The sequence below is a fragment of the Clostridium sp. YIM B02551 genome (genome assembly GCF_022324735.1).
GTDB classification, from domain to species: Bacteria; Bacillota; Clostridia; order Clostridiales; family Clostridiaceae; genus Clostridium_T; species Clostridium_T paridis.
The window spans coordinates 288,358-346,028 of the sequence record NZ_JAKGTF010000001.1 but is presented as its reverse complement, the minus strand read 5'-3'; the positions used below and the strand labels follow the sequence as shown (position 1 = coordinate 346,028).

Genomic DNA, 57,671 nt, shown 5'->3' with positions numbered 1-57,671 from the left:
TAGGAGTAAAACCAGCATCAACCATTAGTCCAAATTCATTAATAAGTGAAATCCCATAAGGTGCAGAATATGGAGTTGTTGGGTCGTCAGTATTAGAATCACTTCCAGCTATAATTGTCACACCAGCTTTACTAAGTCTTGCAACAGATTCCTTAACATAATCATAATTCAATGGCGCGTTGGGATTAAACTTTTTAATTGACTCAACAATTCCTTTCATTGTTACCATAGTCGGAACTGACACAGTACCGTTCTTTCTCATCAACTGAATAACCTCTTCTGTTAAAGGTTCAACGAAGGGAATATGTGTTACCACATCCACTCCCCCTTCTATTGCAGCTTTAAAAGCATTAGTAGAAGTGACATGTGCAATGACTTTTTTATCATAGGTGTGAGCCTTGGCAACAATGACAGCAAGAATTTCCGGTGGAAATAACGTATCTTTAACACTTACACCTTGGCCCTCTATAATAATTTTAATGTAATCTGCACCATATGATATCTGTTCGTTTACAAAACGCTCTGCATCATCTTCACTTGTTACAAAGGCAGAATCAGGATAATCCATTTTAGCTAGAACTTTGCTTCCTGGAGCGAAACCTGGACTATAACTGCTTCGTATATCAGGTAAACCAGGTAAATTTTTTAGACTATGAACTACTTCCGGTGAACGTGTTCCCATATCCATCATAGTTGTAACACCATACCTGGAAGCTTCCTCTAGGTTCTTAATTTGATATAAATGAATGTGGGCATCGATTAACCCCGGAAGTAAGGTACATCCAGTTCCATCAATTTCAATATCTCCTTCTGTTTTATCAGTAATATATCCGTTTTCGATTACTACTTTATCCGCATCTATACATTCAATACCATTAAAAATTTTTATATTTTTTATTAGGGTAGTAGACATTTTAGTACCTCCTATGAAATAGCAATATTTTAAAGGCTAAAGACTGTAAAATTTAACCATTTTATTAATACTGGATAATCACCTGCAGCATAATTTTCAGTATTTTTCATTAGCCATTATGCTCAAGCACAATATGCTTCAGAAAGCTGTCTTGCCTTACATTTCTGATTATAATATAATGTAAGAACCCAGACAATGTACTCAAATTTGAATTTCGTTTCACATTAAAGCTAAAAATTGTGCTAAAGCACAACTAAAATATTAGGAGGTTTCCATGAAAAAAAACTTAGATATAAATGATCTAAATGAAATAGATATAAAGCTTGCACTTTACATGCAGGATCTTTTTGATGGATTTTGTTCTAACAGAGGACTTCAATATCTGATAGATAAATCAAGGGAAAAGTTTGCAAGACCATTGATATTAATCGATACAAGCGGAAAGCTCTTGGCAGCTTCTTGTGATGCGGAAAATGTTTTTCAATTTGTTCAAAATGAAAATAAAAATATTTACCTAACAGAAGACACTTTATCACAAATATGTTCAGATAAAACAGATGATAATATCGAAAAAGAGAACAATTCAAAACGATATCTAATATCCTCTATAAAAATTGACACCATTGAGATAGGTAAATTTGTTGTTTACGAAAACAACAGCTCCTTTCAAGACATAGATTTCATGCTAATAGACAAGGTTAGCCCACTTATATGTGCTCAATTACAAAAGAACATTCTTTTAAATTTGGATAACAATAATCTCCCAAATTACTTATTGGCTGACCTTATAGAAGGGAAGCAGCTTGATGAGTCTATTAAAAAAAACAAACACCACTATTTAAAATGGGCTAGGACAGAACATCTTTACATTATGGTTATTGGAAGTAACAGACAAGAAACTTTTGACAGTAAGATTTCCTCCATTTTTAGAACTTTGAAATCTTACATTCCTGTTGGACAGTGTATTATTTATGCTCCTGGAATTGTAGCTTTTCTTGATCAATTGTTATTCGATAAACTTTTTAACTCGCCCAATAGTGAATTTAATGAATTCTTGAGCAAAAATAATCTATATGCGGGAATCAGCCAAAAGTATACTCTTTTAAATGATTCAAAAAAACACTATTTGAATTCTGTTACAGCTATGGAAATAGGTCTAAAAAGAAACATGCATTGCTCCTTTTTTGAGGATTGTACCTTGTATATTATCTATGAATTAATCTCGAGCAAATATGATCAGATGGATTTTTGTCATCCAGCTGTCTCTATGCTTGCGGTTTATGACAAAGAGAATGGAACAAATTTTCTAGAAACATTGAAACAGTATATCTTTTACTCTTCTTCTCCAGGAGAAGCTGCAAAAATATTAAATATTCATCGAAATACATTATTCTACCGTATCAACAAAATAAAAGATATGACTGGTATAAGCTTAGAACATGGTGACGAAATATGCAAAATTTTTTTATCTATTAGACTATTAGAGATAAAAGTAGAATCCCCCTGATCATAATATAAAAATTCCTATGCAAATAAATATATATTTTTGTAATTTATATAGGTTATAGTACGATTGAAAACATTATTATGTCTCTTGAAGTATGTTATGCCAACGTTTTTAAAGAAAGTCTACGTTACTTGTGGTACGGTTCTCCGTATCAGTAGTAAGTGAGGTTTTTAATTTTATTTTTGAACTCGAACATATATCCTCTCTTATTTTAATGAATTCTTTAATATTATTATTTATCTTCAAATAAGTTTAAATCATTACTAAAAAACCACTTATTTCTCTCTCTATTCTCATACTGAAATGCATATTTTATTAACTCCCTTTTATTTTCTGATAACACATCCCAATATTTAAGTGAGCAAACAAAGTTTTCACAATGCGAAACTATAAGATTAGAAATTACTATTTTCTTCATATTATCTTCTAGGTTTTTTAATTGATTTATAAAAGATTTGTATTTATATTTATCTTTAGTAAAACAACTCAAAAGAATATATGTCTTACTATTTTGAGGGAATACCGTTATCAATAGTGGTTTCATTTTTTTCTTGTAATCAGATGTATCATTTATAACTTTCCCATTTAAATCTCGAGTTAAGTAACACCATGATGCTACTGCTAGATTACATTGACCGTCTAATTCTAAACAATATGTATCTATAACTTCAAACTTATTTTGTTCAAGACTTTTATTTAATATTTTTTTATACTCTTCTAAGTCTCTAATGTCATAATTTAAGTTTTTTAATAATTGTTCTTGTCTAAATTTACATTCTTCTAAAGTATAATAATCTAATTCTTGTAATAGATATCCTTCAATTATTTCTTTCTCTGGATTTGCCAATGCTTCTACGAATTTTTCACAAATACTTTTATTATGAATTTTTGCATAATATTCTCTTGCAATAATTCTATATGCAAATAAAAATTCCTGTTCTTTATTTTCTTTAATAAAATCATAATTCTCTATAGGGCTAAATATTTTACTATCATGATAACCACAAAAACCAGTAAATGTTGTTGCTTTCTTCTTCCCAACTTTATTAAATTTTAACTCCCCATCACCATACCCAATATATAAAACATCTCCATTCTCTGCTAATTGACTTAAAATTCTGTTTTCCTGTATAGAGTGAGCTCTTATAATTTTGTTGTTACACTCCTCATTTTTATTAAAACAAAATTTCTCTTTAGCATTATTACTTATCTTATTATATATTTTTTTAAACATTTCTTCTAACTCTTTACCCATTAACATTTCTGAAAACTTCTCCATGATACCTCCATTTTATTACATATTAGTTATATATTGTGACAATTAATAATAACGCACTACTTAATTGTTAAAGTTAATGATCAATTTTATCAATTTTATCAATTTTTATATTATTTATTTTACCATTTTTCAGTCTTTTTTTCACTGTGATTTTCTCTACACCATTAGATATTTTATATTGCTATATCTAAATTCAATGTATTTATTCCAATGCTTCTTAACATAAAAGAGGAAGGAGTTCCCCCCACGGATACTCCTTCCTCTTTGCTTAAATAATTTACTAAGTCGTCATTAATATTAATTTTGATTGAATCAATTTCCCTAAACTCATTAATAGTTATTTCTGAAATAATCATGTGTAATAACTTCTTCTGTTGTTCTCTGCTTGCACTTTCTACTAAAACCTTGCTGAAATTCTCAAGTACACACTTAATTAGTTCATAAGGTAACTCTTCCTTAAAATCATCTGATAGAGTAACTAGTAACGGTGCTTTTTCTTCTTCCAGTTTCTTAATTCTTTCAGTTAATTCATCTTTTCTTGCTTGAAACTCTTCCTTAGTTATTATGTCATCTTCATAGGCATCAAATAATTTACCTTTTTTCTTATCTAGCTTTTCTAGCTCTTTATCAATTCTCGCTAGTTCGTTTTTAGTAGGATTTACTTTTCTTTTTCTTTCCCTATTAACATTACTTACAATGGTTTTAACCATATTTTCATTAGATAGCAACTCTGAAAGCTTGTTAAATACATATTCATTAGCTTTTTCTACTCTTATAGAGTTACTGTTACATACTGCTGTACCTTTATTCTTCCAATTACCACATGCATAGTAAGCTATGCTTTTCTTAGTACCATCTGCTAGTTTATTAGTAGTTCTTGATATAACCATGCCAGCTCCACACTTAGGACATCTTAGTATTCCTGTTAAAGGAAACTCTCCATCATGTACTCTTGAAGGCTTTCCCATCTTATTTTCTAGGATAGCTTGTACCTTATTCCATGAATCCTCATCTATAATAGCTTCATGTATTCCATCAGTTATAATCGGATTAGCATTAATATTTCTTCTTCTCTTTTCAGACCAGTTCTGTCTTACATTATATCTAACCTTACCTATGTAGATTGGGTTAGTTAGAATATCTTTAATTGAACCTACTGAGAAGTCTTTACCCTTCTTTGTTTTATACCCAATCTTATTTAATTGGTTAGTTATAGCTTTATATCCTTTACCGTTACCGTATTCATTAAAGATATATCTGATTATTTCTGCTTCCTTTTCATTAATTCTTAGCTTAGTTTTTCTTCTTTTTGCTCCTTCTAGACCTTCTACTGCTACTAAATCGTATCCGAATACAATCCCACCACACCATTCTCCTGCTCTCGCTTTAGCACACATTCCCATCTTTACATTTTGTGCTATTGTACCTCTCTCAAATTCACCTATTAATGCCATCATCTGAAACTGCATTTTGCCAGCTGGTGTATCTGTTTCAAATGGTTCTGAATAAGACTTGAACGTTATATTCTTCTGCTCTAAAACATCAACTATTTTTAGCACATCTGCTAACTTTCTGCTTATACGATTAATCTTCCATGAAATCACCATATCAAACTTCTTATCTTCTGCATCATTTAGCATTTCTTTTAATGCAGGTCTATTTTTAATATCCTTACCACTAATTCCTCTGTCAGAATAACACTTATATACAATGTAATCCATCTTCTTACACCATTCCATTAATAGCCTTTGCTGTTCATCTATACTATACCCTTCCTCTGCTTGTTCAATGGTTGAAACTCTGCAATAAATAGCTACCATCTTTCTTACTTTCTCTATTTTCATATCATTAACTAAAGTCTTAAATGCCATCATTCATTTCCTCCATTATTATATTTTCTTGTAGCTTATATATTTCAAAGATATAATATATACTTATCTTCTTACTTCATTACCTTTATATCTTTTATAAAAAATACCGACATCATTGACGCTTCACTACTTCAATATTGTCGGTATTTTCCATAGTTAACAACTATGCAACTTGTAGATTTTCTTCTTCACTTTCACATTGGCTATCTCTACAATCTTCTAGATACTTAATTATCATTTCTGAAATTACATCTATTATTTCGCTTACTTTTTTATCGTCAGTCACGGTAATCCACTCCTTAGAAATATTCTAAATTGGTATTGCAACTTCTTTCATTCTCCATTATCAGTTCCTTAATTATTTCATTAAGCCGCTCATCTGATTCACAGAAACTTACTATTGGAATATCTCTTTCATTACATAGGTGAACTAGCATTTTAATGTGAAACGAATCAACATCTCTAATTGACCATAATAAAATCACTTCAATGTATTCATCATCAATATCATCAAATAATCCATCCATGATTAGTTCACTGTCTTTCTCATCAATATAAAATTCTAATCCACCTTCATGTTCTTCAAGTTCATACTTTAGCCATTGTAACCTTCCATATCCTGTTGAAAGATTTTCTCCACTATCTTCTTCTCTTATATATAATCCTATACTCTTACCTCTTAATTTCTCTAATGCTTTCATATTAACTTACTCCTTTTCATTCTGAATTTACCGACATTATCGAAGTATCACCTCGATAATGTCACTATAATTAAAGCTTAAGCCACCTTAGCTATTTCAATGACTCTACCATGATTTTTTTGGTTTATTTCATAGTAAATACCTTCTAGTTCAAGGTTAGATTTTATTTCATTTAACCTCCTACTTAGAACATTGGGTTCTTTCGCCCATAAGTTAGAGGTTGTATCAATTTGCTCTGCTTCTGCAACTTGATTCAGTACTGTTAGTAATGAACTTACTGTTCCACTAAAATTCTTAGTTTCATCTATATACTTAATTAATGCAGTCGCTATTGGATTAGCCTCAACTGCCTCTCGATTAGCTTTCTTCTGGTTATTTAAGTAAGCTTTTAAAAATACTTGTCCACCAATTCCACTAGCTTCTGCTACCGCATACCCCCATCTAGTGAAGTCAGCCATTCTACCTAACTTATCTAATGTTACTGTTGGGTATATCTTCATAGCTTTTGATAATGTTGTAAACATAGCTCCAAGTATTCTAGGCTTATCTGCATTGAATTCCTCCCATACTCTAGTTTCCTCTTTCCTCTCATCCTCTGGAATTCTTTCTAATCCTAAAACTAGACATCTATCAAGTAAATCAGCTCTTGTAGCCATAATATTAATCCCATTTAAGGTTATACGACTTTTAAAGTTGATTATTTTTTCATCATCATCTGTATATAACTTTCTCTTACTGTAGCCACCACCTGTTGAAGCAATACAGAATAAGTCGCTCTTCTCTGCTGAAATATTATCTAAGTTATCAAAACAAGGCATGTAGTTATTAAATAGTGTTATAGCTAAGTCTTGTATGGCTTTAGGTATTGAGATTATATCTCTTGAAGCTGGGTCAATTAGGCTTCTATTCATCTTCATTGTAGTGGTTTTAGAAGCTCCCTTCTCACCATGAATTACTTCTATTGGATGGGGTATATGAGGAATTAATCTAGTTACAAGGCTTACTGCATGAAGTATTTTATCTTCTTCGTCTTTAAACCTAAAATGTCTTTCTAGCAAGCCCGTTAAATCCTCATATGGTTCTGGTATTACTTGTTCTACAATATTATTTCTTCTTATAAATAGAATTTGCTTACTATCATCTTTACCCCAACCATCTTCATCTACCTTTATAATGGTTGAATCCTTATCTGCAAGGTCATAGCAAATAGTGCTTTCGATGCTGGTACACCTCTTAGCCACTTCTATCTCTTCACCTTCATATAAAGCTTTAGCTTCTAATACTCCAATTGCCTGATTGACATTATCCTTAGATGGAGCTTTTTGAGTTTTATCGTAATATCTCTTTCTTAAGAGCAGTTGATATTTCTTATCTTCTATCCCATGAACTTCATAGAAGTTACCTTTATCTACTGCAACGAACGTTTCTTCTAATGAGTTATGAAAAAAAACATCATTACTCTCAAGTGCAAGGTCTATCAAGATATCTGCTTGACTCCTTTTAGAGTCATCATCAGCTTGCGTCTTTTTCCTTGAAGCCTTAGGCTCATACAGCTCTCTTAGTGTATCCCAATTCTCTTCTGAGCAACTATCGTGATGACACTTAGCACTTATTCCTCCATTATGGAATTGAGTTATTGATGCGGATTTATCAGTATGATTAGAGTTCCATGGACATACATCCAATACATGGCACACTCTATCTTGTTCTTCCTTTGTATGACTTATTTTAATTTCATATTTATCTAGCCACTCTTTAGCATCAAAGTTATTGGCTATGGTTGTCTTCTTTTTTAGCGTTTTAGCTTGAACTTCTTTTTTAGGTGAAAGTTCTATTATCTTGTTGATTAAACATTCCTCTACGACATTAAACTCTTCTGGAACTTCAATTATCCTTGACCTTCTATGAGGTCTTTTCTCAGTATTGTCACCTTTACAAGCCATAGTTCCATAAAGTTTAGTTATTCTAGCTGCATTGTAGGTTGTTTTGTCAATCTTAGCTTTCTCTGTGCTCAATAAAGTATCTAAGGTACTTAAAAAATCCCTTATCATATTAGTAACTTCCTTGGTATTAGGTAAATCAAGCTTATATAGCAAGTGAAACCCATTTCCACTACAAGCTTTTACTGGTTGAGGAAACCCCATGTCTGTTAAAAATCTCTTAACACTTTCTGCAACTTCATTAGCTGACTCTAACTCTTCATCAGTTGAAGAAATTCCTGCTGGTCTTTCTGGGTCAACATCAATAAGTAGTAACACTCTTCTTGTAATTTCTGAATCAGAAGTAGTAGTTGTAGCATAAGATAAAAGCTTGCCTCTTCCTCTTGCAAGTAAATCTTCTGAAAATACATTTAGTGTAAAGAAAATATTATTAACACCATCATGACTAATAATATCCTTAAAGAGCTTATCTTTATCCTCATAGTAACCACTTATTGTGCCTTTGCCAGTTTTAGGTATTCTAACCTCCATTGGCATATTAAGTCTTTCTAGAGCTTTAATGGACTTATCAAGTTCTACTCTTAGTTCCTCAATGTTTTTATTTATCATTTTTCTTCCCCCTTGTATAATTAAGTTACAAAATTCATTAAATCTGTAAACATTGTTGTTATCGAGGTATGGTCTTTTCGATAACAACAATCTACAGTAATAGCACCTTTTATTACTAACCTATTATTAGAAATTTATAATATCATCACCTAAAGTAACCTCTTTAGCTAAGTTAGGGTTTAGGAAGATGTTCTGATTACTTTCTATTTGAAATTCCTCTTCTTCTCCTCCTTCATTTTGCTCTCTTATCTTTTCTTCAACATCCTCTTTACTTATGATGTCAATTACATTTGTATATGTGTCAGTTAATGCAATTGTATTCTTAATTTCAACACCAACCTCGCTACCTGTAAGACTATCTAAATCACATTCTTTAACATTTCCCTTAACAGCAAGTATTAGTTTCCTAGGTAGAGAATTCTTCCACCCTACTAAATAAGAATATTGTCTTACAACAACTCCATTATCTAATTTAAAGTATAGAAATCCATCTTGAACCCTTCCCCATGAAGTGTCCTTAGTACCTTTAACTACATATTTTATAAACGTAGCATAATACCATCCTTCTTTTACACCTGTGTAATCTTGTCCTAATTTAATCTTCATCTTAAATTTCCTCCTCAACATTTATTTTCTTTCCTATGCCTTAGAGTTTATCATCGTAAAAAAAGAAAAGCTAAGACATAAAATCTTAGCTTTTTTTGTCCTTGCTATTCATTTTTTTATATTACCAATACCATACCCCGTTAAGCTTTTCATTAATCTTTCCTTATACCGTATATCATCAATCTCATCTAATTCCTCACAACGTTTTTGCATCCATATATGTAATTTATCAACTTCTTTTTCATATTCATCAAGCACAGTTTTCATTAAGTCCGTAGATTCAACTTCAAAATAATTGGGAATTATATTTACTGCATGGTTAACCTTCCCTGTTATTCTATCAATCTTCTGCCTTATTAAGTCCATATCATTAACTTTTTCTTTAAGATTTGTATCACTTACATTCTTTAACATAAACTCATTATACTTTTTATGTTCCTGCTCTGTTAATTCTTTATTAGAACTTAATTTAAAAATTACTTTTTTCAGCTCGCTATCACTTACTATGCCTTTTATAGTTGAAACATACTTTTCTTTATGTTCTTCTAGTATTCCTTTGGTCATAGAATAATCACTACCACCTCTTAGTGCTTTATCTATTCTCTGTAACTCTTTATAACAAGCATCATAATTTTTTGATGTCTCCTTATTAACATTATATATTTCCTCAATTAATTCACTTAACGGATATACTTTTTTTAGTTCTTCTGCTTTATTGCTTTTATTTTTCATCATATTAAGTTTATCTCTACCTTTCTTGTGTCTTATAAATTGAATTATATCTAAATATATCATTTATAGCTATGCCCTTTTCTAATATGAAAATACTGACACTATCGACATACCAATTGTGTCGATATTTTCTGTTAAAAATTAATTTCACAACTTACTTAATAGATGAAAACTAAACTAGTTACTTATTAAAATTCAATAAATATTAAGTAGAATTTCATTCAGCTCCCTTTATCTTAGTATTTTTAAATAATAAAAAAAAGAGGAAAACCTCTTTTTCTATCACTTAGTATGTATATTTTATAAGAATACCAGCTTCCTAGCTTGTCTTTCTATATTTTAAACTACTTTTTACCTATTACTTTTATCTTGTTATATATAAACTTTCCTATCCAACCTACTGTAGCTATTATAATCCCTACTTTTATCAAGAACCATATAACTGAAAAGATTACTCCAACTATTCCACCTAAAAGGTTGACAATGAATGCCGCAGCCACGCAACAAAAGAACCAGAATCCTACCATAGCTGCAAATCCGAAATGTACAATATCAAATACCTTATGTAATAATATAAATATTGCTGTACCACCAATTATGGTAGCAACTACTGCTATAAATGTTGTCATTCCACCTACATCAAAAATATTCACGTTTCTTCATCCCCCTTGTATAATTTATTATTGTATATTAATTGCTTTTTCCATCTTTCAGAGTATCCAAGGTCTCTGGCTAACTCTTTAACATTTTTCCCATTATACCTTTCAGAATACAATTATTTCTCTTTATAAAAACTTTCTTAATAATGTTGCTGAAATATTATATTTACTTGCTACTGAACCTATTGCAGATTCTCTATCCAATCCTCTAGCTATTAGCTCCAAAAGTATTATAATAATCTTAATTATGCTCAATGGATTCATTGCTTTTCTCCTTTATATATGTATAAATATATGAATAGTAGTCTCTTACAGGAATCAGCTTTACTACATACTTGGCTACTTCAAAATCAATATATAAAAGAGTTTCATTATTATAGCCTGTACCTCCACAAAGCTCCACAACCTTTTTAAAGTTGATAATCAAATCAAATTGAACCTGATTTAATTCCTGCTGTAGCTTCTTTAAATCTATTTGCTTTTCATTATTCAGCTCAATTATTAGCTCCCTTGGATTCCACTGATTCGCTAATGACCCATCATAGAAGTCGAATCTCATTACTCCTAGAAGCTCCTTACTCTCATAGTTAAAATACTTTTCTTTACATAATTCTTTCATCAGCTACTCCTCCTAATATTCCTCTGCAAGAAGCATTGTCGCATACTCTCCACTATCTATAGCATATATTTTCAAGTTTTCATCCAGTTCAATATCTTCTAACTCCAGGGAATATATCTTCTTATATTCTGGAACTTCTTGATAATGTTCAATTACTATAAAAGCTCCTTCTTTCCTTAACTTAAATACTTGCAAGTAGTCTACTTCAACAGTTCCCTTTTCATTTAAATTATCAATCATACTCCACATTAAAAGTTGTAACCTAATATCTACTTCCTCATTAACTCCTCTTGTAATATAGCGGTTGTTCTTATTCTTAAACATTTTCTATGCTCCTTTATTTCTGATTTAATACTTGAGATAAATTTTTTATAAATTCCTTTGAGAATACTCCAGCAGTTATAGATTCTTTTATTAACTGCAACAATTGCTCCTCTGTAACATCCAACGACCTTGGAATATATCTTTCTGCTGACCTCTTAGTGTCTTTATAAAGACTAAACCTTACTTCATCTCTCTTTATAGCTTTAATGAATATCTTTTCAATAGAATAAGTGTACTCTTCATCGGCTACTTTTCCTTGATTTAATATCTGACAATACTTAGTGTCTTTTATAACTTTCCTTATCATCGCATCCTCCCATACTCTGAAATAATAAAAACCTTAACTACCGCTATATTGGCAATTAAGGCTTATTAATCAATCATATAATCTTTTAGATTCTGTGGCGTTAACTCCAATGGAATTATTAATGATATGGCATAATCATTATTACAGATTACCAAAGAGTTAGTATATGTCTCTCCATTACTGCATACTATTTTATCAACATATTCAGCTATAACTTCATCACAATCAATATATGTTTTATCCTTTAACTCCTTAAAATCTTCTTCTTTCTCTATAACTACTACATATCCCCCATCATCTTCATAACTATTTCTATCAGCTCCGTATTCTGTGTCTAGTATTTCTAGAATTCCTTCAATAGCTTCTTGTGCCTCTTGTGGCATGCTTTTTAAAATTCCTTTTTCTCTTGAATGTGTTATTTCTATCATTTTTATTACCTCCTTAATATCCTAATAATAATATATATTTATTTTTGTAATAACCTTCCATGGCAATATTTGAATTATATTGTAAATCACTGTATAATATTCTATATACAATAATTTATAAACTGTTATGGAGGATAATATGACTATTAATGACATTCAACAAAACATACTAAGCTTTTATACTACTAGAAAATCTCAAGGTCAACCTATTAATCAATTGATGAGAGACATAACCTCAAGCATAAACTGGAACTTATTTAATGTAGAGCAAAAAGTGAGTATTTCTTCATTTATTTTATCTATTTTATCAATTGAGGATAGAAAAAACTTAGCTCTTGAATTACTAACTGAACAGGTCATTCATCAACGTTATAGACTTACTCACTGGAGCATTGTTACGGGACAATCAGCTCAAATTGATACTGGTTATGTTGCCCAACATCTAGCTTCATTAATTACCCAAATTTCCGGACAAGCTATGCGTGGAAAGGGAGTAGATTTGATAGATTCATCGGAAATAAAAGCTGCAAACTTTTTGGATTCACTAGATAAAAAAGGTGCTACCGCTCCTAGATGGAACTTTACTGCAGTTACAAAAGAAATTATGGAAAGATTCTTAGATTACGAAAAAATTTACCTGTTATCTATGGACTTAAATACCAATGGAAAGTTTAGAACCAGAATGTGGAAAGTTGATATTACAAAACATACAGCTCTTAGAAATAGATACATAGAATGGATGAATACATTAGGTTATCCTAAGTTTAATACAGCTACAGACCAACCAGGCGTTAACTTTCAGCTATTTCCTCCTCATAATGGAACAGAAGAAAACTTTGCCAGACATGGCAATGGCAGGTCAAATGGCTTTGACAAACTAGAAATACCACTAGAAAATACTGATGGTGCAGAATTAGTTTTTAGAGCTGATGAAAACGAAAATGGAGTTATCGTTATATCAAAATTCTAGAAAAAGATGTATTACTAAGTCTAAAACTAGTAATACATCTTTTTATTTTACTTAAGCCAACATTTCCTCTAAGTTCTGAATTTGATTTAACAGATTATTCTGTGCATTATATTTTAATTTAATTGATTCTTCAATCTTATCTGCTATAACATTGTATTTTTTTTCTATATCAGTACCATTTTTAGGCAAAGGTATTAGAATTTGGCCTAATTGTTCAGTTTTTATTCTATTATGAGATGATGAAGTTCCAGACGTTAAATTTTCAACCTGTTGTTTCACATATGGAAGCTTTAATATTTCTGTTAATAAATATGGAGAAATGTTATCTTTTACCCTTATTATTTCAAATTCATTAGAACACACAAAAGTTTCATTTATTTCTGGAATAACTGCTAATCTTGGTATTCTAGGGTTTATTTTTGAAAATAAAATATCTCCACTTTCACACAATCTTCCTTTTGATATTGGTTTAAATTGTCTAGCTTGCTCTAAATCTATTGTACTATCTGGATTTATATGTAAAACACTTATATGTTTTATTTCATCACTAACATTAAAGCTTTTTCTTGATTTACTTTTAAACTCAACAATTTCCTCAAGTTTTTTTACATTAAAATTATCATTATCTATGGATTCTAATTTTGTTATTGAATTTAATCTCTCTGCACTATAAAAACTTGGATTTAATACATTATCTATAATGTATTCAGATGAGATAATAGTAGCGGATGGTGAATTAGATAGAATATTAAACTTTTTGCTTTCCAACCCATTACTTTTTAAGTATGCCTTTGAAATGCCATACATTTCATTAATTCCCTCTTGAATTTTTACAGGTACACCAGCTCTTTCCTTAACTACGTACCCAACATCATTACAAACGCCCATGAAAATCTCTTTATTTTCAGATACCTTCTTCTGTAAATAGATAATTACTGTTTTTGTTCTAGTACCTGCTTGTGCAAAAGTAACTGCTGGTAATTCTAAAATAGCTTTTATATCACATATTCTCATAAGTTCCTTTCTAAATTCCTCATATATTCCTTTAGCGGAAACTACAGAATCAGGAACAACTATAACCAAACGACCATTCGGCTTCAATAACGATATACACTTATCCAAAACTGCCAACTCAGAATTTATATTACCACTACTTATGTGAATATTATTTAATATAGGATAGTTATCGTTACCAATAAATTTACTAATATTATATTCAGCTCCAAACGGTGGATTATTAAATATTAAATCTACTTTATTCATTAATTTATTTATATTACTTTCTCCAATAATACTATTTCCAACGGAAATGTTTGATATATTGCCTCCTATTAGCATCATATTAATCTTAGATAAACGTGCCATTCTATCTACTTTATCTTGTCCAATTAAACAATTCTGCTTTATTTTTCTAATTATATCATCCTTATCTTTTGTATCTATATCTAGCAAAGTAACATACTTTTCAAATCTTTTAAATGCTTCTATAATCAATGTACCTACGCCACATGTTGGGTCCATGATTGTAAATTGATAATTATTTTCTTTCAAACATTTTATAAACTCTTCATCTTTTAAAATATCATTAAATACCATATCCAATACTGGCTCTGTAACTTCACTTGGTGTCATATATTGGCCATCTTCCTTATTATTTCTAAAATTATCTCTAACAAAATGGCCAAAGCATTCATTTACTAAATCAAAATCAGAATTATTCCCAGATTCTATTAGCGATACAAAATCAATTTTACTTAATTCACCAATTAATTTATCTGCAAATTGATTTTCACTCTCCTGGATAATTAATGATGGATTAGCCCCAAAAATATTTGTCCCATCTTCATTAAAAAACATCTTATCCTTTACTATTTGTTCAAACAGCTCTCTCAATGTCTTAGCAGTATAATCACTATTTCCAAACCTTTTATCTGACAATTCTTTAATATATTCTAAAGAAAATTTATTTCCTCTTTTAGCTTCATAATAACTAATGATTAGTATTTTCATTATTTCATCTAACTTCGCATTAGAATCATCAATTCTTCCATTACTATGAAATTCTTCTCTTAAATTAAGTAGGACATCATAAAATTGATTGTATGTTAATCCCTTATTCAAATTTACCACTCTTTCTAATATTTATTTTGTATCATATATTATATTACTCTACAATGCAATAAAAAACAAGATAGCTATCTTAAAATAAGATAGCTATCTTTAATTTCCATCTCTTATAATCTTTTCTATATCATCCTCTGGCATCTGTGTTAGTGATGATAAAATTATATCTTTTCTTTTAGTTTCATCAAAACTAATAAATGAATAATAGAATTCATCTCCAACAATTTTTAATTGTAAGCTTATATCCATTTCTTTTGTTATGTAGTTAGCCAATTCATCTATAGTCATTATCTCTAGTGGAATACTATTATGTATCATAATACATCCTCTCTCTTTTAAATTGTTATATTATTATATTATGCTTACATAACTAGTGTTTTATTCATTAATTATTTTAGCAAAGAACCTCTGTTACTTATCCTAAAGTTTATTATGTAATACTTAAAGAAAGTCTAAGTCATTCATGGTACAGTTCACTCTGAATCACTTAGACCAAAATTATCAATCATTGAATTTAATAATATTAATTATTCCAAACAGAATACCAAATTTAGTAAAAACCTCATTTACTTATGGTACGGTTCACCGTTCATAATTCTAAATATTTTTTAATCTGCTAAAAACCCACTATTATATCTATCCAACTTTAAATATCATTTTCATTTTATTCTGTTCCAGTCATAACATGACTAATACAGAAATTAACTGTATTTAAAACCGCATCATTTATTGATGATAGTAAACAAACTCACGGGAAGATTTCCTAAACTCCGTTGGAGTCATTCCTCTTTTAGAAGTAAATTGTTTTATAAAATAAGTATCATACTCAAAGCCAGTAGCCCGTGCAATTTCATTTAAGCTCATATCTGTATGAGTTAAAAGGCTCTCTGAAAGCTTTAGCCTATATGTAAGTAAATATCCCATTGCTGTATAGCTAGTTACTTCCTTAAACATTTTATTTAGGGACACTCTATTTAAGTGAGCACATCTTGTTAAATCTTCTAAACTAACTTTTTCACTATAGTTTGTATGTATATATTCTAAAACTAAATCAACAGGTGACTGCTCATCACTTTTGTTTAGCTCCTCAAGCAAACCTAATATTTGTATTAGATACTTTTTTATTCTGCATACCCAAAGAGAATCACTTTGTGCATGTACTTCTGTCCCCATAATAAAGAACCATTCATATAGTTTAGGATAAGCTTTTTCAGTTACAGCATACACCCCTGTATTGATATTATCTTTATTAAAAAGGGAAAGACCTGTTTCTATTTTTAAGCTGTTTGACATATATCCTGTTTCCTCAGAAAAATAAGCTGTATTGAAGAAGTCTGGATGAAAGCTAAATGACTGCGAAGCTAAATTATTCTTTTCAACAACTTGTATTCTATCCTCCTTCGATAAACAAAGAACACTTGGAGCAACAACCTTTATTGGATAATCATTAAGTTTTAAATTCACACTTCCGTTTGTTACAAAAACTATTGTAAGTCTCTCCTCATAAGGAAGTTTATTAAAATTCTCCTCTGTATTAAATTCAACATATACTTCTCTATTCTTGTAGCGATCAATTTGAGGCATAAACATTCCTCCATTAACAAATAGTATAGTTTAAAGCTTCATTTATCTCATTGTATCATAATTTCTAAATGATAAACTATTGATAAACACTTGAAGGTTACGAAAGGAGAATTACTATGTCTATAGAACGCTTCAATATTAAGGTATCTGATGAGGTACTTAATGATTTAAAATACAGGTTAAAAAATGTTAAATGGCCATATCAATTAGAAGGTTTAGGATTTGAAAGAGGCACTGATATAAATTATCTTAAGTCCCTTGTTTCTTATTGGAGAGATGAATTTGACTGGCGTGCACAAGAAGCTGAATTAAATAGTTTGTCTCAGTTTCATTGTGAGGTAGATGGTATAGATATTCATTTTGTACACGAAAAAGGAAAAGGACCTAATCCTACTCCAATTATTTTAACCCATGGATGGCCTGATAGTTATATACGTTATAAAAAACTCATTCCGTTACTTACTGATCCTGCTAAGTATGGTGGAAACCCTGAAGACTCCTTTGATGTAATTGTTCCTTCTATACCTGGGTTTGGTTTTTCAAGTAAACCTAAGAATGGTGGAATGAATAATTCTAGTGTTTCTGAACTTTGGGCAAAGCTAATGACTGAAAAGCTTGGATATAATAAATTCTCTGCTGCTGGAGGAGATGTTGGTTCTGGAGTTACAAGGTATCTTGCATTAAATCATCCAGAGCTTCTAATAGGAATCCATCTAACAGATGTTGGTATTATAAAAACTTTAATGACTTCACAAGATACTCTAGTGCTTTCAGAGGAAGAAGCATTATATAAGAAAAATGCCTCTAAGTGGATTTCTGAAGAAGGAGCTTATATTTCTATTCAATCCACAAAACCTCAGACTCTTGCATACGGACTTTCTGACTCTCCAGTAGGTTTAGCAGCTTGGATTATTGAGAAATTTCGTGATTGGAGTGATTGTAAAGGCGATTTAAGCAGAAGGTTTACAAATGATGAACTGCTTACTAATATAATGATCTATTGGATTACAAATACCATTGGATCATCAGCGAATATATATTATGAAAACACTCACTCTTTACCACAAATAGGCCCAATTGATGTACCAACAGGCATGACTATTTTCCCTGCTGATATATTACTTCCACCTAAAGAATGGGTTAAACGTAATCTAAATATCACAAGATGGACTGCACTTCCTAGAGGCGGACATTTTACTGCAATGGAAGAACCTGAACTTCTAGCTGAAGAAATTCGAGCATTCTTTAAGTCTTATAGAAATCAAGTTTAAAATAAATAGTCTGTGCTTACTTCATTATGGTTAACATTTGAAGTTTACGCAGACTATTTTGTATTCTATACTTTAATAAAAATATCTTTTCAAATTTCTAAAACTCTTTGGCTAATTTTTCATAGAAACTTTTAAATGCACTATTCTTTCTCCATATGAAATAAAAATCATGGCTCTTCTGCAAATCTTCGATTTCTATCTTTTTTAGCGTCCCATTATCTAGCTCTTCCTTTACAGCAATTTCGTAAAGAGATGTAATTCCTTTATTGTCTTTCACTAAATGTTTTATTGCATTAATATTTCCTATCTCAATAACTTTACTAAAATCATCTAATGTAAGGTTTTGCCGTTCTAAATTCTTTTCAAAAATATCTCGTGTTCCTGACCCTTTTTCTCTTACAATCAAAGTCTCTTCAAGTAAGTCTTCCAATACATGAGGTGGTTTCTTTAATTTATAATCTTTACCTGCAATGCAAATATACTTTTCCCTTGAATATACAATAAAGTCATATTCATTTTTTACAAAATATCCTTCAACCAATGCAAAATCAATTTCTCCATGTTCTAATTTGTAAAGTAGTTCTTCTGTATTCTCTACAATCATAGTTATCTGCATATTATTATTTTTATTTAAAAAATCACTGAGCTTTGGTGGTAATATGAACTCCCCAATTGTAAGGGTTGCACCAAATTTAAGATTTCTAATACCTACCTTTTCGTGGTTAATTTTTTCCTTTAGATATTGTTCATCGTGCTTCATAGTAGCAACAGTTTCATATAACATTTTTCCTGACTCAGATAGGCTTATCTTTTTACCTTCATATTCAAAAAGTTTAGTATCATAACACTTTTCTAAATATTTAATATGCTGCGATACCGCTGGCTGTGTAATACATAATACTTCTGCTGCCTTAGTGAAATTCATATATTTGCATACTGTTAAAAATGTATCTATTCTAAAATCCAACATACATACTACCTCCAAAATTAATCATAACATATTTTTATCATTATATAAAAATAAATAATTTTTACTTATCATCACCCTATGATAATATACTTTTTGGGAGTAGAAATTAAGAAAAGGAGAATGATTATGATTTTTATAAAAAAGAACTATCAGGGTATATTACTTTCATTTTTAATCAGTATAACAGCTTGGTTTCTTGGACAGAAACTTCCAATCATAGGAGGTCCAGTATTTGGTATATTATTAGGTTTAATAATTGCACTTTTTCCTCGTAATAATTCTTTTGAAGCTGGAATTAAATTTGTATCAAAGAAAATACTGCAATACGCCATCGTTTTACTTGGCTTTGGAATGAATCTCTTCCAAATATTCAAGGTAGGAAGTGAGTCATTATTAATTATTGTTTCAACAATTGCAACTTCACTAATTGTTTCATATTTAGTAAGTAAATTAATGAAAATCCCTTCAAATATATCAATATTAGTTGGTGTGGGTTCTTCCATATGCGGAGGATCAGCAATTGCTGCCACTGCACCAGTAATAGATGCGCATGATGAGGATATTGCGAAATCAATCTCTGTTATTTTCTTATTTAATGTAATTGCTGCATTTTTGTTTCCAATCTTGGGTAATCTATTAGGGTTTAATGATAAAGGTTTTGGAATGTGGGCAGGAACTGCTATAAATGATACATCGTCAGTGGTTGCTGCTAGTCAAACATGGGCAAGCTCTCATGGAAATGATATAGCTCTAAATTATGCTACAATTGTTAAACTTACAAGAACTATTGCTATAATTCCAATTACATTGGTACTAGCTTTATATCGTACTAAAAAACATTCATCAACTACACTTAGCTTGTCAAAAATATTTCCATGGTTCATTTTATTTTTCTTATTAGCTGCTATTATAAGCACATCATTTAATATGAATGAAAGTGTTACAAAGCCACTAACTGAAACAGGAAAATTCTTTATTACAATGGCTATGGGTGCAATTGGTTTAAATACTCATATTGTAAAACTTATTAAAACTGGTGGAAAGCCAATTATTATGGGATTTTGCTGCTGGGTAAGTATTTCATTAGTAAGTCTTCTTATACAGCACATTTTACATATCTGGTAATATTCAAATATTTAAGTTTATCTCATATTTATATTGATTATGGTTTTTTATTTAGTTTTAGTTCATCGTATTTTGTCTCTGCTCTAAGAAATTTTTATGAGATTTCTATCATATAAAAGAGGCATTATAAAACTTATTTCATATATTATTGTATAGATAATAGTCATAAATAAAACTATGGAGTTGAATTTTATGTCATATAATATAAATTTTGATACTCCTAAGTCTGGTACTTCAAGGGTTGTTCAAGTTGAATGTGCTATTCCCCCAGGTAATCGGGGATATTTTTTAATTGATTTCAATGTTACAAATAGTGCTACCCCGTCTAGAAATCGGTCATTTTATAGAACATTAAGCTATGATAATTCTACTGGTAACACAATTCAAGTAATTAATACTTCCTGTACTGTATTAATTATACCAAAGCTTTTAGGCTCAGATACTGTCAATGTAAATAGAGCTTTCTCACTTCAATGCACAAAAACTAGTGTAACTATACAGTATTCATCAGGAACTCCTGTTACATTGACCAGTATTGCTGGTGGATTGGTTGGACTTCCAGGATTAATTGGTTTTGGAACCTCGGTTCAAGGACAAACTAATCTTGGAGCAACTATAGATCTCAATAGTTATCCCCCTTCAGTACTCTCATATGTTTTTACAGTTCTATGTTCTGGAACTATAAACACTATAGATAGCCATTTTAGTACTAGTTTAGCTTTAAGTTTATTACTAACTGAAGTACAAGTTTCTTCACGACTTTATGCATCTACTTCTTCAAGTAATATATTTTCATTTGTCCCTGGCTCCCAAGTAGATTTAACCCCAAAACTTACAGATGCAGTAGCAATAGGGACAAACCTTAGTAAATCAAATAGTGTTTCAATTCCTGTAACGCCAGGTACTAGACTATTAATGGTATATTTTATAACCGTTACAGGTGTAAATCTTATTAATTCTGTCTCTGGATATGCTAACGCTAATGTTTTGATCCAATCTGGTTAGTTAAGTAGAATGGATAATATAAGAACATTTTATTACTTGCGATATGGTAATATTTTATCATAGCTAAGTTGGTATTCTTTATATTAAAAGAGGCTGTTAACAAGAATGTAACAGCCTCTTTTAATTATGATATTATAGGACATTCACTGTAATATCCTTCATTAAAATCAAATATCAAATTGCTCAAAGTTCTTTAACTGCAAAAGTTTTTCAATTGCTTTAGATGCTTTCCACCAATTTTCGCTAATGGCAAATTCTTTAGAATACTTCCCCCCATCATACCATTCCCATGGAATATTCCAAACGCCTAACTCTTGCCTTTGGTCTATTATTAAATTAAGAGCTGACTCTACTTCTTCTTTATTTTCGTCGTAAAATCTGCTTTGGGGTGACAAAATGAACTCGAGAGGATTTGCCATAAAATTGTCTTTTTCATTATTTATTTTATCACGAACCAAAACAGCTAATTTTTCACGAAGATATTTATAATCAAGGCAATCCTTAACACCTGAGACTTCTATATCTTCTAACAATTCACAATACCCTTGAACACCCATATCTCCGTACTCTGTTGTTGATTTAAGTTTTTCTATAAGCATTTTTGCATAGGAAAAAGCCATTTCGTATAACTTAGACTTATTATAACAATACCTAAGAATGAAACCACTCATACTTGCTGTGATTCCAATACTTTGAAATGTGTTTGTTTGCGCATTAAAATCCCACCAACATCCATGAGGAAAATCATCATTTGAAGGTATAGTAAAAAACCATCCATATTCTGCTTTGTACTCGGTATTTTCAAGATAGTTTAATATTGATTGATACATACAGTGAGTAACATCAGTAAAATTTATTTGCCTAAGCATTTTTATTACAATATACGCATTATAGGGTGTAGAATTTGGATTCCAATTATCAGCATCTATTGTATTTCCAAAACCACCGTCACTATTTTGGTAATATTTCAACGCTGAAATTACTGCATCCTTGCTTCCATTTTCGAAGTGATATTGCCACAATGCCAAATCAAGGTGCCTTGCATTCCTATGAACCCATCCACTAATTTCTTGGTACGCTTCTTGAGATAATTTCTTCATGATACACCTCTCATATTAAATACATCTTTAATAGTATTAATCACCTGTAAATACATGGTAATTATATTATATCAAGAACTCCCTTAAATGTATTGTAAAAACGATATGTAATATATTTTTACTATAAACAAATTCATCTATTTCCTTAGAAGATGTAATCTTCCTTGTATATTACGCCCCCATTTTTTCACTATATTATCATTTGACATTTGCCTGTAAGCTTATTAATTGTCTTCCTTGATCCAATTAAAGCAATTCCAAGATATTTCATATCTTCTGTATGGATATTACTAGTAGTAGCAAGAAATTCTTCATAATTTTTCGTTTGCTGACCTTCTAATGGAAAATCTACCACATCGCAACCTTTTTCTAATGCAGCCTTACGAATTTCTTTTAATGCTTCTGTATCTGCACAAAGCATAGGAATACCAGTGGGAATAAGTCCTGGGTGTGCTTCACCGGATGCGTCAATAAGTGACTCTCCAAGAAGTACAGGATGCCTTTTACCTGCAGTAAGAGCGATAACTGCAATTGCATTAGCAAGCAGTCCACCTGATAAAGCCTTGTCCATTATAATTGTACAACGGGTAGGTATTTCATCTAAAACCGTCAAAAATTCATTGTTTTCGTTATACATTTAATCTCCTCCTTTTTAAATTGAACTCAATATAACACCTATTATTACAATAATTCCACCTAATATTTGCTTGACTGACACAGTTTCGCACAATATTAGCACAGAAAGTGCTAAGCCTAAAACAGGAACCAAGTTCAAAAGTGATACCGAAACGCTGGCTGAAAGCTTCCTTAGTCCCAAGTTATATAGCAGGAAGGCTGCCACTGAACATCCTACACTTAAATATATTAGTGAACTTATAGAAGTAAAGCTTGGAAGCCTCCAAGGTGCATCTTCAATGAAGACAAAGGGCACAAAGAAAACAGCACCTGAAAGCATCTGATAATAAGTTAATGTACTAGATGAATATTTATTTGTTATTTTTCTAGTAATAAAGTTATAAAACGCCCACACTATACCTGCGCAGATTAGAATCACATTTCCCCATAAAGGTTTTGTACCATCTAATACATTACTCTGTGTAAGAACAGTAACTCCCACAAGAGCTAGGATAATTCCAATAACCTTTCTAACAGAAGGCTTAGATCTGTAAATAAAAAATTCTAACAGTGTTGTAATCGCTGGGAAAGAAGCTACAATTAAAGCAGCATTGGAAGATGATGTCATACTAACACCAATGTTTTCCGTAGTAAAATAGAGTGTAATACCTAAAAGTCCGCTAACTGCAACATATTTACGATGTTCTTTGCTTATTCTTTCGTTATTTTTGATTATCCTTCTTATTAACCCAAAAATGACTACAGCAAAAATAGTCCTAACTTCACCTAATTGAATAGGTGCAAAAGTTCTATAAGCTAATTTCGTTGCTATAAAAGATGCACTCCATAACAAAACAGCACTTATACTAGCTAAATAATAGACTTGTAATTCTTTCGTATATTTTCCATTCTCCTGCTTTTGATTAAAATTCTCGTTTTGTATAATTTTTTTTAATTTCATCATTTAAATTCAAGCCCCCAATGATTAGTCGCTACTAACGTAGCTACTTATAGAGTGATAATATCAGTTTCAATTGAATGTGTCAAGTAATTTGGGTATAATAATAGTTACTAAAGTAGCAACTACGTTTATTGGAGGAGTTATGAAAGGAAATGTTTTGGAAACACTAAAAAACTTAAATTTTACAGAATATGAAGCTAAAGCTTATCTTGCTCTATTGGAGGAATCCCCTTTAACGGGCTATGCTGTAGCCAAAAATTCTGGTGTACCACGATCAAAGATATATGAGATTCTAGACAGTCTTACTATACGTGGAGATATCTTAATCAGCCCTGGAAGTACTCAACAGTATATTCCAGTTCCCGCAAAAGAATTAATTAAAAATCGCCGAATTAAAGTCGAAGAAGATTTTAAACTTGCTGAAAAATCTTTAGAACAATTTAACAAATCTGCAAAGAATCGTGAGAATATCTGGAATATTACTGGACATAATGAAATATTAGATAAAGTAAAGGAATGTATACTTTCAGCAGAACATAGAATCCTAATAGAACTTTGGAATGAAGAATTTAAAGAACTTGAAGCTGAACTAAGAAAAGCAGCAGATAAAGGTGTAATTGTAACTATCGTAGCTTATGGAGAACTGGAATGTGATTTTGCCTTTGTCTATTTTCATGATATGAGTGCTGAAATTACAGATGAATATGGTGGTCGTTGGATTGTAGTTAGTGCTGATGATTCTGAAGTTGTAGCAGGAATTGTATCTCTCGATAAAGACAGCAGAGCTGCATGGACTATGCATCAGGGATTAGTGATGCCTATTACAGAGGTAATAATTCATGACTTATATATCATGGAAATAATGGATAAACATAGAGAACTGTTAGAAGACAGTTTTGGTAAAAATCTTGTTAACTTACGCAAGAAATTTTCTATGCATCCAGATTTCAAAAAACATTATGTATAATAGAAAGAATAGTAGAAACAAAATTATTTTGGATCTACTAATTTTTCTATTGAATTTTTGGCACCAAGGATTTCTTTTCCTCCCCTATATACTTGGAATAAAGTTTTTTATAGCCATAGATACCTCTTCTACCTTTTCTATCATTAACATATGACCAGCTCCATTAATCCAATTAAACGTAACTGTCTGAACATTTTTATAAACTGCTTCGTCATGAGCTGCCCCCTTACTAGTAGCAACTCTATCATCTGTACCAAGCAATACTAATGTTGGTAATTTTAATTCATCTAATCTACTATGAAGTGGTTTCTTAGCTGTGTATACAGGGAACATCTCTTGAGTATGAACTATAGAGTACACAGTCATTCTTTGCAATGCACCTGTTAGAATTTCTGGGTGCTTTAATTGTTTCATGTCGTAGTTCTCTGAAAAAGCTTCTGGAGGCTTCTTGCCAAGCTTTATAAAATTCAATGCAAATTTTATTATTGATCCAATTATAGGTTTACTAAAATAAGATAACATTGGATTTAATTTTGCATATGTAAAATCAGTAGATGTACCTAGCATGATAATTCTTTCAACTTTTTCTCGATGTTGGTTTGCCATTTCAATAGCTACAGCACCTCCGCTGGAATGACCTACTAAGTTTATCTTACAGTCAATATTTAATTGAGATACTACCTCCCAAATAGAAGCTGCCTGATTTTCCATTGTATAAATATCTTTTTCTGGTTTATCTGAATCCCCATTTCCAACGAGATCTACAGCTATCATGTAATAATCATTTTGCAGTTCTTCTATTAGCTCATTAAAATACTGTAAAGATGCCATTAACCCATGAATAAACAGAATAACTGGTTTTCCTTTTTTACCTGCTACTTTTGTATTTACTTTCCCTAATGTAGTATTAATTAATTGATTCAAAACCCATCATCTCCTATATTATTTATAATCTGGATGAACATATCTATCCTTCGTTATTGTTTCTTTACCATTTTGAATTGCCTTTTTAGGGCATCTATTAATACATGCAAGGCAGGCAGTACAGTTATTTCCCCAAACAGGCTTATCTTTAAGGGTTATATTATTAGTTGGACATACCTTAGCGCACTTTCCGCAGTTTACACAGTTATCCTCAGCATAGAACTTCTTACATTGACTGGTAAATACAATTTCATGTAACACTAATCCAAGTTTTGTAGATAATCGTGCTTTAAGATCTGAGTTTTTGTACATTATTATTGTTCTTTTTTCTTTAATGTCTTGCACAAATTTACTGATTATAATTTCTGAGTCAGCTAATAATCTCTTATTATATTCTTTATCCATAATATTAAAATTTCTCAAAATAATATTCCCTGGCATGGTTATTTCAAACCAACTATCTAGTTTGGGTAATTTCTTCTTAAAGGTTAAATATGCTGCCTCAACATGATTAGCATAATTTATTACTGCATAAACATATTTATCACTGAAATCAATCTGCTTTGATAATCTTTCACAGAACTCTAAAACCATCTTTGGTGGATTTGCAGTATAGCACGGAAAAACAAAACCTATTCTTTCTTCATTGTTATATATAGATAAGTCTGCATTTGAATTAAAGAGATCTGGGATAAACATAACTTTCTCATTCTCAATATTTACTGCAATTTTCTTTGCTATTGCTGCAGAATTGCCTGTGCCACTAAAATAAAAAATCATAAGAACTTCCCCCTAAAACTATATTAAATAGTATTATCAAACTCAACACATATTGCAAAAGCAACATGTGTCTTTTATAATAAAAATATATACTATGCATATAGGCTTTACAATCAACAGATTAAAGGAAGTGTCGGTTATGTAACACTCCCTTTAATCTGTCCGTTAAATAAATAATTTCTTTTGAGAGGTAGTTTATCTATGGCAACAATAAATGAAAATGATCCAAGAGTAAAAAGAACACGTGAACTGATAATCAACGCGTTTATTTCAGTGGTCTCTAAAAAAGGCTTTGAATCTATTACCGTGAAGGATATCACCACCGCTGCAACCGTAAACCGTACAACCTTCTACGCACATTTTACTGACAAATATGATCTTCTTGATACACTTGTAGCAGAAAAATTCACTGAGCTTCTATCAAGCAAAATTCAAGATGAACTGTCTATAAATGAACATTCAATACGCAATTTAGTTCTTTGTCTTTGCGATTTCTTTGAAATGATAAAGGCTACCTGTGACTGCGGGTACATTTCCATACTTCCACTAATCGGTAATAAAATAACTGAAGAGCTTTATTCTATTATATATACAGCATTTAAAAATGAACCCGTATGGGCTGAACATGAAATAATGCGTATTGAGCTAATATCAACAATGATAAGCACTTCAATTTATAATGCAGTTTATAGATGGAAAATGCAGAAAACTCCAATTGATCAAGAAATCTTAATTCATGATGTAATAGACTTTATTCTCACTGGTATAAAAAATAAGCTTTAGCCATAACTAGCTAAAGCTTATTTTTTTCATTAGCAAAGACAAGAATATTTGCTGAATTTTTATTTAGTGATAATATATGTGATTATTCATTTCTTAGGCTTCTTAGCTATAAACATTCCACTAGCCTTAGGTATATCTATGCTTCCATCTTTTAATATTATATATTCTAAATATTGATAGAAATCTTTTATTCTACTCTCTGTCATTATTTCTTGTATGTTTACATGCCCTTCCAAAGACAGAACATAATCTGCTAAAGGCTTTGGTTCTGTTATATGGAGAGAATCTTCGTATACTAACTTTTCGACTGATTCAAAATGTCTAGATAACTGTTCAGCTCCATTTTCTAACCCAAATTCACTTGCAACTGAAAAGGAAGAATAATCAAGTCTTGAATCAAAATCCATAACTAAATCCTTAAGTCCCTTCATGTTATAAATACTATTTGTAGTAGCATAAAAAGTTCCATCTTCTTTAAGTATCCTTGAAATCTCACTTATTGCTAAATCTCTATTTTGTACATGATAAAGCATATGGTTAGCAATTGCACATTCGAAAGAACTATTTGCATATTTAATGTTTTGTATATCCATATTGCAATACTCAATTATCTGTTCGATTGATAAAAGATTACTCTCTGCTGTACTCAACATACCTTGAGATATGTCTGTAAGAGTCACCTTAATATCCTTTGGAATCTTGTTACTATTATTAGCCCAGGTACTTCCATTGCCACAACCTAACTCAATAACTTTATCATTTGGCTTAAACATATATTGATCAAAAACCCAATTTTCCCATCCATATTTATTTGTGCTGAATCCCCTATGTAAGGCTTGTCTAGCATATAAATTTTTGTCTGAGTTATACTGAAATTTAACTACATCTCTATCATTTGCCTTTGACATATAACCGCCCCTTCCAACCTGTTATTTTTTTCACTATTTTCTATAATCCTTTCTGATGAATGGCTCTTCAATACTTTCAGAAATAAGTAATTTGTATTTCTGCGGATGGCGATATGCATTACCATGTACTTCATGACTTCTATACTCTCTGATTTCATCTATAGGAAAGTCAGCTATACAAATCCCCTCTTTTTCATCAGCTTCAATAATAAGCGTATCTCTTGAACTAAAATCTGAAGGCCTGTACGCAATTCCATCAAATGCAGAAGAATGTCCATTGCAGTCAGGTTTGCCTTTTGGATAATTTACTGTTGCAATACCAACCATATTTTCATATGCTCTTGCTCGCAGTTGTGAAATGCGGTTAATCTCCATAGGACAAGCGTTTGGTACTAAAATAATCTCAGCGCCTTTTAGCATAAGAATTCTCGCACTTTCTGGGAATTCCCTGTCGTAGCAAATCATTGCACCTATTTTTACATTGCCTTGCTCAGTATCTAAATCAGCAACGTAAAAATCATCGCCTGCAGTTAGTCTACATTCTTCGCCAAAATCGCAAGTATGTACTTTTGCATAGGTAAGTATCTTGTTGCCAAAACGATCAAATAGGCATAACGTGTTTCTTGGTAATGGATCGTACTTTTCAAGAATGGTAATTCCAATAGCCATATTAAGTTCTTTTGCAAGTTCACCAAATGAATTAACAAAATCACTATTAGCAGATACAGCGTTTCCTTTCAATTCATCAATATCTTCAGGGATTTCATAGCCGATGCTCCACATTTCTGGAAACAATGCAATATCTGCACCCATTTCCTTGGATTTTCTGCAATACATCAATCCTTTCTGCATATTGCCCTCCAAAGTATCTTCTGGAATAAGCTGCAATAAAGCTACTTTCAGATTTTTCATAGTAAAAGCCCCCTTTTAAATTACTAGTTGTATCTTACCAAAATCAATTATTTTTCTATTATAACATATTTTGTAAAAGTAATATTATATATGATATGTGTTTACATAAATAAAAAAGGCCTTAACCAATTGATATCAATGGTTAAGGCAAAAAGCTTCTGTTATTTATAAATTCAATGTTTATTTTATGGTTGAACACGTATCTTTTTATTAAATATCTCATCTAACTGCATTATTTCTTTTTTTGCACTAACAGCATGGTTTCCTAGTAAAACATCAATGGTAAAATCACTGCTTAGCATCTTTCTATACATATTGATAATATCCTTTTCTGACATTTCTCCTAATGACTTTGTTTCTGGTGGGATTACTGGAATTCCCGCCTGAGCTATCATATGTATATTTTGTTTTAATTCTGTGGCAATGTTTAGTAAAGTGTTTTCACTTTTTGCTGTCTCTATATCCATCATACCTGTATTGGTATAAAAGTGTTTTATAACTATAGCAGTTGCAGTATGGGAAATATGGAACGCTGTTATGTTTTTTTGTATTTCATAATGTAAATTTGAAGCTTCAAAAATTTGAGCAAGTTCTTTCACTCTTTCGGTAACTTGACCACTTATTTCACCAAAAATAGTTCCTTGATGCTTCTCAGAACCAAATTGTGCATACAGAATACCATCTTTCATATCACCACCTGCGCCAGGGAATCCTGGAAGCAATCTGTCACCTACTATTTCAAGCCAACGGTCGTATCCCATGGTATTGGTTAAGGTGATAATAGTTTTACTATGATTATTCTTAATTGAGTTCAGTGCAGATTCAGCCTGATCGTAACGTACAGGAACAAAGATGAAATCATAAATATCATCATCTTCCAATTTTTCAATTGTATTAATTGACATACACTCTATCTTTCCATTGTCATTATATCGTAATCCATCCTTTTTTAGCTCCTCTAGTCTCTTTCCTCTCGCTAGTAGTGTGACATCCATTCCAGACTGAGCAAATCTAAGTGCATATATACTTCCAACCACACCTGCTCCAAATATCAAATTTTTTTTTTGCTTTGTATTCATATCATCATTCCTTCCTAAGAATTGTTCACATGTTGTTTAGGCAACACCTGTATGATATTATATTAGTACCCCACTATTATGATTACAACCAGCAGAATAAGTGAAAAGTAGCTTAAGCAACAAATTTTGATATTTGATGTTTTGGAAAGGAAATATACATGGTAAATCAAGAAGATCCAAGAGTTTTACGTACACGACAATTAATAAGGGAAGCTTTTAGCATTTTATTACAAAAAAAAGGATTTGATGCAATTACAATAAAAGATATTGCAGAGAAAGCTTCTATTAACCGCGCTACCTTTTATGCACATTATGAAGATAAATATGCTTTATTAGAAGAAATTACAGAACAGGCTTTTTATGAGATGATTCCTGAAGAAGTTAAGTATGCTCAGGAATTTACGAATGAAATATGTAACAAATTAATCTTATTGACTCACAATTACATTGTAACTTTTTATAAGATATGCGGGTGGAATTCCAAATCCATTGCTACGCTTGTTGACAATAAGATAAAAAATATGCTTGAGCAAACTATAGAAGATATATTTTTGAAAGGAAATACTTTCAGTGTAAAAGACAACCTAAATATAAAAATTCTATCAGCCATGACATGCTCAGCTATCTATAGTGCTACTTATTCTTGGTTTGTGTCTGGTGAAAATAATAAAATCAATTTACTTGTAGATATTGTCCGTCCCTATGTAATGAAAGGTCTAGATTTATATCGTAATAGAGATGTATAACTATCTTATATCTTTTTCATCTAGTATTTATAACAATACATTAAACTTAATAAAAAATTACTACAGAGAAAGTTTCCCTGTAGTAATTTTTTTCTATATATAAAACACAAAGTTCTTAATTTGTTCATCATCAGTGGTGACATTTTGTAAAGAATTATTTTTTAAAGTAATCCCCTTGTTCGAGATCTTCGATCAATGTAGGATGCACCGGCTTCCAGTTCAAAAGTTCTTGAGTCTGCGCACTTGACCTTGGCATGTCAAAGGCTGCAATAGGACCTAGAAAACCAAAGTGAGCCACTGCCTCTTCTTGCGTAATACTGACTACGGGTAAGTTTAGATGGTGACCAATTACACTGGCAATATCACAGAACGGTATACCCTCATCTCCAACCCCATCCAGCTTTGATCCTGCTGGGGCTGATTCCAATGCCAAACGAAAAAGTCGTGCAGCATCTTTACGATGTACTGCTGGCCAGCGGTTGGACCCGTCGCCAATATATGCAGAGAAACCTTTTGCTCTTGCAATATTGATTAATTGTGGAACAAATCCCTTATCGCCATCCCCATGCACAGATGGTGAAAGAGACACAACCGATGCCCTAACACCACGCTTTGCAAGCTCCAAAGTGGCATTATCTGATGCTGTACCATTTGCATGAGCTGTGGTCAAAAATGGCTTTCCAGTACCCTCAAGTACTTCCCCTATCGCCTCAATTGCTTTTAAATCTGTGGCAAGTGAACCTGCAAAATCTGAGAAATCGTGCTTAAATGCTAAATGAATAACGCCATCTGCAATTGCAGCTCCACTGCGTAGGCTATCTAAATCATCAAGTGAACCTTGATGCACTTCGGCACCAGCTTCCTTTAATTTTAATGCACCTTTCTCTGAACGTGTTAATCCAATGACTTTATGTCCAGCATTTATAAGTTCCCTAACAACCTCAGAACCTATATAACCTGTTGCTCCTGTTACAAAAATACGCATAGTAAAATCCTCCTTTAAAATTGATTTATAATTTTTTATTAATCATATCCTCTAGTGTTATGTCTGGGTGATGATACCGACCACGGTTTTGTGTTTTATTCTTAATATTGATGGCTTGTTTAGGACACCACTGAACACAAGCAACACACTGCTCGCAATGATGTAAAAATATTGGCTTGCCGTCTTGCATTTTTATATTTTCTACAGGACAAACCTTACTGCAGGTTGCGCAGCTGTTACAAGCTTCGCTTACATTGAACGCTTTATCCCTTTTTGCTAACCACTTTATAAAAGGCCCATGAAGTAGTATCATTGGATTATTTTTAGAAGGTGGGCTTACAGCTAGACATTGAATGTCCTTAATAACTTGCTTTGTGGCCTGAGTTTGTGACTTTGCTTTAATATCTGCATTGCTTCCCATGGCGTACAAACCAATGTAATTAGAAAAGCACCTAACTGTTTCACCGTAGCTCAGTTTGCCACCCTTGCCATCAATGATTTTGCTGATATTTGTCAAACCACCAGCACTCCCGCTTCCGCTTGTGCAAACAGCAAAAATAAAGCTATTTTTATTCTCTAAAAGGTCAAGTGCTTTTACAAACCTCTCAACCACACCCGGCAAACCACCACCATAAACAGGATACACAAAGCCAATTCGCTCATATGTACCGCTTAACTTGTGCGATTTCCCCATTGAAATTAACTCACAGTCTTCAATTGCAGCTGCGATATCTTTTGCCACTTTTAGACTGTTACCAGTACCTGAAAAATAGAATATGATATTCTTTGACATTTCACATCCCCCTGAGGTATTTATTATTCTTCAAATCTGCATTCGTGTCATCTCCTGACACAATAATTGTCTTAACCTAAATATTATCTAGCAAATTTACAGTATCAAGCAGTGGCCTTTTATATCGGTTGTTACTAGTTACATTATTTATTATTTGTAACCTATGATATTAATATTATCACACCGCATTACAAATTACAATATATAAAATATGTAACTTTAAATAAATTTTATAAAAGAATATTGTACCCTCTTTCAGTTTGACAAGGTTATTGTAAAGTATGAGAGAAGTCTGGAACTATAAATAAAGCCCTCAACAATCCTATTAGGAAAGTCAAGGGCTAAAAATAATCTATTTATTAGGGTTTTTAAGTCCTCTTATCAGAAGATTTATAACAGATTCTATGTTTTGTTTTCTATTATGAGCTTCGAATGAGTTTGGATGGATAAAAGCACTAGTTGCATGATATACTGCTATTGAAGCTTGATGAGGAAACTCTTCAAAAAATATCCCCTCTGCAATTCCTTGTACTATAATCTCTGTAATACAATTTATCCCATCTGCTATACTTTTTTCTATTACATCCATTGAACTTTGGGCAAGTTTAAGATAATTAGCAAACATTTCTGGATCATTAATGCTACTTCTACGTTTCGCTTCCGCAAAGTCCTCAAGCAAACGAGAAAGTTTAATATCTGCAGGATTATCTTCTCTTAAAATATCCTTTGAAGAAGCATGCAAATTTGAAAGCCATCGTTCTGTAACAGCTTTCCAAAGGTCAGTTTTTCCATTATAATATCTATAAAGAGCTGCATGGCTAACTTTTAATGATTTTGCTACGTCAGAAATATTCGCTTTGTCTGGTCCAAAACGGCGAATAACTTCTTCTGCTGCATTGAGTATTATTTCTTTATCTAACGAAATCTTTTCCAAATTTATCACCTCTTTGATTTTACAATTATATCACTGTCAGTTTCAAGTTTCAAGTTACATCAATTGTAACTATGAGGCCAACACGATTCTTTTAATCCGTCATTCATCTTTAATTAGATTATTATACCTTCAAAATGATCCATTTCATGTTGAATTATTTGTGCTGTAAATCCAGTAAATACTTGCTTTTGCTTCTTAAAATTTCTATCAAGATATTCAACTTCTATCATTTCATACCTCGTTGTTTTTCTAATACCAATTAAAGATAAACAACTCTCTTCTGTTTCATAAAGCTTTTCTTTCTTTAATATAACTGGATTTATCATAGGTACAATAAGGCTTCCTACTGCAAATACCAATATACGCTTTTTTACTCCAATCATATTACCTGCTAATCCAACACAATTTTCTAAGTTTGCTCTTAATGTATCTATTAAATCATCAACTACTACTATATCATCTTTAGTTGCCTCTTCTGATTTTTGTCCTAAAAACAATATATCTTTTACGATTGGTTTTATCATAATTTATACCTCTTTCTTACATCTCAATTCTAATAGTCCCACTGATTTTCCTTCATATCAACATGATTCTCATCTTTAAATGATACACCTTCTTCTAAAAGTAGAAATCGTTGTTCCATCCACCCTGGTGCTAACCTTCCAGCATGATTTACCACACGATGACACGGATATTTCCCATAAAATTCAGACTGGCTAAGAACCTTCCCGACAAGTCGTGCATTTTTATCTCTGCCAATAAGGCTAGCAATTTGTCCATATGTCGCTACTTTCCCTACTGGGATTTCTTCCACAACTGAAAGTATTTCATAAATTAATTGTTCATTCATAACCTTTTTCATATATTCACCTGTGATACAAATCTTTACTTTGAGATATTGTGATATCTTTGTACCGTATTTTAATATTTAATCTTCTATTTTGGTGATATAATACTAACAAAAAATAAACAGTGTGTCAAAATAAGCAAATTGATCGTGTCCATTTTGAACGATATCATAAAAGATTCAATCTATTTTGGAGTTTTTCCTTTACCTAAAACAATTAAAAACCCTCGATTATCTACCGAGAGTTTCTTTTAAAATCTTCAATAAATGTATTTTATTTTGTTCCTGCCATAACATGATTAACAAAGAAATTAATTATATTTAAAGCAGTATCTTTCAAATTAGGATACTCTCTTTTAATTAAGGTTTTAACCTCTTTAGCTGATGTATCTAGTGGTAATGTGTTTTCTCCTACTACTCTATTTCCTATGGCTATATGCCCAGATGCATAATCTCCAATTGCTATATCTGATGCCATGGCCGCTGCCCCTACAGCATATTTTCCAATAGCTAGTGCCCCAAATGAAAATACTCCTATTGAAATTGCACCAATTGAAATAATCCCTAATGATATAGTTCCTACAGCTAGTAATAATCCAATTGAGAAAAGTGCTAAGCTAATTAATCCAATTGATAAGAAACCACAACTTAAAAAACCAAAAGAGACAAATCCTAATGATAGTATTCCATAAGATATGTTTCCTACCGCAACTATTCCTTTTGCCTTTTTAAATCCTCTTCCTATATTGATATGAACTAGTGGTAAGCCAAATAATAATCTCTTACTTTTATATTCATATTCCAGTGAACTTTTATTAATATTAATAATTACCTGTGACTTTTTATTATCTATTTTTTCCGGTTCTTTCTTTTCTTGGCTATAGGTTTCATCACTTTGTATAATATCAAAGTCATCACCATCTTTAACTAAACTATCTATGGTTACATTGTAAAGATCAGCTATAGTTATTAGTTTCTTTAAATCTGGTGTTGCTTGTCCTGACTCCCATTTTGAAATTGCTTGCCTTGATATTCCTAACCTTTCTGCAAGTTCTTCTTGAGATAGTCTATTCTTATTTCTTAAGAACTGTAGTTTTTCAGATAAGTTCATTCTCTTCACCTCAATAGAATTATATAAAATTTACCTTTTTCACGCTACCAACTGGCAATTTCTTTTTGTAAACTGATGGTTGCACCCTAGTATTCATGAGGTTTTATTAAGGTTTAATTTTAAAATAATTTTTTAGTATTTACTTACTATATTTATCAGTAATATCTATATTATCTTTATCATATAGTTTAATTTGTTTCACCTTTTTATCTTGCTTTTGAATAATCATAAAGCAATTGTCTTTTTCTATAAAATATTCCTTCATAATTTCATCACCAGTACCATCTTCATAAGTTATAACTGCTTTGTAAATTTCATTACTTTCGTCCTTACCATATATAACTGTGTACTTACTCTCTCCTAATTTTAAATAATCTGTAGCTATAAACTGTTTTAGAGGTAATTCTCCACTAAAATTTGTTACTACCTTATACCTATTTAAAAATACTTTTTCTATTGCAATTATACCAATTCTCTCATTGCTTCCGTATAAATAAACTCTGTAACTGCCAAAATCATGTGATGTAATGTAATCTATATTTTTCATTGGATATAAAGAAGTCCTATCATATTTCAATATTTTAGCTTTAATAGCTTTATCTGAACCTCCAACAGTATAAATATTGGTTAATGTACTAGCTAAAATAACACAAATTAAAATTGGAGCTATTAACAAAGATACTGAAGAATATATTTTTCTTAGATCATTTTTAGAATAATACTCTATACCTTTACTTCTTTTCAGCTTTCGCTTTAATATTATATAGGAGTTTATAAACCTTACTAAGATACATGATAATAAAATAATAATTAGGATTATATTTATTGCTCCCTGGCTAGCCTTTTGTAGAAATGATATACTAAAAAGCAAATCATATTCAATTCCATAAACTATTAAAAATAATAATAACCATTTGCGAAGAAATGTAATTTGTTCCGTTGGTTCATTATAAATATTCGGCTCATTCTTATAACTAGCTGCGTCACCAACATATCTAAAATATTTGAAAAATCTTATTTTATATATAAATTCCCATCCACTTTCACTAAACAAATCGTAGTATTCTTCAACATCACTAATATTTTTATTGAAATCAATTTTATATATGGTATCAGTACATGGTCCTTTTATAAATGTATAAACTCCTAAGTAATTTACCTTCTCAAAAAACCAACCTTTATTAGCCATTTCTCTAAGCCAATTCTCTTCTTTCTCTAAATCAAAAATGTAGAATAATTTAAATACTTTTTTAGTTGTCCTCAAAATTAACACTCCTTAGCATTTTTTTGGACTCTATAACTAAAGTCTCTAACCTTTTAAACTCTAACTTAACTACTTCTCTTCCTAATTCAGTTAGAATGTAATTCTTTTTTCTGTCTGCCACTAATGAAGTATCCATAGCCTGAATTAGATTATCCTTTGCTAATTTTGATAGTGCACCATATAATGTACCTGGTGCAAGTACTATTCTTGAGTTCGTCATTTTCTCTACATTTTGCATTATTCCATAACCATGAAGTGGATTCCATAATGATGTAAGAATTAGATAAGTTGTTTCTGTTAATGGTAGAAAGCTCTCTGCAGTCTTTTTCATAAATACACCACCAAATCTATATCGTACTTCTATATATCGCTTCTCTATATATCGTATGTCTATATATTACTCCATATATTTACAAATGTAAATATATGCTAAAAAAAATTATGGCACTCAAAATTTTGATTGCCATAATCTCCATAATTACTAACTATTCATATATTAATTCTATGCACAATGATAACATAACTGAACTACACCTGAAGAAAACTTCTTAGTACTAACAAGCTTGAGACCTATTCTCTTCTTTATATCATTAAACAGAGGTTTACCCTCTCCTAAAATGACAGGATGGATAGATAATCTATATTCATCAACAAGCCCTAGACTTAAAAAAGTTGTTATAAGACTTGCTCCTCCATAAAGCCAAATATCTTTACCTGGTTCACTTTTTATTTGCTTTACTTCTTCTGCAATGTTACAACTTATTAGATTGGCCCCTGGATACTCTTTGGTAGCAGTTTTAGAAAACACATATTTCTTCTTACTATGAACTAACTTCCATACTTCTTTTTCAGCATCTGATATTCCACCTTCAGGAACATACTGTCCCCATAATTCATAGCTTTTACGTCCATATAAAATTGTATCAATATTATTTAAAAAATCAGTAAATCCCATATCATTGTCCATGATACACCAATCAACTTCACCATTTGGTCCCTCGATAAATCCATCTAATGTCACTGCTAAATCTAAAATTATTCTTCTACTATTTCCAGTATCCATTATAATATTCAGCCTCCTCTTCAATATACTTCCCTATGAATAGTATCTATAGATATATACTAAATTATTATTTCTATCTAATTTTTTGTTAATCTATTATACCATAAGTTAATATTACTAATAGCTATTTAAAATCTATGAATATAAAAAGCTCTCCCCTCGGATTATTTCGAGGTTCGTATTGTTTTAAAAAGAGACCATTGCATTTGCAACAGCCTCTTTTAGCATAATATTTATACATTTTTAGATATAAATTATTTCTACTCCTGAAAACTTGATATCGCCAACTACAGTTAAAGTACTTGTAGTTATTTTATCATTTTTATTCTTTTCACTAAGTGAGCCTAGGAAACCACTAGTTTTATCCTCTACATTCCAAGTTTTTGGTACATATAATTCAACTCCTGAAAAAGAAGCATCAATTCTAACTACTGCATTACCGTTACGTATAGTTGCGTTATCAAAATACACCTTCAAAGATCCAAAAGAACAGTTAAAATCAGCTTGTTCGAAATTATCTGAGTTTATATATTTTATAGTAGAATTAAATGAACTTCCATATTTAACATGGCTTTCATCTTCTACTTCAATTTTTTCAAACTTATAATCATCCCAATGATGCTTATCGTGAATCCATCCAGCACGTTTATGAAAAATCATAGAAAGACCAACACTTCCTAGTAATGCTGCAAATAGTACAGTCCATGGAGTAATACTTGTAATTCCCAATTGGTCATCATATATTATGCTGATAAACGCTAATGGAAATAAAATACCTGGAAAATTCATGCGAGTTAAGCTTTTAATAATAATTACTACTAAAAATACTGTTAATAATAAACTAAATACATTTATATCAGGAAAGTATCCTAGCTTACTTACAATTAAAAAAACTCCGCATAGTATAAATACTAATCCCCAAAAAATTCTTTCTCTTTTCATATCATTTCCTCTTTTCTAATAATTTAATTTTTAATGGTTTGTAGTAATATCTTGAAACATATACCTGCTTATGCGTATTTTGAAATTCAACCTTACTTGATGATGATATACTGCGTGTTATGGAGTAAATATGATTTGTATTCAGAATTGTGGATTTTGAAACTCTCATAAAATATCCAGGTAAGAATTCTTCAAGTTCATAAAGTTTATATTTCACATTGTATATATTGTCAACTGTATGTGCACAAATCCAGCTTTCTTCAGTTTCGAAGAATAAAATTTCATCCAAAGAAAGATAGTATTCTGTATCTCCTTTATAGAAAGTTATATTCTTATTTTGTGACAATATATCGTTAAGTGAAACTTGAATATTCTTAACTTCATCATTTAGTTCACTACATCTAATGATAACTTCATTTTCTTCAATTTTATTATCTACTTCGATTCGTATCTTCATATTTTCACTCCCCACATTTTTTATTATATGGACTGTTTTCCCCCTTGTAAATATAACTTAAGCAAGTGGTTAGTTATTGCTTGTAAGTGGTATGCTTTTTATACAGATATTGCACAAATAGTTCTTTTACTTGACTATGACGTAAAGTTATAGTGTATTCTATATATAACTATAAATAAGTAAAGGACCTTTTAAAATGAAAAAACAATTTTTTATTATTAAAGATATAGTACAAATAACAGGAGTCACTGCTAGAACATTACATTATTATGATGAGATAGATTTATTGAAACCAACTCGCTTACTAGACAATGGTTATCGGGCTTATAGCAGAGAAGATTTAGAAAAACTTCAAACCATTTTATTTTTCAGAGAAATGGATCTACCTTTAAAAGAAATAGCTGATATTATGAAACTATCAAAACTAGAACAACAAGAAATGTTAAAAGTACATTATCAAACGTTACTGTCTAAACAGAAACGATTAGGTAAAATAATTTCTGCCTTAGAGGATTATGTATCAGGAAAAGATGTATTTAACTTGAATGTATTTAATAACTCATCTATTTTTCCGCTAGAAGAGCAATATAATCGTGAAGCCAAAATAGTATATGGTGAAACCGAGAAATATAAAGAATTTGAGGGTAACCTAGAAAAACTATCTGATGATGAAAGAATAAAAGTATCTAATGATTTCGCGAACAATATAGAAACGGTGTATAAGAAAATAGCAAAACTTATTCATAAATCTCCCGCTTCTTATGATGTTCAAAATTTAATTATAAAATGGAAAAGTTACATGGAACAGTTTATGACTTGCGATACTGAAATTTTAAAATGTATTGCTCACAACTATAAATACGATAATAGATTTAAAAGTTACTTTAATCAATTTAGTGATGAAGATTTGAGTGATTTCATTTATAGGGCAATTATGTATTACTGTGAAAAATAAAGAACTTACTATTTAAAGTAAGTTCTTTCTCTTTTAAGCATCAAAATAGCCAGATGACTTCATAATTTCATCTCCATCTATTATTGTAGCCTTTTCTATTGAAACTCCAGTTTTTCTTAAGTATGACTGTACTGCGTGATATCCCACAGCATATCCTCCACAGAATGGCATGTCAAAATCCTTAGTTTCAGGCATCATTGGATGCTTTCCAAATATATATTTACGCACTTCCATAAATCCTTTAACATCAAGTGCTTTTGAAGTTATTCTTCTTGCTTTCTCTAAATCAGCACCTTGTAGACCAGTTACCCAAGGACCAATAAACTCTTCACCATATAAACTAGCTGCAAAGCTTTCAGCCAATCCTTCAACTGCAAGGTACTTTCCAACTGTTACATCACTCATAAAGTTCCATTTTGCATTATAGAAAAGCACGTTATGATGAAATTCATGAGCTATGCATGCATTTAGCTTTGGTAGATTCTTTTCATTAGGATCAATTATTATTTGTATATAACCAGGTATAGACCCCATACCTGTATATCCTTCCACCATAGCTAAAAATTCTGGATTTCCTAAAAAGATTCCTACTATAACTTTCTCAGGTAATGGTATAGATGCTTTTTCAAAGCGATCTACTGCTGTTTCCATGGCTTTTCTTGCATTATTCCATGCATCTGCTTTTTCAAGCCTTTCTAACATTTCTATCATCTTTGAGTCACGGCCAGATATCTCTATACATCCCATTGCCTCAGGTGTCTTTGGCATATGCATTATTTCAAACATAGGATTAAAAGGTTCTACTAGTTCTCTACTAAAGAACTCCCTTCTCTCTACTTCTGGCAAACTAAGCATTTCTTTATATAAACTTAAAGTATCCTGTATAATTATTTCCATTAAAATCATCTCCTTATAATTCATTTAAAACTGTGATATCACTTATTACAATTTCGATTATAAAGTATGACGTCACGTGAAGGTCAACAAGAAAATTAATTTATTTTATTCCTTAAGGAAAATCAAATAAGTTATATGGAGCATATTTTTCTTTACCTATTCTTAATCCTAGTTCATATAAAACAATCTTATTTCCATAAATAGAAATCTTAATCGTATATTTATTATCTAAATTTTCTTCAACCTTTTGAAATTCCTGTTAAATCTCCTATCATATTGATTCCCTCCAAATTGCATCACATGTAACGTTATACTATATGGTAATAACTAAAACTTTATTGATATTTTTTAGATACTAAGAATATATTTGAAATAGATTTAACGTTTAACCAACTTTATATTAATACTTCCCATTGAATTTCAAAGGAGGTGATATTTATTATAAAATATTAAATTCATGAAAAAGTTTATTATGTAATGGAGGTAAATTTATGAGAAAAAGTTATAAAAAATATACAACTTTTATTCTTGTGTTAGCATTTATGCTGACTCAAGTTATTGCTTTTGCTCCCATTGTACATGCAGCAGATACTGCTAACTTGGCCCTTAATAAAACTATTACTGCCAGCAGCGTACAACAGAACTACGTTGCAACAAATGCCAACGATGGTAACGTTAACACTTACTGGGAAGGTGCTCCTGGTACGTATCCCAATACCCTTACAGTTGATCTAGGAAGCGCACAATCGATTAATAAAGTGGTATTGAAACTAAACCCAACATGGGGTGTTAGGACACAAACCTTCTCATTACTTTCAAGTACAAATAATTCTTCCTACTCAACTCTTGTAGCCTCAAACACCTATACATTCAATCCTTCAAGTGGTAACACTGTAATAATCACCTTCACTGAAACAAGTGCAAGGTATGTACGCTTGAACTTCACTGCAAATAGCGGAGCTACAGGAGGACAGGTTGCAGAATTTGAAGCTTATGGCAATACTACTTCTTCAGGAACTCCTGATCTCGTAGTTACAGATATTTCATGGAATCCAGCAAGTCCATTAACAGGAAATGCAGTTACTTTCAGCGCAACTATAAAAAATCAAGGCACAGGTTCAACCCCTGCTGGCGTAATAAATGGAGTAAGTTTCTTTGTTGACGACACACAAGTATCATGGTCTGATAATAATTCAAGTTCCATAGCTCCTGGTGCATCTATAACTGTAACAGCTTGCGGTGGGCCATCTGGTGCTTCCACTTGGACTGCTTCATCAGGAAGCCATAATATAACTGCATGGGTTGATGATGTTAATAGAATGTCTGAATCAAATGAAGATAATAACAAATATTCAGAAAGTCTTTCAGTTACTAATTCACCAATGGCTGATCTTGTAGTAACAAACTTGACATGCACTCCTACTTCTCCATCAATTGGGGATACTGTAAACTTTACAGCTACTATTAAAAATCAAGGCAACGCTGCAGGCGCACCTGGAATTGTTTCCTTCAAAGTTGACGGAACACAAGTATCTGCAAGTGCAAATGATACAGATTCCTTAGCAGTTGGTGCTACTAAAACTGTCACAGGAACTTGGAGTGCATCTGGTGTTGGAAGCCATTCTGTAACTGCAACTGTTGATAATTCAAATATAACTATAGAGGGAAATGAAGCTAATAATACCTATAACTTAAACTTATCAGTTAGCCCCAAATCCGGTATTGATCTTGTTGTAACTGATATTTCTTGGTCCCCTTCCTATGTTATTGCTGGAAGCCCAGTAACCTTCAGTGCAACAGTTAAGAATCAAGGTACAATCGCAGGAGCTGCTGGAGTTGTTTCTTTTAAAGTTGACGGCACTCAAGTTGTTGCCTCCTCAAACAGCACTGCTTCAATAACTGCAGGCTCTACTCTTACCTTAACTGCAACTGGTACATGGGCTGCAACAAGTGGAACACATTCAATAAGTGCTACTGTTGATAACAATAATACAACCACAGAGACAGATGAAACAAATAACACTTATAATGTAACCATGTCAGTAGGAAATGGTGATCGTGGAGCTACAGTACCTTATACAAGATATGAATCTGAAGATGCTACAATCGGCGGAGGTGCTCTATTAAAATCTGCACCAACTTTTGATTATTCACTAACAGCTTCAGAAGCATCAAATCAAAAATATGTAGAACTTCCTTCAAATGGTTCCTATGTTCAATGGACAGTTAGTAAAGGTGGCACTGGTGTTAACATGCGATTTACTATGCCTGATTCATCTGATGGAATGGGACTTAAGGGTTCTCTTGACTGCTATGTAAATGGTTCTAAGGTTCAAACAATAGACCTTACCTCTTACTACAGTTATCAATACTTCCAAGGGGATCAACCTGGCGATGCTCCAAATGGGGGCCAAGTTGCTTTCCGATTTGACGAAAAACACTGGTTGCTTACTTCACCACTTAAGGCTAGTGATGTACTCAAAATCCAAAAATCAGGAGATAGCTTGGTATACGGTGTTGACTTTGTAGAAGTTGAATCAGTTCCATCAGCTATTTCTCAACCTGCTAACTCATTGTCTGTAACCTCCTATGGAGCAACTGCAAATGACGGCACAGATGATCTTGCAGCTTTCAATGCTTGCGTAAGTGCAGCCACTTCCCAAGGAAAAACTGTATATATTCCTGCAGGTACATTTAACTTAAATAATATGTGGGTAATTGGATCAGTATCTAGTCCTCTTTCAAGCATGACAATTACTGGAGCTGGTATGTGGTATACAAATATACAGTTCACTAATTCAAATTCAGCTAGCGGTGGTATATCTCTAAGAATGGCTGCTACTGGTAAATTAGATTTTAGTAATGTATATATAAATTCAAATCTTAGATCACGTTATGGGCAAAATGCAATATACAAATGCTTCATGGATAACTTCGGCACAAATTCTAAAATTCATGATTTCTGGGAAGAACACTTTGAGTGTGGTTTCTGGGTAGGAGATTACGCTCATACACCAGCTATTCCTGCTGATGGACTTGTTATTGAAAATGGTCGTATAAGAAATAACTTGGCTGATGGCGTAAACTTCTGTCAAGGAACTAAGAATTCCACAGTAAGAAACTGCAGCGTAAGAAATAATGGTGATGACGGACTTGCTATGTGGCCTGATTCAACTATGGGCGCACCTATGGAAGTAAACAACTCCTTCCTATATAACACAATAGAAAACAATTGGCGTGCTGCAGCTATAGCTATATTCGGTGGTTCTGGACATCAAGCAAGATATAACTATATTAAAGACAGCTTTATGGGTTCAGGTATCCGATTAAATACTGTATTCCCAGGATATCATTTCGAGAACAACACAGGAATCACTTTCTCAGACACCACCATAATAAATTGTGGTACAAGTAAAGATTGCTACAACGGTGAGCGTGGTGCAATTGATTTAGAGGCTTCAAATACTGGCATAAAAAATATCACTTTCGAGAATATCGACATCATTAACACCCAAAGAGATGCAATACAATTTGGATACAGCGGAGGTTTTAGTGGTATCTTATTTAAGAATGTAACCATTGATGGTACAGGTAAAGATGGAATATCAACTTCAAGATTCTCTTCACCACATTTAGGCACAGCTATTTATACCTATACGAGCAATGGGTCTGCTACTTTCACTAATCTTGTTACCAGAAATATTGCTGCAAATCCTCCTTATCTAATTATGAATGGCTTTACTGCAACATTTAACTAATTATTAGTATAAAAACAAAAAACTAATAAGCCTGCCACCTTGGCAGGCTTATGTACTTAATTTCTTTAAGATGTCATTAATTTGTGGATGATATAATCTGCAGTACGTATTGATAAAGAAACTGTTGTTAATGTAGGATTTGCAGCGCCAATAGAAGGATATACACTATTGTCAGCAACATATATATTAGGAATTTCATGTAATTGTCCATAACGGTTAGTTACTGATGTAGATGGATCATTTCCCATTCGACAGGTTCCCACTTCATGATAATCATCTCCTGGTACAAATAAACATATCTTGGAGTTACTTATGCTTGTATATCTCCCTATACCCTTTATTATATTATTTATCCCATTTAGCATTTGTCCGATAACATCCATGTCCTTTTCACCATAAGAAAATTCAACTTTTATTTCTGGTACTCCATATTCATCTACTTTATTTAAATCTAAGGATATATTGTTTTCAAATCTTGGCTCAACAATACCTAATCCTTCAATTCCAATTCCAATCTCATTTAGTAATGGTCTATTTTCATATGGTTGATACCACAAATGTCGTTCAAGATCTGGGCCGTAAAGCGTAACTTGATAAGGACGTTCATTTGTTCCAGGCACCAAAAGATCAAGTGTCCCTAATACCTCTCCAAAATCACTTCTATTCACATTCAATGTTGCTAAAATTTTCGAGTGATTTGCCAAGTAATGCCCTACAGGACTACCTTTAATTCCAGAATGTAAAAGAAGACGAGGAGTTTCCCAAATACCAGCTGATAAAACTATATTTTTTGCTTTAATAAAATAAGATTCTTTATCGGGAGACATAACTTCAATACCCTTAGCTTTATTGTCTTTTTTATGAATTCTTACTGCTCGTGCATTAACAGCTAAATCAAATTTATGTTTATATAATGCCCTTGCAAATAACAGAATAGAACTAAATAAAGCATTTGAGTGTACTTGCCCGTATTTTGTTTGTGAAAGATCCGCTGCCACCGGTATTTTCATAGAATCTGGGAAGCCACTTGTTCTTAGAATTTCAAGCATTGTTGAAGATAATTTAGAATCTTGTGTATATCCATTTGAAATACTCATTATTTCTTCTGCAATATTGTAATATGGGATCAAGTCCTTGTAAGATATAGGCCAATCAATCATTTCACTTGGATTTAATCTTGGGGTATTTCCTGACCAAAACAATGTTCTACCTCCAAGTGCAAATATTTCATTTGCTCCTGGAAATTCGGGTTGAAATTTTCCAAGTCTGTAACCTACGTTGTAATAATAATCTCTTCCACTTGCTGCATTTAATGTTGGAACATTTAAATAATTAGTTGGTATGAGTAAATCGCCTCTCTCGATTATACCTATTCGTACACCTTTTTCCATTAATCTTTCGCACAATCTCCATAATACAGCTCCACCACCAGCTCCTGTACCTACAATTATAACGTCATATTCTTTTTCTGACATTTCTTTTAATGGAGTTAACGGAATCCAGTGATTTTGATCAGTTGAGGGCATCATGGGATTACAGACAGGGAGTATATTATTAGTTTTTTGTCCAAAATAAGTAAACATCCTATTATTAAGCCCTTTCAGTGCTATATTACTAATTATATGTGTTGAATTTCAAAGTGTTTATAATTTAATAAAAGTTTTATTTAAGAATGTACCTATTGATGGTGTTACAAGAAATATTGCTGCAAATCCACCTTATCTAATTATGAATGGTTTCGTAACTACATTTAACTAATTATTCTAAATCTATGAACAAGCAAAACCCCTAGACATTTATGTCCAGGGGTTTATTCGTCTGCTTTTATATCTTTTTAACAAATTCAGACTTTAGTTGCATAGCACCAAAACCATCAATTTTACAATCAATATTATGATCTCCATCAACTAGACGTATATTTTTTACCTTTGTTCCCATTTTTATAGCTGATGAACTTCCTTTAACTTTTAGATCTTTAATTACCGTTACAGAATCACCATCACTTAGGATATTTCCATTAGAATCTTTCACAACATTTTTATCTTCACTATTTTCAGTTTCTATTTCTAAATTCCATTCATGTCCACACTCTGGGCAAATAAACAGACCTCTATCTTCATAAGTATATTCTGAATTACATTTTGGGCAACTTGGTACATTACTCATACATTCATTCCTCCTATGTTTGTTACATAAAGCATATAATTTTTTACATGCTTAAATATACTAACATAGTTTTCATATATTTACAAACATTCAATCTGCATAATTTATGGCATTTTCCCTAAGTTCATAGGTTTTAGTGCTTCTTCAATTTCTGATATATTTTTACCTATACTACTCTCTACCGCCACAGTTATAGCACCTTCCACTATAGGACAATCTACTATTTTAATTTTCTCTGCTATACTTTCATCCACACACTCTATTGCCATTTCAGCATTCATAAATGCACTACCTAAATCAAATATAATAATAACACCATCTTCAGAATAAACATTTTCTATAGCGCTAATAATCTTTTCAACGTCTGTTCCTATTCTTCCATCAGAAGTACCACCAGCTATAGCTATTGGTACATTAGGTGCCATTTGTTCTGCTAATTCTTTTACGCCTTTTGCTATATTTTCGCTGTGCGAAGTTATTACAATTCCTACCATGTATACTCTCCTTTTTATAATTTATTTAAGCATCCTTCTTACTTAAATGCTTCATATATAGTTTCTAATATTATTGCAGCGGAAGTAGCTCCAGCATCTTGATGACCTATACTTCTTTCGCCTAAATAGCTAGCTCTTCCTTTCTTTGCTATAATATCTTTAGTATGTTCTACTCCTCTATATGCTGCTTCTTTAGTTAACCTTAATATTTCTTTTGACTCAAAGCCCTTTGCTATTCCATCTTTTATAGCTTCCAACGCTGGTTCTATTGCATCTATCATTGTTTTATCTCCAGCTTGACCTTTTCCTCTCATTTTTATTCCTTCAAGGGCATCAATTAACATTTTCTCAAAATCATTAATATCTATTTCAGATTTGCCATTGATGCTTAAAGCAGCTTTCATAAATGCAGTTCCATATAGTGGACCTGAAGCCCCTCCAACATTAGAAACCAATGCCATTCCTGTCTTTTTTAAAATTCCTGCTATGTCACTTCCATCATCATCTTTTAGTTTCTCTAATACTGCTTTAAAACCCTTACTCATATTTAGTCCATGATCACCATCGCCTATAGTTGCGTCTAATTCTGAAAGATATGCCTTATTTTCGTCCATTTTTACACTTATATCTTTTAATATTTCTATAACATTTCTACCTTTTATGCTCATATTACATTCCTCCATTTATATATTAATTAATGAATTTTAGATGAAGTAATATACTTCACCTAAAATTTATCAAACTATAACTATATTACTTTAAATGCAGGTGTATCTGCTGGTGCATCTAACAGTTCCTTTAACTCACTATCAAGCTTTAATACAGTTATGGAGAAGCCAGCCATTTCAAGTGATGTCATGAATTCACCTACAAAAGTTCTGTGTATTTTAACGCCTTTTTCTTCTAACATTTCACTAACTTTTTTGTTTACTATATATAATTCCATAAGAGGAGTTGATGCTAGTCCATTTACCATTACTGCAACTTCTTCCCCATTAGTTAGTGGCATATCTTCTAAAATTTTATTTAGTAAATGTTCAGAAATTTCATCTGCAGTTTTAATTTCTTCTCTATGAGTTCCTGGTTCCCCATGGATGCCCATACCTATTTCTATTTCCTTGTCTCCCAAAGTGAAGTTTGGTTTACCTGCTGCTGGTACTGTACATGAAGATATAGCCATTCCCATACTTCTTACGTTATCAATTACTTTTTCTGCAACTTTTGTAACTTCCTCTAAAGAAGCTCCTGTTTCTGCTTTAGCTCCTGCAATTTTGTGTATAAATACTGTTCCTGCAATTCCTCTTCTTCCAGCTGTATAAGTACTATTTTCTACAGCAACATCATCATTTACTACTACTGCTCTAACTTCAATTCCTTCCATGTCAGCCATATCTTTAGCCATTTCGAAGTTCATTATATCTCCGCTATAATTTTTGATTACAAGCAAAACCCCTTTTCCTGAATCAGTTGCTTTTATAGCTTCATATACTTGATCTGGGGTTGGCGATGTAAAAACAGCTCCAGCAACTGCAGCATCAAGCATACCTTTTCCTACATAGCCTCCATGTGCTGGCTCATGTCCGCTTCCGCCACCACTTACTAACGCAACTTTTCCTTCTACTGGAGAATTAGCTCTCACTAAAACATCTGCATTTTCAAGCTTTTTAATATACTCTGGATGTGCTTTTACCATGCCTTTTAACATATCCTCTACAACTAAATCTGGGTTATTAATTATTTTTTTCATAAATTTCTTCCTCCCATTTTTTATATTTGATATAATAGCTTTGTATATATTTAATAATTTTTATTTTTAGCAAATAATATTACTTTAGCTCAATGTATTATTTGCTATTTTTTATGGTGTTCTCTATTCTCTATTAACCATAAAATATAGTTTTAGTCTTAAAATATCATGTTAAATATTACAGCTCCTACTACGCCCCCTAGTATTGGTCCCAAAACTGGAATCCAAGCATATCCCCAATCTGAATTCCCTTTATTTTTTATAGGAACTATTGCATGTACAATTCTTGGTGCTAAATCTCTAGCTGGATTTATTGCATAACCAGTCGTTCCTCCAAGGCAAAGCCCTATAGCCCAGATTAAAATTCCTATAGCGAAGACTCCCATTCCATCTGCCATCTTTTGTGATGTTATTCCTAGTATTCCAAAAACTAATACAGCTGTTCCTAGTAATTCACTTAGAAAGTTAAATAAATTACTTCTTATTGCTGCTCCTGTTGAAAATGCTGCTAGAATAAGTCCTGGATCTTCTGTTTCTTCAAAATGCTTATAATAATGAATCCATACAAGTATTGCACCTATAAACGCTCCTATAAATTGAGCTGCTAAATAACTTGGTACTTCTGCCCATGGGAACTTCCCTATTATAGCAAGTCCTACAGTAACTGCAGGGTTAAGATGTGCACCACTTACGCTTCCAACAATATATGCTGGAATAACCACTGCAAATGCCCATCCTGTCGCAATTACAATCCATCCTGAATTCTCCCCTTTTGATTTTTTTAAAACTACATTGGCTACAACTCCATCTCCTAATAATACTAATAATAGAGTTCCAACAAGCTCTGCCAAAAAGTGTGTCATAAAATTTCCTCCTTTAAATTATGAAATTTATTTTTTTCTCACACCTTTATATAAAGCAATTTGTATGCCAAAATAAGTTGTCAAAATCTTATTTCAAGTATATGTAAGCATTTTCAACCATTTAAATAGTAAACATTTACAAATTGAGATATGTAGATGAGAAGGATTTAATGGTAAAAAGTATCGTATTGTTCTTTTTTACCATGATACCTTTTACCCACCTTGGTATTTTTTCTCATACTTATTCCCAAGTTACCCTTTTCTCAATTCCATATTGCCTTGCTTTTGCTGCAACAGTTTTATGAGTTAATCCTAAAACTTTTCCTGCTGCATTATAGCTACCATATTTTTTTAGTGCTTTTTCAATTATAATTCTCTCATACTCTTTTAAAGGTAAAATATTATCGCCTTCCAAGATTTCTTCTATATAGTCTTTCTTTTTGCTTCTTACTAAATTACTACTTAAATTACCTTCTTCTTTCATATATGCTGGAAGATCTTTAACTTCAATTATTCCAGTTTCATTTAGTGCCATTAAACGCTCAACTAGATTTTCTAATTCTCTTATATTACCTGGCCACTTATATTCGAGTAAAGCTTCCATTGCTTCATTAGTAACTAAGTCTATCTTCTTATTAATTTTTTTACTTATTTTTTCTATAAAGTGTTCTAGCAATGGTGCTATGTCTTGTTTTCTCTCTCTAAGTGGTGGAAGAAATATAGGGATAACATTTAATCTGTAGTATAAATCCTCTCTAAAATCCATTGATTTAACCATTTCCTCTAAATTTCTATGAGTGGCAGCAATAATTCGTACATTTATCTTTATATTCTCTTCTCCTCCAACTCTTTGAAATTCCTTTTCTTGAATTACCCTTAATACTTTAGCTTGCATGCTTTTATCCATTTCCCCTATTTCATCTAAAAATATGGTTCCATTTTGGGCTAATTCAAATTTTCCTAACTTTCTTTTTATTGCACCAGTAAAAGCCCCTTTCTCATGACCGAAAAGTTCACTTTCCAATAAATTTTGCGGTATTGCCGCACAGTTAACTCTTACAAAAGAGCCAACTGAATTTTCACTTGCAAAATGTACCCCTTCCGCTATTAATTCTTTTCCCGTACCACTTTCCCCTCTTATTAAAACCGTAGCATCAGTCCTAGCAGCTTTAAAAGCAGTAGCTAATGCATCTAATACTTTACCACTATAGCCAATATATTTTGAAAATGCCGAATCTGGCTTTTTAGTTCTTATAAGCTCTTGTTCTAAGTATTCAGCTTTCGCAGATGCCTTACTCAATTTTTCAGATAGATCTTGAATTTCTGTGACATTTTTTATAACTGATACTACTCCTGTTATTTCTCCATCAACTACTATAGGATTAACATTAGAAACTATAACTATATTATTTTCTTTATAGCTTATAGCTCCTATTATACTTTCTCCAGTTTCCAAAACATTTCGCCTTGCGCCTTTAGGGGATATTTCTTTAATATTTTTATTTAATATATTCTCTTCCTTTTCATTTAAAATTCTAAGATATGCTCTATTTACATAAGTTATATATCCCTCAGAATTTATTACGCATATACCATCTTGTACAGTCTCAAGTATTAGCTGCAATCTTTCCTGAAGTTCTTTAACAGTCTTTAATTCATCTTTAACTTTTTCCAGATTCGATATATCACTAAATATAGATAAAGCTCCTTTAGGGATTTTATCTATTACTATTGGCGTTCTATTAATAAGAAGTATTCTATTATTTATTACTTCCCTTACCATTAACTCTGATTTTCCTGTCTTATTTATCTCATGAAGATTTGATAAAGGAACAGCATCATAAACTTTTTTGCCAATGACATCACTAGAGGATAAATCAAGAATCCTTTCGGCTTCTTCATTAAATATGGTAATAATATCGTTTTCATCAGATGCAATAATACCATTTGGTATATTACTAAATACTTGTTCTAGCGTTATTGTATTATTATTTATTATGTTATCTACCTGATTCATAGTACTCTTATCTTCTAAGTTAAAATCACTTTGAAGATAATCACATAAAATATTCAAAGCTTTCTCAGGCTTCTCTCCATGTGCTTCTATGGTAACCTTTTCATTTTGCCTTACCTTTAGTAATACTAACGGCATAAGACTAGTAGCTAAAACCTTCTTTTTTTCTTTATATATTATAAAAAATTCTACATTATATATCTTTTGTAGTTCACTTACTTTATGAACTACCATTGCTAAAACTCTAGCGTGCAGGCCTTTCTCATGCTTTATTATCGCCTCTTTATAAAGTACCAACTCTTTCAACTCCTCTTCTTACGTATCACAAATTTTTATAAAAGAATTCTATACTAATAGTATCTAATATTTAGAGTTAGTGGACAAGCTTAATTTTTCTTTTAATTGGTGCAATTACAGTCCTATGATTAGTTTTTAGAACTTAGCGAGTTTTGTTCACATTATGACACCGAAGTAAAAGTACGCGTTTTATCCCTTTCGAGTACACTCTTCATATATATTTTAATAAGTGAAACCCTCAGCATTACTGTTGAGGGTTTCACTATCTAAGATTAATCGGCTAGAGTTTAGCTTAAATCATTTCTTATGGCATTTTACCTAAATCCATGGGTTGCAAGGCTTCTTGTATTTCAATTATCTTTTTATCTAAGCTACTTTCAACTGCAGCAGTTACTGCTCCTTCTACGATTGGACAATCTATTATTTTTACTTTATCTATCATTTCTGCATCTAAAAATTCTATGGCCATTTCAGCATTCATAAACGCACTGCCTAAGTCAAAAATAACAATTACGCCATCTTCTGTATAAACTCTTTCTATTCCATTCATTATTTTTTCAATATCAGTACCTATGCTTCCATCATATGCTCCTCCAGCCGCTGCAATAGGTACATTAGGCACCATTTGTTCAACTAACTCTTTTACCCCTTTTGCTATATTTTCACTATGTGAAACTATTACTAACCCTACCATGTATACTCTCCTTTTTGAAGTTATCTTAACATGATTCCTATAAAAATTTTTAATTAAATGCTTGGTATATAGTCTCTAGCATTATAGCAGATGAAGTAGCTCCAGCATCTTGATGTCCTACGCTTCTAAGACCTAAGTAACTAGCTCTTCCTTTTTTTGCTACAATATCCTTAGTATATTCAACACCCTTAAATGCAGCTTCCTTAGCTAATCTAAGCACCTCTTTAGCTTCAAGTTCATTTGATATTCCTTCCCTCACAGCTTTTAAAGCAGGTTCAATAGCATCTATCATAGTTTTATCTCCTGCTTCACTTCTTCCTCTCATTTTTATACCTTCAAGGGCATAATATAGCATCTCTTCAAAATCATTTATATCTATTTCTGTTTTTCCACTTAAACACCCTGCCGCCTTCATAAATGCTGTACCATACAAAGGACCAGAGGCCCCTCCTACATTCGTAACTAATGCCATTCCTGTTTTCTTTAAAATGCCTGCTATGTCATGTCCATCATCCTCTTTTAATTTTTCTACCACAGCCTTAAATCCCTTACTCATATTTAAACCATGATCTCCATCTCCAATAGCTGCATCTAATTCTGAGAGGTAAGCCTTATTTTCCTCCATCTTTACATTTATCTTTTCTAATATTTCTATAACCTTTTTCCCATCTATACTCATAACCTTTATTCCTCCACCTTATATACTTTTAAAAGCTGGTGTATCCGCGGTCGCATCTAGTAGTTCCTTTAATTCACTATCAAGCTTTAACATAGTTATAGAAAAGCCTGCCATCTCAAGTGATGTCATAAATTCTCCTACAAAAGTTTTATGGATTTTTATACCTTTTTCTTCTAGTATTTCACTTACCTTTTTATTAACTATATATAATTCCATAAGAGGAGTTGAGGCTAATCCATTAACCATTACTGCAACTTCTTCCCCTTTATTTAGCGGAGAGTCCCCTAAGATTTTATTTACTAAGTGCTCAGCTATTTCATCAGAAGATTTAATTTTTTCTCTATGAGTCCCAGGTTCCCCGTGTATCCCCATTCCTATTTCCATTTCCTCTTCACCTAAAGTAAAGTTTGGTTTACCTGCTGCAGGAACTATACATGAAGAAATCGCCATTCCCATACTTCTTACATTTGCTATTACCTTCTCTGCTACAGCTGTAACTTCATCTAAAGAAGCTCCAGTTTCAGCCTTTGCTCCAGCTATCTTGTGTACAAATATTGTACCTGCTATTCCTCTTCTTCCAGCTGTATAGGTACTATTTTCTACTGCCACATCATCATTAACTACGACAGCGTTTACATTTATCCCCTCCATTTCAGCCATTTCCTTTGCCATCTCGAAATTCATTATATCTCCAGTGTAATTCTTAATTATAAGTAAAACTCCTTTTCCTGAATCAGTTGCTTTTATAGCTTCGTATACCTGGTCAGGTGTTGGAGACGTAAATACAGCTCCTGCAACAGCTGCATCAAGCATTCCTTTGCCTACATAACCTCCATGTGCAGGTTCATGACCACTTCCTCCTCCGCTAACTAACGCTACCTTTTCATAAGCATTCGAATTTGCTCTAACTATAACATCTGCATTTTCTAATTTCTTTATATATTGTGGATGAGCTGCAACCATTCCTTTTAGCATGTCCTCAACTACTAAGTCCGGATTGTTTATAATTTTTTTCATTAAACCCTTCCTCCCTTTAAATATAAAAAATTAATTATAAATAAATTAGAAATCTAATTATTCACCTTCTATTTCATATAACCCTTAAAATCTCTCTTTAATATTATTGTATTCACTTTATTAAACTTAAATTATTAACTCCTTAATTATTTCAAACATAAAATCACCTCAAAATATAATATGAGGTGATTTTAATTAATATTACTTATGTAACTTTATCTACTTATTTTTTATATTAACCAATAAAGAATTAAGTAACGTGCGATTTTAAATATCGCACGCTTTACTACATTTTATAAAAAAACTATTCGTCTTAATAAAAATCAATTGTTGCTATTACTTATAATCCTTATGGCATTTATCACAATCAGGTGGTATAGGAATACTCTGTACGAAATGGAAAATGTTTTCTGGATCATATTTTGCTTTAACTTTTTGAAGCCTAGCAAAATTATCACCATAATATTCCTGACCATAATTCTTTATTCCTAAGTCTGGTACATTGACGTATGAGCCAGTTACATAAGGCCTTAATTGTTCCCGTGTTTGTTGGACAAGCTCAATATTCTTTTGTGTTTCACATGGATCAGTCCATGAGGCATCCCACTCCAAATAATATTTAGTATTGCGCCAGAAAAAAGCCGTAGCCTGTGGAGGTACCTGGTTCATTGCTCCTCCAGAGTTTAAGAAAAAGAAATTAGATTCGCTTCCTCTTGCTTTTTCTAAAAAGCTTCGGATTGCATTAATTCCATCATCAGGAAGCATTTGTTCTACCCAAGAAGAAGACCAGGTAGTGTTTTGATTGTCAAATAGAGGTTCATTCGGAGCCCAAAAATCTATCGCCTCTAGTAGTGAAACCTCATCAACAAACACCTTTATAGGAGATCCTACATCTGTCAAAGTTGTTATCAATTTCTCCAGTTCTTCTTTTGGACCAAGGAATATACCCTGTGAACGTAGAAGTCCATTGGTTTTTGAATATATCTCTAGTATTGTACCAAGTCTTTTATCTACAGAAGGAGACCATCTTTGCCAAGCATCTATAACCTCATTCAATTGCTCCCATGGCCATATTATTTGAAATATTCCAACTTTAAATGGGGCTGGACGAACTTTAAATGTGTAGGAAGTAATAATACCGAAGTTTCCTCCTCCACCTCCACGAATTGCCCATAGCAAATCAGAATTTTCATCTTCACTAACATTTAGAATATCACCATTGGCATCAACTAAAGTAGCTGATAGAATATTGTCTGATATAACTCCTGCTGTTCTCTGGATTGCAGTAATTCCTCCACCAGTACTTATGCCTCCTATACCAACAGTTGAACTATCTCCAAATGGAGCCAAGATTCCTATCTGTGCAAGCATCCTCACAAGTGCACCTACACGTATTCCTGCTTCAACAGTAGCAATTCCTAATGATTTATCTAGTTCAACCTTTCTCATTAAACTGGTATCTATTACTATACCTCCGTTTGTTTGCGAAAAATCTTTTGCCAAAGCATGCCTACCACTTCTCATACGAATGGGTACATTATTCTCACGTGCCCATCTTACGGCATTTACAACATCTTCATTTTGCTGTGCGAATACAAATACGATTGGGTATGCATTAGTAAATGGATTCCAGTTCATACGAGCTCGCTGGTATCCTGGATCATTAGGATATATTACTCTTCCCGTTAACTTTGTCTTTTGTTTCATTCAATCACCCTCTATTTTGAATTATCCTATCTTGATATCAAATAATCGACTAACTAAAGTTACCTTATGTTATATAATATGACCTTTAATTAGTTTAGTTCCATCTTTGATTCTGGTGAAATAGATTTACTTTGACACAATGTCATCAAAAGTACATTTATCACCTTAAAATTCATATAGAGGATTTCATACTTTATTGTTTTTAGTTTATTAAACGAAACACTTTAAAATATCATTTCATAATACCTTCCTATATTTGTTTCTAACTCTAACAAGTCTAAATTCCTTCCAAGTCTTATACTTTCCTTTCCATCTATATATAGCAAAAATATTGGAACTGAAAATATATTGTACTTTGCTGCTAAGTCTAAATGCTTTTCTGCATCTATTTCTCCACACTTAATATTAGGATATTTTTTTAACATATCTTCAATTTTAAGTTTAATAACTTCACAAGCACCACAGGTACTTCCACTAAAATAGACCACTGTCATTCTATGATTTTTTATTAAATCAACTATATCATTATCACTATGCAATTTATTCAATTATTTACACCTCTTTATTCTAAATTTTCTATTAGTGTATTTAGTGTTATTACTCTTTTTTCACCTAATATTATACCTGCTGCATTAAATAGTTTTCTGTCTTCTGTTATTAATATGAGA

General features: G+C 31.8%; 61 protein-coding genes (2 of these 61 only partly in view). 10 read left to right on the top strand and 51 right to left on the bottom strand.

Features of this window, described 5'->3' with window-relative positions:
- Nucleotides 1-913: the 5' portion of an amidohydrolase family protein gene (locus tag L1S47_RS01810; RefSeq protein WP_238881779.1), read on the bottom strand. 182 nt of this gene lie to the left of the window's left edge; 913 of the gene's 1,095 nt are visible here — the first part of the coding sequence; it begins with the start codon at nt 911-913; its stop codon lies beyond the left edge, outside the window.
- A 274-nt stretch (nt 914-1,187) separates the two neighbouring features.
- Between L1S47_RS01810 and L1S47_RS01805 the strand changes: the two genes are divergently transcribed.
- The gene (locus tag L1S47_RS01805; protein WP_238881778.1) at nt 1,188-2,420 is read left to right on the top strand and encodes a CdaR family transcriptional regulator; all 1,233 of its coding nucleotides are present in this window, start codon (nt 1,188-1,190) and stop codon (nt 2,418-2,420) included.
- Nucleotides 2,421-2,652: 232 nt separating this feature from the next.
- On the opposite strand, the gene L1S47_RS01800 is transcribed toward L1S47_RS01805, so the two are convergent.
- The 13 genes from L1S47_RS01800 to L1S47_RS01745 all read right to left on the bottom strand — a co-directional run bounded on the left by L1S47_RS01800 (nt 2,653) and on the right by L1S47_RS01745 (nt 12,495).
- Nucleotides 2,653-3,699: a hypothetical protein gene (locus L1S47_RS01800; RefSeq protein WP_238881777.1), complete on the bottom strand. Its 1,047-nt coding sequence runs from the start codon at nt 3,697-3,699 to the stop codon at nt 2,653-2,655.
- Nucleotides 3,700-3,872: 173 nt separating this feature from the next.
- Entirely contained in the window at nt 3,873-5,570 is a 1,698-nt protein-coding gene (locus L1S47_RS01795; protein WP_238881969.1) for a recombinase family protein, read from the bottom strand.
- Nucleotides 5,571-5,733: 163 nt separating this feature from the next.
- Nucleotides 5,734-5,856 (bottom strand): hypothetical protein, encoded by a 123-nt coding sequence (locus tag L1S47_RS20530; protein ID WP_275297760.1) that lies wholly within the window; start codon nt 5,854-5,856, stop codon nt 5,734-5,736.
- A 13-nt stretch (nt 5,857-5,869) separates the two neighbouring features.
- Nucleotides 5,870-6,271 carry a hypothetical protein gene (locus L1S47_RS01790; protein WP_238881776.1) on the bottom strand — a complete coding sequence of 134 codons (402 nt, stop codon included), beginning with the start codon at nt 6,269-6,271 and terminating at the stop codon, nt 5,870-5,872.
- Nucleotides 6,272-6,348: 77 nt separating this feature from the next.
- Nucleotides 6,349-8,820: a hypothetical protein gene (locus L1S47_RS01785; RefSeq protein WP_238881775.1), complete on the bottom strand. Its 2,472-nt coding sequence runs from the start codon at nt 8,818-8,820 to the stop codon at nt 6,349-6,351.
- Nucleotides 8,821-8,946: 126 nt separating this feature from the next.
- Nucleotides 8,947-9,426 carry a hypothetical protein gene (locus L1S47_RS01780; RefSeq protein WP_238881774.1) on the bottom strand — a complete coding sequence of 160 codons (480 nt, stop codon included), beginning with the start codon at nt 9,424-9,426 and terminating at the stop codon, nt 8,947-8,949.
- 108 nt (nt 9,427-9,534) lie between these two features.
- Entirely contained in the window at nt 9,535-10,221 is a 687-nt protein-coding gene (locus tag L1S47_RS01775) for a hypothetical protein (protein WP_238881773.1), read from the bottom strand.
- Between the two features lie 281 nt (nt 10,222-10,502).
- Nucleotides 10,503-10,811 carry a hypothetical protein gene (locus L1S47_RS01770; RefSeq protein ID WP_238881772.1) on the bottom strand — a complete coding sequence of 103 codons (309 nt, stop codon included), beginning with the start codon at nt 10,809-10,811 and terminating at the stop codon, nt 10,503-10,505.
- Nucleotides 10,812-10,943: 132 nt separating this feature from the next.
- Nucleotides 10,944-11,081, bottom strand: coding sequence for a hypothetical protein (locus L1S47_RS01765; protein ID WP_238881771.1), 138 nt, complete (start codon nt 11,079-11,081; stop codon nt 10,944-10,946).
- Nucleotides 11,059-11,436, bottom strand: a complete 378-nt coding sequence (locus tag L1S47_RS01760; protein WP_238881770.1) for a hypothetical protein — start codon at nt 11,434-11,436, stop codon at nt 11,059-11,061. Before L1S47_RS01760 ends, L1S47_RS01765 begins: the two co-directional genes overlap by 23 nt.
- Nucleotides 11,437-11,448: 12 nt before the next feature.
- Entirely contained in the window at nt 11,449-11,760 is a 312-nt protein-coding gene (locus L1S47_RS01755; protein ID WP_238881769.1) for a DUF960 family protein, read from the bottom strand.
- Nucleotides 11,761-11,773: 13 nt separating this feature from the next.
- Nucleotides 11,774-12,067, bottom strand: a complete 294-nt coding sequence (locus tag L1S47_RS01750) for a hypothetical protein (protein ID WP_238881768.1) — start codon at nt 12,065-12,067, stop codon at nt 11,774-11,776.
- A 65-nt stretch (nt 12,068-12,132) separates the two neighbouring features.
- Entirely contained in the window at nt 12,133-12,495 is a 363-nt protein-coding gene (locus tag L1S47_RS01745; protein WP_238881767.1) for a hypothetical protein, read from the bottom strand.
- 139 nt (nt 12,496-12,634) lie between these two features.
- Here L1S47_RS01745 and L1S47_RS01740 point away from each other — a divergent pair, with 139 nt between their 5' ends.
- Nucleotides 12,635-13,465, top strand: coding sequence for a MamI family restriction endonuclease (locus L1S47_RS01740; RefSeq protein WP_238881766.1), 831 nt, complete (start codon nt 12,635-12,637; stop codon nt 13,463-13,465).
- 51 nt (nt 13,466-13,516) lie between these two features.
- On the opposite strand, the gene L1S47_RS01735 is transcribed toward L1S47_RS01740, so the two are convergent.
- The 3 genes from L1S47_RS01735 to L1S47_RS01725 form a co-directional block, all read right to left on the bottom strand.
- Nucleotides 13,517-15,586, bottom strand: coding sequence for an N-6 DNA methylase (locus L1S47_RS01735; RefSeq protein ID WP_238881765.1), 2,070 nt, complete (start codon nt 15,584-15,586; stop codon nt 13,517-13,519).
- 99 nt (nt 15,587-15,685) lie between these two features.
- On the bottom strand, nt 15,686-15,907 hold the full coding sequence (locus L1S47_RS01730) for a hypothetical protein (protein WP_238881764.1): 222 nt from the start codon (nt 15,905-15,907) through the stop codon (nt 15,686-15,688).
- Between the two features lie 408 nt (nt 15,908-16,315).
- Complete coding sequence (locus tag L1S47_RS01725) at nt 16,316-17,173, bottom strand: AraC family transcriptional regulator (RefSeq protein WP_238881763.1); 858 nt, start codon at nt 17,171-17,173, stop codon at nt 16,316-16,318.
- A 116-nt stretch (nt 17,174-17,289) separates the two neighbouring features.
- Between L1S47_RS01725 and L1S47_RS01720 the strand changes: the two genes are divergently transcribed.
- On the top strand, nt 17,290-18,444 hold the full coding sequence (locus L1S47_RS01720; protein WP_238881762.1) for an epoxide hydrolase family protein: 1,155 nt from the start codon (nt 17,290-17,292) through the stop codon (nt 18,442-18,444).
- A 97-nt stretch (nt 18,445-18,541) separates the two neighbouring features.
- Here L1S47_RS01720 and L1S47_RS01715 read toward each other — a convergent pair whose 3' ends face one another.
- Complete coding sequence (locus L1S47_RS01715; protein WP_238881761.1) at nt 18,542-19,414, bottom strand: LysR substrate-binding domain-containing protein; 873 nt, start codon at nt 19,412-19,414, stop codon at nt 18,542-18,544.
- 126 nt (nt 19,415-19,540) lie between these two features.
- Here L1S47_RS01715 and L1S47_RS01710 point away from each other — a divergent pair, with 126 nt between their 5' ends.
- Both L1S47_RS01710 and L1S47_RS01705 read left to right on the top strand, forming a co-directional pair.
- Nucleotides 19,541-20,539 (top strand): YeiH family protein, encoded by a 999-nt coding sequence (locus tag L1S47_RS01710; protein WP_238881760.1) that lies wholly within the window; start codon nt 19,541-19,543, stop codon nt 20,537-20,539.
- A gap of 192 nt (nt 20,540-20,731) precedes the next feature.
- Nucleotides 20,732-21,544, top strand: coding sequence for an exosporium glycoprotein BclB-related protein (locus L1S47_RS01705; protein ID WP_238881759.1), 813 nt, complete (start codon nt 20,732-20,734; stop codon nt 21,542-21,544).
- Nucleotides 21,545-21,711: 167 nt separating this feature from the next.
- On the opposite strand, the gene L1S47_RS01700 is transcribed toward L1S47_RS01705, so the two are convergent.
- The 3 genes from L1S47_RS01700 to L1S47_RS01690 all read right to left on the bottom strand — a co-directional run bounded on the left by L1S47_RS01700 (nt 21,712) and on the right by L1S47_RS01690 (nt 24,223).
- Nucleotides 21,712-22,644 carry a hypothetical protein gene (locus tag L1S47_RS01700; protein ID WP_238881758.1) on the bottom strand — a complete coding sequence of 311 codons (933 nt, stop codon included), beginning with the start codon at nt 22,642-22,644 and terminating at the stop codon, nt 21,712-21,714.
- Nucleotides 22,645-22,834: 190 nt separating this feature from the next.
- Complete coding sequence (locus L1S47_RS01695) at nt 22,835-23,281, bottom strand: DUF2000 domain-containing protein (protein WP_238881757.1); 447 nt, start codon at nt 23,279-23,281, stop codon at nt 22,835-22,837.
- 15 nt (nt 23,282-23,296) lie between these two features.
- Nucleotides 23,297-24,223, bottom strand: a complete 927-nt coding sequence (locus L1S47_RS01690) for a DMT family transporter (protein ID WP_238881756.1) — start codon at nt 24,221-24,223, stop codon at nt 23,297-23,299.
- Between the two features lie 139 nt (nt 24,224-24,362).
- Here L1S47_RS01690 and L1S47_RS01685 point away from each other — a divergent pair, with 139 nt between their 5' ends.
- The gene (locus L1S47_RS01685) at nt 24,363-25,187 is read left to right on the top strand and encodes a TrmB family transcriptional regulator (protein WP_238881755.1); all 825 of its coding nucleotides are present in this window, start codon (nt 24,363-24,365) and stop codon (nt 25,185-25,187) included.
- Between the two features lie 84 nt (nt 25,188-25,271).
- Here L1S47_RS01685 and L1S47_RS01680 read toward each other — a convergent pair whose 3' ends face one another.
- Nucleotides 25,272-26,111, bottom strand: a complete 840-nt coding sequence (locus L1S47_RS01680) for an alpha/beta fold hydrolase (protein WP_238881754.1) — start codon at nt 26,109-26,111, stop codon at nt 25,272-25,274.
- Between the two features lie 18 nt (nt 26,112-26,129).
- Nucleotides 26,130-26,891, bottom strand: coding sequence for an EFR1 family ferrodoxin (locus L1S47_RS01675; RefSeq protein WP_238881753.1), 762 nt, complete (start codon nt 26,889-26,891; stop codon nt 26,130-26,132).
- Nucleotides 26,892-27,092: 201 nt separating this feature from the next.
- Between L1S47_RS01675 and L1S47_RS01670 the strand changes: the two genes are divergently transcribed.
- Nucleotides 27,093-27,674, top strand: a complete 582-nt coding sequence (locus tag L1S47_RS01670; protein WP_275297759.1) for a TetR/AcrR family transcriptional regulator — start codon at nt 27,093-27,095, stop codon at nt 27,672-27,674.
- 86 nt (nt 27,675-27,760) lie between these two features.
- Here the strand turns inward: L1S47_RS01670 and L1S47_RS01665 are convergent, their stop codons facing one another.
- The 3 genes from L1S47_RS01665 to L1S47_RS01655 all read right to left on the bottom strand — a co-directional run bounded on the left by L1S47_RS01665 (nt 27,761) and on the right by L1S47_RS01655 (nt 30,573).
- Nucleotides 27,761-28,582, bottom strand: coding sequence for a class I SAM-dependent methyltransferase (locus L1S47_RS01665; RefSeq protein ID WP_238881751.1), 822 nt, complete (start codon nt 28,580-28,582; stop codon nt 27,761-27,763).
- Nucleotides 28,583-28,615: 33 nt separating this feature from the next.
- Nucleotides 28,616-29,494: a carbon-nitrogen hydrolase family protein gene (locus tag L1S47_RS01660; protein ID WP_275297758.1), complete on the bottom strand. Its 879-nt coding sequence runs from the start codon at nt 29,492-29,494 to the stop codon at nt 28,616-28,618.
- Between the two features lie 185 nt (nt 29,495-29,679).
- On the bottom strand, nt 29,680-30,573 hold the full coding sequence (locus L1S47_RS01655; protein ID WP_238881750.1) for a ketopantoate reductase family protein: 894 nt from the start codon (nt 30,571-30,573) through the stop codon (nt 29,680-29,682).
- A gap of 158 nt (nt 30,574-30,731) precedes the next feature.
- Between L1S47_RS01655 and L1S47_RS01650 the strand changes: the two genes are divergently transcribed.
- Nucleotides 30,732-31,319: a TetR/AcrR family transcriptional regulator gene (locus L1S47_RS01650; RefSeq protein ID WP_238881749.1), complete on the top strand. Its 588-nt coding sequence runs from the start codon at nt 30,732-30,734 to the stop codon at nt 31,317-31,319.
- Nucleotides 31,320-31,473: 154 nt separating this feature from the next.
- On the opposite strand, the gene L1S47_RS01645 is transcribed toward L1S47_RS01650, so the two are convergent.
- The 11 genes from L1S47_RS01645 to L1S47_RS01595 form a co-directional block, all read right to left on the bottom strand.
- A complete protein-coding gene (locus tag L1S47_RS01645) occupies nt 31,474-32,304 on the bottom strand; it encodes an SDR family oxidoreductase (protein ID WP_238881748.1) in 831 nt (276 codons plus the stop codon).
- A 25-nt stretch (nt 32,305-32,329) separates the two neighbouring features.
- Nucleotides 32,330-33,097, bottom strand: a complete 768-nt coding sequence (locus tag L1S47_RS01640; RefSeq protein ID WP_238881747.1) for an EFR1 family ferrodoxin — start codon at nt 33,095-33,097, stop codon at nt 32,330-32,332.
- Nucleotides 33,098-33,449: 352 nt separating this feature from the next.
- Entirely contained in the window at nt 33,450-34,031 is a 582-nt protein-coding gene (locus L1S47_RS01635) for a TetR family transcriptional regulator (RefSeq protein ID WP_238881746.1), read from the bottom strand.
- 113 nt (nt 34,032-34,144) lie between these two features.
- The gene (locus L1S47_RS01630) at nt 34,145-34,555 is read right to left on the bottom strand and encodes a peptide deformylase (RefSeq protein WP_238881745.1); all 411 of its coding nucleotides are present in this window, start codon (nt 34,553-34,555) and stop codon (nt 34,145-34,147) included.
- 29 nt (nt 34,556-34,584) lie between these two features.
- Nucleotides 34,585-34,893, bottom strand: a complete 309-nt coding sequence (locus L1S47_RS01625) for an MGMT family protein (protein WP_238881744.1) — start codon at nt 34,891-34,893, stop codon at nt 34,585-34,587.
- Nucleotides 34,894-35,152: 259 nt separating this feature from the next.
- Entirely contained in the window at nt 35,153-35,989 is an 837-nt protein-coding gene (locus tag L1S47_RS01620; protein WP_238881743.1) for a helix-turn-helix domain-containing protein, read from the bottom strand.
- A gap of 139 nt (nt 35,990-36,128) precedes the next feature.
- The gene (locus L1S47_RS01615; RefSeq protein WP_238881742.1) at nt 36,129-37,253 is read right to left on the bottom strand and encodes a DUF2812 domain-containing protein; all 1,125 of its coding nucleotides are present in this window, start codon (nt 37,251-37,253) and stop codon (nt 36,129-36,131) included.
- Nucleotides 37,240-37,584 carry a PadR family transcriptional regulator gene (locus L1S47_RS01610; protein ID WP_238881741.1) on the bottom strand — a complete coding sequence of 115 codons (345 nt, stop codon included), beginning with the start codon at nt 37,582-37,584 and terminating at the stop codon, nt 37,240-37,242. The genes L1S47_RS01615 and L1S47_RS01610 overlap by 14 nt, the downstream gene beginning before the upstream one ends.
- A gap of 171 nt (nt 37,585-37,755) precedes the next feature.
- The gene (locus L1S47_RS01605) at nt 37,756-38,316 is read right to left on the bottom strand and encodes a dihydrofolate reductase family protein (RefSeq protein WP_238881740.1); all 561 of its coding nucleotides are present in this window, start codon (nt 38,314-38,316) and stop codon (nt 37,756-37,758) included.
- A 243-nt stretch (nt 38,317-38,559) separates the two neighbouring features.
- Nucleotides 38,560-39,258 carry a hypothetical protein gene (locus L1S47_RS01600; RefSeq protein ID WP_202767230.1) on the bottom strand — a complete coding sequence of 233 codons (699 nt, stop codon included), beginning with the start codon at nt 39,256-39,258 and terminating at the stop codon, nt 38,560-38,562.
- Between the two features lies 1 nt (nt 39,259).
- A complete protein-coding gene (locus L1S47_RS01595; protein WP_238881739.1) occupies nt 39,260-39,715 on the bottom strand; it encodes a LytTR family DNA-binding domain-containing protein in 456 nt (151 codons plus the stop codon).
- A 196-nt stretch (nt 39,716-39,911) separates the two neighbouring features.
- Between L1S47_RS01595 and L1S47_RS01590 the strand changes: the two genes are divergently transcribed.
- Nucleotides 39,912-40,670 carry a MerR family transcriptional regulator gene (locus L1S47_RS01590; RefSeq protein WP_238881738.1) on the top strand — a complete coding sequence of 253 codons (759 nt, stop codon included), beginning with the start codon at nt 39,912-39,914 and terminating at the stop codon, nt 40,668-40,670.
- Nucleotides 40,671-40,703: 33 nt separating this feature from the next.
- On the opposite strand, the gene L1S47_RS01585 is transcribed toward L1S47_RS01590, so the two are convergent.
- The gene (locus tag L1S47_RS01585; protein WP_238881737.1) at nt 40,704-41,567 is read right to left on the bottom strand and encodes a DUF2268 domain-containing protein; all 864 of its coding nucleotides are present in this window, start codon (nt 41,565-41,567) and stop codon (nt 40,704-40,706) included.
- Between the two features lie 491 nt (nt 41,568-42,058).
- Between L1S47_RS01585 and L1S47_RS01580 the strand changes: the two genes are divergently transcribed.
- The gene (locus L1S47_RS01580; RefSeq protein ID WP_238881736.1) at nt 42,059-45,325 is read left to right on the top strand and encodes a CARDB domain-containing protein; all 3,267 of its coding nucleotides are present in this window, start codon (nt 42,059-42,061) and stop codon (nt 45,323-45,325) included.
- A gap of 65 nt (nt 45,326-45,390) precedes the next feature.
- On the opposite strand, the gene L1S47_RS01575 is transcribed toward L1S47_RS01580, so the two are convergent.
- The 13 genes from L1S47_RS01575 to L1S47_RS01515 form a co-directional block, all read right to left on the bottom strand.
- Nucleotides 45,391-46,854, bottom strand: coding sequence for a GMC oxidoreductase (locus tag L1S47_RS01575; RefSeq protein ID WP_238881735.1), 1,464 nt, complete (start codon nt 46,852-46,854; stop codon nt 45,391-45,393).
- Nucleotides 46,855-47,149: 295 nt separating this feature from the next.
- Nucleotides 47,150-47,491 (bottom strand): zinc ribbon domain-containing protein YjdM, encoded by a 342-nt coding sequence (locus L1S47_RS01570; protein WP_238881734.1) that lies wholly within the window; start codon nt 47,489-47,491, stop codon nt 47,150-47,152.
- A 104-nt stretch (nt 47,492-47,595) separates the two neighbouring features.
- Nucleotides 47,596-47,985: a dihydroxyacetone kinase phosphoryl donor subunit DhaM gene (gene dhaM / locus L1S47_RS01565; protein ID WP_238881733.1), complete on the bottom strand. Its 390-nt coding sequence runs from the start codon at nt 47,983-47,985 to the stop codon at nt 47,596-47,598.
- A 38-nt stretch (nt 47,986-48,023) separates the two neighbouring features.
- Nucleotides 48,024-48,653 (bottom strand): dihydroxyacetone kinase subunit DhaL, encoded by a 630-nt coding sequence (gene dhaL / locus L1S47_RS01560; RefSeq protein WP_238881732.1) that lies wholly within the window; start codon nt 48,651-48,653, stop codon nt 48,024-48,026.
- A gap of 80 nt (nt 48,654-48,733) precedes the next feature.
- The gene (gene dhaK, locus L1S47_RS01555) at nt 48,734-49,732 is read right to left on the bottom strand and encodes a dihydroxyacetone kinase subunit DhaK (RefSeq protein WP_238881731.1); all 999 of its coding nucleotides are present in this window, start codon (nt 49,730-49,732) and stop codon (nt 48,734-48,736) included.
- Nucleotides 49,733-49,890: 158 nt separating this feature from the next.
- Nucleotides 49,891-50,595, bottom strand: a complete 705-nt coding sequence (locus L1S47_RS01550; protein WP_238881730.1) for an MIP/aquaporin family protein — start codon at nt 50,593-50,595, stop codon at nt 49,891-49,893.
- A 241-nt stretch (nt 50,596-50,836) separates the two neighbouring features.
- A complete protein-coding gene (locus tag L1S47_RS01545) occupies nt 50,837-52,906 on the bottom strand; it encodes a sigma 54-interacting transcriptional regulator (protein WP_238881729.1) in 2,070 nt (689 codons plus the stop codon).
- A 304-nt stretch (nt 52,907-53,210) separates the two neighbouring features.
- Nucleotides 53,211-53,600: a dihydroxyacetone kinase phosphoryl donor subunit DhaM gene (gene dhaM, locus L1S47_RS01540; RefSeq protein ID WP_238881728.1), complete on the bottom strand. Its 390-nt coding sequence runs from the start codon at nt 53,598-53,600 to the stop codon at nt 53,211-53,213.
- 49 nt (nt 53,601-53,649) lie between these two features.
- A complete protein-coding gene (gene dhaL, locus L1S47_RS01535) occupies nt 53,650-54,279 on the bottom strand; it encodes a dihydroxyacetone kinase subunit DhaL (RefSeq protein WP_238881727.1) in 630 nt (209 codons plus the stop codon).
- A gap of 18 nt (nt 54,280-54,297) precedes the next feature.
- Nucleotides 54,298-55,296, bottom strand: a complete 999-nt coding sequence (gene dhaK / locus L1S47_RS01530; protein WP_238881726.1) for a dihydroxyacetone kinase subunit DhaK — start codon at nt 55,294-55,296, stop codon at nt 54,298-54,300.
- Between the two features lie 336 nt (nt 55,297-55,632).
- Nucleotides 55,633-57,003, bottom strand: coding sequence for an FAD-binding oxidoreductase (locus L1S47_RS01525; protein WP_238881725.1), 1,371 nt, complete (start codon nt 57,001-57,003; stop codon nt 55,633-55,635).
- Between the two features lie 224 nt (nt 57,004-57,227).
- A complete protein-coding gene (locus L1S47_RS01520; protein WP_238881724.1) occupies nt 57,228-57,551 on the bottom strand; it encodes a thioredoxin family protein in 324 nt (107 codons plus the stop codon).
- 14 nt (nt 57,552-57,565) lie between these two features.
- Nucleotides 57,566-57,671, bottom strand: the final stretch of a protein-coding gene (locus L1S47_RS01515; protein WP_238881723.1) for a PIN domain-containing protein. It continues 344 nt past the right edge of the window; only the last 106 of its 450 coding nucleotides appear in the window; its start codon lies off the right edge, out of view — the gene reads right to left on this strand; the stop codon is at nt 57,566-57,568.

What these genes read in the sequence shown, in the direction of transcription:
- L1S47_RS01805 (WP_238881778.1), top strand. Translation starts at nt 1,188, where the DNA reads ATGAAAAAAAACTTAGATATAAATGATCTAAATGAAATAGATATAAAG.
- L1S47_RS01800 (WP_238881777.1), bottom strand. Translation starts at nt 3,699, where the DNA reads ATGGAGAAGTTTTCAGAAATGTTAATGGGTAAAGAGTTAGAAGAAATG.
- L1S47_RS01795 (WP_238881969.1), bottom strand. Translation starts at nt 5,570, where the DNA reads ATGGCATTTAAGACTTTAGTTAATGATATGAAAATAGAGAAAGTAAGA.
- L1S47_RS01790 (WP_238881776.1), bottom strand. Translation starts at nt 6,271, where the DNA reads ATGAAAGCATTAGAGAAATTAAGAGGTAAGAGTATAGGATTATATATA.
- L1S47_RS01785 (WP_238881775.1), bottom strand. Translation starts at nt 8,820, where the DNA reads ATGATAAATAAAAACATTGAGGAACTAAGAGTAGAACTTGATAAGTCC.
- L1S47_RS01780 (WP_238881774.1), bottom strand. Translation starts at nt 9,426, where the DNA reads ATGAAGATTAAATTAGGACAAGATTACACAGGTGTAAAAGAAGGATGG.
- L1S47_RS01775 (WP_238881773.1), bottom strand. Translation starts at nt 10,221, where the DNA reads ATGATATATTTAGATATAATTCAATTTATAAGACACAAGAAAGGTAGA.
- L1S47_RS01765 (WP_238881771.1), bottom strand. Translation starts at nt 11,081, where the DNA reads ATGAATCCATTGAGCATAATTAAGATTATTATAATACTTTTGGAGCTA.
- L1S47_RS01760 (WP_238881770.1), bottom strand. Translation starts at nt 11,436, where the DNA reads ATGAAAGAATTATGTAAAGAAAAGTATTTTAACTATGAGAGTAAGGAG.
- L1S47_RS01755 (WP_238881769.1), bottom strand. Translation starts at nt 11,760, where the DNA reads ATGTTTAAGAATAAGAACAACCGCTATATTACAAGAGGAGTTAATGAG.
- L1S47_RS01750 (WP_238881768.1), bottom strand. Translation starts at nt 12,067, where the DNA reads ATGATAAGGAAAGTTATAAAAGACACTAAGTATTGTCAGATATTAAAT.
- L1S47_RS01745 (WP_238881767.1), bottom strand. Translation starts at nt 12,495, where the DNA reads ATGATAGAAATAACACATTCAAGAGAAAAAGGAATTTTAAAAAGCATG.
- L1S47_RS01740 (WP_238881766.1), top strand. Translation starts at nt 12,635, where the DNA reads ATGACTATTAATGACATTCAACAAAACATACTAAGCTTTTATACTACT.
- L1S47_RS01730 (WP_238881764.1), bottom strand. Translation starts at nt 15,907, where the DNA reads ATGATACATAATAGTATTCCACTAGAGATAATGACTATAGATGAATTG.
- L1S47_RS01725 (WP_238881763.1), bottom strand. Translation starts at nt 17,173, where the DNA reads ATGCCTCAAATTGATCGCTACAAGAATAGAGAAGTATATGTTGAATTT.
- L1S47_RS01720 (WP_238881762.1), top strand. Translation starts at nt 17,290, where the DNA reads ATGTCTATAGAACGCTTCAATATTAAGGTATCTGATGAGGTACTTAAT.
- L1S47_RS01715 (WP_238881761.1), bottom strand. Translation starts at nt 19,414, where the DNA reads ATGTTGGATTTTAGAATAGATACATTTTTAACAGTATGCAAATATATG.
- L1S47_RS01710 (WP_238881760.1), top strand. Translation starts at nt 19,541, where the DNA reads ATGATTTTTATAAAAAAGAACTATCAGGGTATATTACTTTCATTTTTA.
- L1S47_RS01705 (WP_238881759.1), top strand. Translation starts at nt 20,732, where the DNA reads ATGTCATATAATATAAATTTTGATACTCCTAAGTCTGGTACTTCAAGG.
- L1S47_RS01700 (WP_238881758.1), bottom strand. Translation starts at nt 22,644, where the DNA reads ATGAAGAAATTATCTCAAGAAGCGTACCAAGAAATTAGTGGATGGGTT.
- L1S47_RS01695 (WP_238881757.1), bottom strand. Translation starts at nt 23,281, where the DNA reads ATGTATAACGAAAACAATGAATTTTTGACGGTTTTAGATGAAATACCT.
- L1S47_RS01690 (WP_238881756.1), bottom strand. Translation starts at nt 24,223, where the DNA reads ATGATGAAATTAAAAAAAATTATACAAAACGAGAATTTTAATCAAAAG.
- L1S47_RS01685 (WP_238881755.1), top strand. Translation starts at nt 24,363, where the DNA reads ATGAAAGGAAATGTTTTGGAAACACTAAAAAACTTAAATTTTACAGAA.
- L1S47_RS01675 (WP_238881753.1), bottom strand. Translation starts at nt 26,891, where the DNA reads ATGATTTTTTATTTTAGTGGCACAGGCAATTCTGCAGCAATAGCAAAG.
- L1S47_RS01670 (WP_275297759.1), top strand. Translation starts at nt 27,093, where the DNA reads ATGGCAACAATAAATGAAAATGATCCAAGAGTAAAAAGAACACGTGAA.
- L1S47_RS01665 (WP_238881751.1), bottom strand. Translation starts at nt 28,582, where the DNA reads ATGTCAAAGGCAAATGATAGAGATGTAGTTAAATTTCAGTATAACTCA.
- L1S47_RS01660 (WP_275297758.1), bottom strand. Translation starts at nt 29,494, where the DNA reads ATGAAAAATCTGAAAGTAGCTTTATTGCAGCTTATTCCAGAAGATACT.
- L1S47_RS01655 (WP_238881750.1), bottom strand. Translation starts at nt 30,573, where the DNA reads ATGAATACAAAGCAAAAAAAAAATTTGATATTTGGAGCAGGTGTGGTT.
- L1S47_RS01650 (WP_238881749.1), top strand. Translation starts at nt 30,732, where the DNA reads ATGGTAAATCAAGAAGATCCAAGAGTTTTACGTACACGACAATTAATA.
- L1S47_RS01645 (WP_238881748.1), bottom strand. Translation starts at nt 32,304, where the DNA reads ATGCGTATTTTTGTAACAGGAGCAACAGGTTATATAGGTTCTGAGGTT.
- L1S47_RS01640 (WP_238881747.1), bottom strand. Translation starts at nt 33,097, where the DNA reads ATGTCAAAGAATATCATATTCTATTTTTCAGGTACTGGTAACAGTCTA.
- L1S47_RS01630 (WP_238881745.1), bottom strand. Translation starts at nt 34,555, where the DNA reads ATGATAAAACCAATCGTAAAAGATATATTGTTTTTAGGACAAAAATCA.
- L1S47_RS01625 (WP_238881744.1), bottom strand. Translation starts at nt 34,893, where the DNA reads ATGAAAAAGGTTATGAATGAACAATTAATTTATGAAATACTTTCAGTT.
- L1S47_RS01620 (WP_238881743.1), bottom strand. Translation starts at nt 35,989, where the DNA reads ATGAACTTATCTGAAAAACTACAGTTCTTAAGAAATAAGAATAGACTA.
- L1S47_RS01610 (WP_238881741.1), bottom strand. Translation starts at nt 37,584, where the DNA reads ATGAAAAAGACTGCAGAGAGCTTTCTACCATTAACAGAAACAACTTAT.
- L1S47_RS01605 (WP_238881740.1), bottom strand. Translation starts at nt 38,316, where the DNA reads ATGGATACTGGAAATAGTAGAAGAATAATTTTAGATTTAGCAGTGACA.
- L1S47_RS01600 (WP_202767230.1), bottom strand. Translation starts at nt 39,258, where the DNA reads ATGAAAAGAGAAAGAATTTTTTGGGGATTAGTATTTATACTATGCGGA.
- L1S47_RS01595 (WP_238881739.1), bottom strand. Translation starts at nt 39,715, where the DNA reads ATGAAGATACGAATCGAAGTAGATAATAAAATTGAAGAAAATGAAGTT.
- L1S47_RS01590 (WP_238881738.1), top strand. Translation starts at nt 39,912, where the DNA reads ATGAAAAAACAATTTTTTATTATTAAAGATATAGTACAAATAACAGGA.
- L1S47_RS01585 (WP_238881737.1), bottom strand. Translation starts at nt 41,567, where the DNA reads ATGGAAATAATTATACAGGATACTTTAAGTTTATATAAAGAAATGCTT.
- L1S47_RS01580 (WP_238881736.1), top strand. Translation starts at nt 42,059, where the DNA reads ATGAGAAAAAGTTATAAAAAATATACAACTTTTATTCTTGTGTTAGCA.
- L1S47_RS01575 (WP_238881735.1), bottom strand. Translation starts at nt 46,854, where the DNA reads ATGATGCCCTCAACTGATCAAAATCACTGGATTCCGTTAACTCCATTA.
- L1S47_RS01570 (WP_238881734.1), bottom strand. Translation starts at nt 47,491, where the DNA reads ATGAGTAATGTACCAAGTTGCCCAAAATGTAATTCAGAATATACTTAT.
- dhaM (WP_238881733.1), bottom strand. Translation starts at nt 47,985, where the DNA reads ATGGTAGGAATTGTAATAACTTCGCACAGCGAAAATATAGCAAAAGGC.
- dhaL (WP_238881732.1), bottom strand. Translation starts at nt 48,653, where the DNA reads ATGAGCATAAAAGGTAGAAATGTTATAGAAATATTAAAAGATATAAGT.
- dhaK (WP_238881731.1), bottom strand. Translation starts at nt 49,732, where the DNA reads ATGAAAAAAATAATTAATAACCCAGATTTAGTTGTAGAGGATATGTTA.
- L1S47_RS01550 (WP_238881730.1), bottom strand. Translation starts at nt 50,595, where the DNA reads ATGACACACTTTTTGGCAGAGCTTGTTGGAACTCTATTATTAGTATTA.
- dhaM (WP_238881728.1), bottom strand. Translation starts at nt 53,600, where the DNA reads ATGGTAGGGTTAGTAATAGTTTCACATAGTGAAAATATAGCAAAAGGG.
- dhaL (WP_238881727.1), bottom strand. Translation starts at nt 54,279, where the DNA reads ATGAGTATAGATGGGAAAAAGGTTATAGAAATATTAGAAAAGATAAAT.
- dhaK (WP_238881726.1), bottom strand. Translation starts at nt 55,296, where the DNA reads ATGAAAAAAATTATAAACAATCCGGACTTAGTAGTTGAGGACATGCTA.
- L1S47_RS01525 (WP_238881725.1), bottom strand. Translation starts at nt 57,003, where the DNA reads ATGAAACAAAAGACAAAGTTAACGGGAAGAGTAATATATCCTAATGAT.